A 54,327-nucleotide genomic window follows, 5' to 3' on the forward strand; every position below is an offset into this window, starting at 1 on the left:
TGGTGGAGGAGGTCGGCGCCAGGTTCAGCGAGCAGGCCTCGTGTTCGACGCTGGCGTCCAGGTTCACCGCGGCGGCCTTGGCCAGCGGCGACTCGGGGTTGCCGGTCATGCTCACCAGGGTGATGCCCAGGCGCGCGATCAGCGGCAGCAGGGTGATGATCTCGGCGGTGGAGCCGGAGTTGGACAGCGCCAGGACCACGTCGTCCCTGGTGATCATGCCCATGTCGCCGTGGCTGGCCTCGGCCGGGTGCACGAAGAACGCCGGGGTGCCGGTGCTGGCCAGGGTGGCGGCGATCTTGCGGGCGATGTGCCCGGACTTGCCCATGCCGACCACCACCACGCGGCCGCTGCAGCCGAGCAGCAGTTCGCAGGCCCTGGAGAAATCGGCCCCGATGCGTGGCAGCAGGGCATCCACCGCATCGCGCTCGAGGCCGATGGTGCGTTGTGCCGACTGGATGAAATCGTGATTCTGGCTCATGTTCCGATCGCGTGGGGCGAAGTGAAGGGCGAGATTATAACGGTAAAGCGGCCCGGGCTTCACCCTGCCGATACCGGATCTTGCACAGGGAAAGCTGAATCCGAGCTGAATCGCCGGCGGCGGGCCTTGGGCCGCCGCGCGCGCCAATGCTATAGTTCGCCGCCGTTCGGCCTGTCTTGCGTTACCGTGTTCCGACGGTTCGACGGGGCATTGCAGGGACAGGGCCGTCATGCAAGGAGTTCTATGAGCACCGATGAAAAATACGCTGTCGAGCTGAAGGGGGTCACCTTCAAGCGCGGTACCCGCGCCATCTTCGACAACGTGGATATCCGTATTCCGCGCGGCAAGGTCACCGGCATCATGGGGCCGTCGGGTTGCGGCAAGACCACCTTGCTGCGCCTGATCGCCGCACAGCTGCGCCCGGTCAAGGGCGACGTCATGGTCAACGGGCAGAACCTGCCGAAGCTGGCCCGCGCCGACCTGTTCGACATGCGCAAGCAGTTCGGCGTGCTGTTCCAGAGCGGCGCGCTGTTCACCGACCTGGACGTGTTCGAGAACGTCGCCTTCCCGCTGCGGGTGCACACCGACCTGCCCGAGGAGATGATCCGCGACATCGTCCTGATGAAGCTGCAGGCCGTGGGCCTGCGCGGGGCGCTGGAGCTGATGCCGGACGAGCTGTCCGGCGGCATGAAGCGCCGCGTGGCGCTGGCCCGGGCGATCGCCCTGGACCCGCAGATCCTCATGTACGACGAACCCTTCGTCGGCCAGGACCCGATCGCCATGGGCGTGCTGGTGCGGCTTATCCGCCTGCTCAACGATGCCCTGGGCATCACCAGCATCGTGGTCTCCCACGACCTGGCGGAAACCGCCAGCATCGCCGACTACATCTATATCGTCGGCGACGGCAAGGTGCTGGGGCAGGGCACGCCGGCGGAGCTCAAGGAGCTCGACGATCCGCGCGTGCGCCAGTTCATGAAGGGGATTCCGGATGGTCCGGTGCCCTTCCACTATCCCGCGCGCGACTATCGCGCCGACCTGCTGGGGGAACGCTGATGCGCAAGACTTCACTGCTCGAGCGGATTCGCCTGCTCGGGCGGTCGGGCCTCGACGTGCTCGAGGCGCTCGGCCGTTCCACGCTGTTCCTCGGCCACGCCATGCTCGGCCGCCGGGTGCCCGGCGGCATGGGCCAGTTGCTGATCAAGCAGCTGTACTCGGTGGGCGTGCTGTCGCTGGCGATCGTCGTGGTTTCGGGCATCTTCATCGGCATGGTGCTGGCCCTGCAGGGCTACAACATCCTCAAGGACTATGGTTCGGAGCAGGCGGTGGGGCAGATGGTGGCCCTGACCCTGCTGCGCGAACTGGGTCCGGTGGTGACCGGCCTGCTGTTCGCCGGCCGCGCCGGCTCGGCGCTGACCGCCGAGATCGGCAACATGAAGTCCACCGAACAGCTCTCCAGCCTGGAGATGATCGGCGTCGACCCGCTGCGCTACGTGATCGCGCCGCGCCTGTGGGCCGGCTTCATCTCGATGCCGCTCCTGGCGGCGATCTTCAGCGTGGTCGGCATCTGGGGCGGCGCCGCCGTCGCCGTCGACTGGCTGGGCGTATACGAGGGTTCCTTCTGGTCGAACATGCAGAACAGCGTGCAATTCGGCGAGGATGTGCTCAATGGCGTGATCAAGAGCGTGGTGTTCGCCTTCGTGGTGACCTGGATCGCCGTGTTCCAGGGCTATGACTGCGAGCCGACCTCCGAAGGGATCAGCCGCGCAACGACTCGAACCGTGGTCTATGCCTCCCTGGCGGTACTGGGGCTGGACTTCATACTGACCGCTTTGATGTTTGGAGACTTCTGATGCAAACCCGCACCCTGGAAATCGGTGTAGGCCTGTTTCTTCTCGGCGGCCTGCTGGCCCTGCTGCTGCTGGCGCTGCGTGTCAGCGGCCTGACCATCGGGCATTCCAATGACACCTACCAGCTGTATGCCTACTTCGACAACGTCGCCGGCGTGACCGTGCGCGGCAAGGTGACCATGGCCGGCGTGACCATCGGCAAGGTGGTCGCCGTGGACCTGGATCACGACAGCTACCGTGGCCGGGTGACCATGGAGATCAACAAGAGCGTCAACAACCTGCCGGACGACTCCACCGCGTCTATCCTCACCGCAGGCCTGCTGGGCGAGAAATACATCGGCATCAGCGTCGGCGGCGACGACAAGATGCTCACGGACGGCGGCGTCATCCACGACACCCAGTCCGCGCTGGTGCTGGAGGACCTGATCGGCAAGTTCCTGTTGAACTCGGTCAACAAAGAAGAGCCCAAGAAGCAATGACGATGATGAGGATGAACGCCATGCTGACTCTCCTGCGCCGCGGCCTGCTGGTCCTGCTCGCAGCACTGCCGCTGATCGCCAACGCCGCGCCCAATGCGCAGCAGGTGGTGCAGCAGACCGTCGACAACCTGCTGTCCGACCTCAAGGCCAATAAGCCGGCCTACCGCGCCGATCCCAAGCAGCTCTACGCCGCCCTGGACCGCATCCTCGGCCCGGTGGTGGACTCCGAGGGCATCGCCAAGGGCGTGATGACCGTCAAGTATTCGCGCCAGGCCTCCCCGGAGCAGATCAAGCGCTTCGAGACGGTGTTCAAGAACAGCCTGATGCAGTTCTACGGCAACGCCCTGCTCGAGTACGACAACCAGGACATCCGCGTGCTGCCGTCCACCGGCAAGCAGGACCCGGAGCGCTCCAGCGTGAACATGGAGATCCGTGACAGCAAGGGCACCGTCTATCCGGTGCAGTACACCATGGTCAACCAGTCGGGGACCTGGCGCCTGCGCAACGTGATCATCAACGGCATCAACATCGGCAAGCTGTTCCGCGACCAGTTCGCCGACTCCATGCAGAAGAACGGCAACGACCTGGAGAAGACCATCGCCAGTTGGGACCAGGTGGTCGCCCATGCCAAGGATGCCGCCAAGGGCAACCCGGACGAGGGTGGCGCGCAATGACCAGCGCCGCCAGCATCAGCGAGGGCGCGGCCGGCGAGCTGCGCCTGGCCGGGGTGCTCGACTACCGCAGCGGCACGCAGCTGCGCGAGCAGGGCAAGGCCCTGATCGCCGCGAGCGGCGCCCAGCAGTTGGTGGTGGATTGTTCGGCGGTGGAGAAGTCCAGCAGCGTCGGCCTGTCGCTGTTGCTGGCCTTCCTGCGCGATGCGCACCAGGCGGGCAAGAGCCTGCAGGTTCGCGGCTTGCCGAAAGACATGCAAGACATCGCCAAGGTCAGCGACCTCGACGGCATCCTGCCGCTGCAGGGCTGATCGGGGTGCTCGAAAGGCCCTCCGTCCGCGACTTCCCCTGGCGGGGTTCGCAGGCGGGGGGCTTTTTTGTATCATTGCCGGCCCGCGCGCGTTGAGCGCCGATCGAGGTCGAGCATGCAGGCGATTGAAGTCAAGAACATCCTGGAAGCCAAGCTCCCGGGTACCCAGGTCGAAGTGGAAGGCGAAGGCTGCAACTTCCAGCTGAACCTGATCAGTGACGAACTGGCCGGTCTGAGCCCGGTGAAACGTCAGCAGCAGATCTACGCGCACCTTAACGAATGGATCGCCAGTGGCGCCATCCATGCCGTGACCATGAAATTCTTCAGCCGCGCCGCCTGGGCCGAGCGTTCCTGAGCCGCCGGGGATATACCTGCTATGGACAAACTGATCATTACCGGCGGTTCCCGTCTCGACGGCGAAATCCGCATCTCCGGCGCCAAGAACTCCGCGCTGCCGATCCTCGCCGCCACCCTGCTGGCGGACACTCCGGTCACCGTGTGCAACCTGCCGCACCTGCATGACATCACCACCATGATCGAGCTGTTCGGTCGTATGGGCGTGCAGCCGGTGATCAACGAGAAGCTCAACGTCGAAGTCGACGCCAACAGCATCAGGACCCTGGTCGCGCCCTATGAGCTGGTGAAGACCATGCGCGCCTCGATCCTGGTGCTCGGCCCGATGGTCGCGCGCTTCGGCGAGGCCGAAGTGGCCCTGCCCGGCGGCTGCGCCATCGGTTCGCGTCCGGTCGACCTGCACATCCGCGGCCTCGAGGCCATGGGCGCGCAGATCACCGTCGAAGGCGGCTACATCAAGGCCAAGGCCCCGGCCGGCGGCCTGCGTGGCGCGCACTTCTTCTTCGATACCGTGTCCGTGACCGGTACCGAGAACATCATGATGGCCGCGGCCCTGGCCAACGGCCGCACCGTGCTGGAAAACGCCGCCCGCGAGCCTGAGGTGGTCGACCTGGCCAACTGCCTGATCGCCATGGGCGCGCAGATCCAGGGCGCCGGCACCGATACCATCATCATCGATGGCGTGAAGCGCCTGGGCGGCGCCAAGTACAACGTGCTGCCCGACCGCATCGAGACCGGCACCTACCTGGTCGCTGCTGCCGCCACCGGCGGCCGCGTCAAGCTCAAGGACACCGACCCGACCATCCTCGAGGCGGTGCTGCTGAAGCTGGAAGAGGCCGGCGCGCACATCAACACCGGCAACGACTGGATCGAACTGGACATGAAGGGCAACCGGCCGAAGGCGGTGAACATCCGCACCGCGCCGTACCCGGCGTTCCCGACCGACATGCAGGCCCAGTTCATCTCGCTGAACGCCGTGGCCGAAGGCACCGGCGCGGTGATCGAGACCGTGTTCGAGAACCGCTTCATGCATGTCTACGAGATGAACCGCATGGGCGCGCAGATCCTCGTCGAAGGCAACACCGCCATCGTCACCGGCGTGCCGCAGCTCAAGGGCGCCCCGGTCATGGCCACCGACCTGCGCGCTTCCGCCAGCCTGGTGATCGCTGGCCTTGTGGCCGAGGGCGACACCCTGATCGACCGCATCTACCACATCGACCGTGGCTACGAGTGCATCGAAGAGAAGCTGCAACTGCTCGGCGCCAAGATCCGCCGCGTACCGGGCTAGGGCTGACCAGACATGCTGACCATCGCCCTGTCCAAGGGCCGGATCCTCGATGACACCCTGCCGCTGCTCGCAGCGGCAGGCATAGTGCCGACCGAGAACCCGGACAAGAGCCGCAAGCTGATCATCCCCACCAGCCTCGACGACGTGCGCCTGCTGATCGTCCGCGCCACCGACGTGCCGACCTACGTCGAGCACGGCGCCGCCGACCTCGGCGTGGCCGGCAAGGACGTGCTGCTCGAGTACGGCGGCCAGGGGCTGTACGAGCCGCTGGACCTGAAGATCGCCAACTGCAAGCTGATGACCGCCGGCGCGGTCGGCGCGGCCGAGCCCAAGGGGCGCCTGCGGGTGGCCACCAAGTTCGTCAACGTGGCCAAGCGCTACTACGCCGAGCAGGGCCGCCAGGTCGAGGTGATCAAGCTGTACGGCTCCATGGAGCTGGCGCCGCTGGTCGGCCTGGCCGACAAGATCATCGACGTGGTCGACACCGGCAACACCCTGCGCGCCAACGGCCTGGAACCCCAGGAGCTGATCGCCCACATCAGCTCGCGGCTGATCGTCAACAAGGCCTCGATGAAGATGCAGCACGCGCGCATCCAGGCCCTGATCGACACTCTGCGTGAAGCGGTGGAGTCTCGACACCGGGCGTAATTCCCTGCGCGGCCTTCCCGCCGCGCCCGCCTATCCGTGTCATAGCCAAATTTTCTCGGGTGCCCGCACGGTGGGCTTGCTAGTCTAGCGGCGCCCGAGATCACGCCAATTTTAAGAGGCCAGCTATGACCGCACCCTTCGCCATCCGTCGACTCAACGCCGCCGATCCGGACTTCGCGCGTCATCTGGACCATCTGCTGTCCTGGGAAAGCGTGTCCGACGACGCCGTGAACCAGCGCGTGCTGGACATCATCGCTGACGTGCGCAGCCGTGGCGACGCCGCCCTGGTCGAGTTCACCCAGCGCTTCGACGGCCTCGCGGTCGCCAGCATGGCCGACCTGATCCTGCCGCGCGAGCGCCTGGAACTGGCCCTGACGCGCATCACCCCGGCCCAGCGCGAGGCGCTGGAAACCGCCGCCGAGCGCGTGCGCAGCTACCACGAGAAGCAGAAACAGGACTCCTGGCGCTACACCGAGGCCGACGGCACCGTGCTCGGCCAGCAGGTCACCCCGCTGGACCGAGCCGGCCTGTATGTGCCCGGCGGCAAGGCCTCCTATCCCTCGTCGGTGCTGATGAACGCGATTCCCGCCAAGGTCGCCGGCGTCGCCGAAGTGGTGATGGTGGTGCCGACGCCGCGTGGCGAGATCAACGAGATCGTCCTCGCCGCCGCCTGCATCGCCGGCGTCGACCGCGTCTTCACCATCGGCGGCGCCCAGGCTGTGGCCGCGCTGGCCTACGGCACCGAGAGCGTGCCCCAGGTGGACAAGATCGTCGGCCCGGGCAACATCTACGTGGCCACCGCCAAGCGCCACGTGTTCGGCCAGGTGGGCATCGACATGATCGCCGGCCCCTCGGAAATCCTCGTGGTCTGCGACGGCGGCACCGACCCGGACTGGATCGCCATGGACCTGTTCTCCCAGGCCGAGCACGACGAGGACGCCCAGTCGATCCTGGTCAGCCCGGACGCGGCCTTCCTCGACAAGGTCGCCGCCAGCATCGAGAAGCTGCTGCCGACCATGGAGCGCGCCGAGATCATCCGCACCTCGCTGGGCAACCGCGGCGCGCTGATCCAGGTCGCCGACCAGGCCCAGGCCTGCCAGGTGGCCAACCGCATCGCCCCGGAGCACCTGGAGCTGTCGGTGGCCGACCCGCAAAGCTGGCTGCCGAACATCCGCCACGCCGGCGCCATCTTCATGGGCCGCTACACCGCCGAGGCCCTGGGCGACTACTGCGCAGGCCCGAACCACGTGCTGCCCACCTCCGGCACCGCGCGCTTCTCCTCGCCGCTGGGCGTGTACGACTTCCAGAAGCGCTCGTCGATCATCTTCTGCTCGGCCGACGGCGCCTCGGTGCTCGGCAAGACCGCCTCGGTCCTGGCTCGCGGCGAGTCGCTGACCGCCCACGCGCGCAGCGCCGAATACCGGATCAAGGGCTGAAAAGCCGATAAAAACCGATAAAAGCCGCTGGAGGCTTGAGGCTGGACGAAGTGGGTTTCGCCTTTTCGTTCAGCCTCCAGCCTCCAGCCTTCAGCGAATCTTTTAAAGGAGAGAGGGCGATGAGCAAGTTCTGGAGCCCCTTCGTCAAGGACCTGGTGCCCTACGTGCCGGGTGAGCAACCCAAGCTGGCCAAGCTGGTCAAGCTGAACACCAACGAGAACCCCTATGGCCCGTCGCCCAAGGCGCTGGCCGCCATGCAGGCCGAGTTGGGCGACGCCCTGCGGCTGTACCCGGACCCCAACGCCGACCGCCTGAAGCAGACCATCGCCGACTACTACGGCGTGCGCCCGGGCCAGGTGTTCGTCGGCAACGGCTCCGACGAAGTGCTGGCCCACGCCTTCCACGCGCTGTTCCAGCACGACGGCCGGCCGCTGCTGTTCCCCGACGTGACCTACAGCTTCTACCCGGTGTACTGCGGCCTCTACGGCATTCCCTTCGAGGCGCTGGCGCTGGACGAGCAGTTCCAGATCCGCGTCGAGGACTACGCCCGCCCCAACGCCGGCATCATCTTCCCCAACCCCAACGCGCCGACCGGCTGCCTGCTGCCGCTGGAAGCCATCGAGCGCCTGCTGCTGGCCAACCCGGACAGCGTGGTGCTGGTGGACGAGGCCTACGTCGACTTCGGCGGCGAGACGGCCATCGGCCTGGTGGAGCGCTACCCGAACCTGCTGGTGGCGCAGACGCTGTCCAAGTCGCGTTCCCTGGCCGGGCTGCGCGTCGGCCTGGCGGTCGGCCACGAGGACCTGATCGAGGCCCTGGAGCGGGTCAAGAACAGCTTCAACTCCTACCCGCTGGACCGCGTGGCCCAGGCCGGCGCCATCGCCGCCTTCGAGGACCGCGAGTACTTCCAGCGCACCTGCCAGGCGGTGATCGACAGCCGCGAGAAGCTGGTCGGCGAGCTGAGCGGCATGGGCTTCGAGGTGCTGCCGTCGGCGGCCAACTTCATCTTCGCCCGCCACCCGCAGCACGACGCCGCCGAACTGGCCGCCGGCCTGCGCGAGCAGGGTGTGATCGTCCGCCACTTCAAGCAGGCGCGCATCGCCCAGTTCCTGCGCATCAGCATCGGCACCGAGGAGCAGAACCAGGCGCTGCTGGACGCTCTGCGCGCGCGGCTCTGAGCCACGCCCGGCTGAAAAAGAAACGGCGCCCTCGGGCGCCGTTCTTCGTTACTGCTGCTGCGGTTGCTGCACCGGCGGAGTGGGCGGCGGGCGCAGGCCCACTTCCGCCTCCAGGGTGACGTGCTTGCCGTTGCGCAGCACCTGGATGTTGATCTTCTCGCCCGGCTTGGTGCGCGCCACCTGGTTCATCGCGGTGCGGCCGTCGGCGGCCTTCTTGCCGTCGATGTCGAGGATGATGTCGCCCGGCTGCATGCCGGACTGGGCGGCCGGGCCGTCGCGGTAGACACCGGCGACCACCACCCCGCCCTGGTCCTGCAGGCCGAAGGACTCGGCCAGCTCCGGCGTCAGCGGCTGCACCTCGACGCCCAGCCAGCCTCGGATCACCGAGCCGTGCTCGACGATCGACTTCATCACCTCCAGCGCCAGCTTGATCGGGATGGCGAAGCCGATGCCCTGGGAGCCGCCGGACTTGGAGAAGATGGCGGTGTTGATGCCCACCAGGTTGCCGCTGGCGTCGACCAGGGCGCCGCCGGAGTTGCCCGGGTTGATCGCCGCGTCGGTCTGGATGAAGTCTTCGTAGGTGTTCAGCCCCAGCTGGTTGCGGCCGGTGGCGCTGATGATGCCCATGGTCACCGTCTGGCCCACGCCGAAGGGGTTGCCGATGGCCAGGCAGACGTCGCCGGTGCGGATGCCGTCGGAGCGCCCGAGGGTCATCACCGGCAGGTCCTTGAGGTCGATCTTGAGCACCGCGAGGTCGGTTTCCGGGTCGCTGCCGACCAGGCGCGCCGTGGTTTCGCGGCCGTCGCGCAGGGCCACGACTATCTGGTCGGCGCCGGCGGTGACGTGGTTGTTGGTCAGCAGGTAGCCCTCGGGGCTCATGATCACCGCCGAGCCCAGGCTCGACTCCATGCGCTTCTGCTGCGGCAGGTTGTCGCCGAAGAAGCGGCGGAACAGTGGGTCGTCGAGCATCGAGTTGCCCGGCCGGCTGACCATCTTGGTGGTGTACAGGTTGGCCACCGCCGGCGCGGCGCGGGTCACGGCGTCGGCATAGGTTCCGGGGCCCTGCTGCAGGCGGCTGAGCAGGGGCGCCTGCTGCAGGTGGACTTCCTGTTCGGGCAGGCCGACCCATTCGGGGTTACGCTGGATGATCAGCAGCGCCAGCAAGACGCCGACAAGCGCGGGCCAGCCGAGAAAACGCAGGGCCTTCAGCATCGGAGGACGATCCTTGGGGGTTGCTCGGCCTGGGGAAGGCCGCTAGGGTGGCCGCCATTATACGGGCGGCGTGGCAAGAAAATAGCCGTCTCCCCTAATGCCTGGAGGAAATTCGATGGCGATCGATCTGACCGCGCTGGTCGAAGAGGCCGACCGCTACCTGGACGCCGCGCGCATCCAGGACTACTGCCCCAATGGCCTGCAGGTGCAGGGCCGGCCGCAGGTGCGGCGCATCGTCAGCGGCGTGACCGCCAGCCAGGCGCTGCTGGACGCGGCAGTGGCCGCGCAGGCCGATGCGGTGCTGGTCCACCATGGCTACTTCTGGAAGGGCGAGAACCCTTGCGTGGTGGGCATGAAGCAGCGCCGCCTGAAGACCCTGCTGGCCCACGACATCAGCCTGATCGCCTACCACCTGCCGCTGGACCTGCACCCGCAGGTGGGCAACAACGTGCAGCTGGGCCAGCAGCTCGGCCTGGACATCGAGGGCCCGCTGGAGCCGGGCAACCCGCGTTCCATCGTGCTGCTGGGCGCGCCCGCGGCCCCCGTGGCGCCGGCCGATTTCGCCGCCCACGTGGCCCGGGTGCTGGGCCGCGAGCCGCTGCTGGTGGAAGGCGAGCGGCCGATCCGGCGCATCGCCTGGTGCACCGGCGGCGCCCAGGGTTACATCGACCAGGCCATCGCGGCGGGCGTGGACGCCTACCTCACCGGCGAGGTCTCCGAGCAGACGGTGCACAGCGCCCGCGAGAACGGCATCACCTTCATCGCCGCCGGCCACCACGCCACCGAGCGCTACGGCGTGCAGGCGCTGGGCCGCTACCTGGCCGAGCGCTTCGGCATCGAGCACAGCTTCATCGACTGCCCGAACCCCGCCTGAGCGCCGCGGGGGCTCACGGCGTCGAGGCGTAGCGGCGCCGGGCCTGGTCCACGGCCGCGCCGAGCTGCCAGACCGCCATCGCGTAGTGGGTGCTGTGGTTGTAGCGGGTGATCACGTAGAAGTTCGGCAGGCCGTACCAGTACTGGTAGTTGCGGCCCATGTCCAGGCGCAGCAGGCTGGCGCTCCGGTGCTTGCCCAGCGGGGCCTGCGGGCGCAGCCCGGCGGCGCTCAGCGTCTGGAGCGGATACTGCGTCTTGAAGCCATCCTCGAGCCCGCGCGCCTGGCCGCTGGCCGGCACGGCGATGCTGTCGTGGGTGACCCAGCCGTGCTGCTGGAAATAGTTGGCGACGCTGCCGATGGCGTCCTGCGGGTCCCACAGGTCGACGTGGCCGTCGCCATCGAAGTCCACCGCGTAGCGGGCGAACGAGGTTGGCATGAACTGGCCGTAGCCCATGGCGCCGGCGTAGGAGCCGCGCAGGGCCAGCGGGTCGTCGCGCTCCTTGCGCGACAGCAGGAGGAACTGCTCCAGCTCGCCGGCGAAGAAGTCGGCGCGCCGCGGGTAGTCGAAGGCCAGGGTGGCCAGGGCATCCATGATCCGCGTCTTGCCCATCACCCGGCCCCAGCGGGTTTCCACGCCAATGATGCCGACGATGATCTCCGGCGGCACGCCGTAGGTCTTCGAGGCGCGCTCGAGGGCGTCTTCGTACTGGTTCCAGAAGGCCACGCCGTTCTGGATGTTGTCCGGGGTGATGAACTTCTTGCGGTAGCGCAGCCAGGCGCCGTTCGGCCCGCTAGGCGCCTGGTAGGTCGGCGCCTGGCGGTCCATCAGGCGGATCACCCAGTCCAGGCGCTGGGTGCGGCCCAGCACGTCCTGCAGCTGCTGGCGATCGAAGCCGTGCAGGCTGACCATCCGGTCGACGAAGCGCTGGGCGTTGGGGTTGTTGGCGAAGTCGCCGGTCAGCGGGCTGATCGGCTGAACCGGGTTTGCCGGGGCGTACAGGCGCGTCGTGTTGGTGGCGGCGCTTTTCTGCGGGGCGGCTGCCGGCGTCGGCGAGGTGGGCTTGCTGCTGCAGGCGGCGATGAGGAGGAACAGGGGCAGGAGCGGAGCGATGCGGCGCATGGGAAATCTGCTGGGGCGTGGGGAATGAGGAATAGGGTAGCGCAGATGGGGGCGCTTACCGGGGCCTACTCTAGCGGAGGGCGGGATGCGCTTCCTCCTGAATCTGTTTCCGGGCCCGGGGCGGATGGCGGCTTTGCGGGTGAAGGGCTGTTCGTCGGAGAGGCGGGGGTCTGTGGATATCTCGTTTCCAGCGGCGCGCCCCATCTGCCCGGCCAGGCCCGGGGCCTTAGTCTCCTGGGCGCTGGCGCGGTCTGACAAGTGGCTATATGGGTATATTCTTTCGGTATAAGTGGCCGCCCGGTTAGAGTCTGACGTTGTGGTAGAGTGCGCCCTCGTCTACGGCCCGAAGGCCGTCCATAAGCAATTCCGTGAGTAGCCATGGTCGACAAACTGACGCATCTGAAACAGCTGGAGGCGGAAAGCATCCACATCATCCGCGAGGTGGCCGCCGAGTTCGACAACCCGGTGATGCTGTACTCGATCGGCAAGGACAGCGCGGTGATGCTGCATCTCGCGCGCAAGGCCTTCTTCCCCGGCAAGCTGCCGTTCCCGGTGATGCACGTCGACACCCGCTGGAAATTCCAGGAGATGTACCGCTTCCGCGACAAGATGGTCGAGGAGATGGGCCTGGACCTGATCACCCACATCAACCCCGATGGCGTGGCCCAGGACATCAACCCCTTCACCCACGGCAGCGCCAAGCACACCGACATCATGAAGACCGAGGGCCTCAAGCAGGCGCTCGACAAGTACGGCTTCGACGCCGCCTTCGGTGGCGCCCGCCGCGACGAGGAGAAGTCCCGCGCCAAGGAGCGCGTCTACTCCTTCCGCGACAGCAAGCACCGCTGGGACCCGAAGAACCAGCGCCCGGAGCTGTGGAACGTCTACAACGGCAAGGTGAAGAAGGGCGAGTCGATCCGCGTCTTCCCGCTGTCCAACTGGACCGAGCTGGACATCTGGCAATACATCTACCTGGAACAGATCCCGATCGTCCCGCTGTACTTCGCCGCCGAGCGCGAAGTGATCGAGATGAACGGCGCGCTGATCATGATCGACGACGAGCGCATCCTCGAACACCTCAGCGACGAGCAGAAGGCCAGCATCCAGAAGAAGATGGTGCGCTTCCGCACCCTGGGCTGCTACCCGCTGACCGGCGCGGTGGAATCCACCGCCACCACGCTGCCGGAAATCATCCAGGAAATGCTGCTGACGCGCACTTCCGAACGCCAGGGCCGGGTCATCGACCACGACCAGGCCGGTTCGATGGAAGAGAAGAAGCGACAAGGGTATTTTTAAAAGCCGAAAAAAGCGCTGGAAGGCTTGAGGCTGGACGAAATGGATTTCGAACGACTCGATGTATGGAAGCTCTCCGCAAGGCTTTCGGTTGATGTCTATCGGGCGCTGGCTGGCTGCCGAGACTCCGGTTTCAAGGATCAGATCACCCGATCGGCCCTGTCCGTTCCCAGCAACATTGCCGAAGGCATGACGCGGGATGGCGACAAGGAAAAGCGTTACTTTCTGAGCATGGCCAAGGGCTCGTGCTCGGAGTTGAGAACTCAGATTTATATAGGTGTTGAAGTCGGCTTCATATCGGCCGAGATCGGCCGGGACTGGATCGAGCGATGCAAGCGCATCGCGGCGATGCTTTCCGGCCTTCTAAAACGACTTCAACGTCCATGAATTATCGGCTTGCTAGGTGCGCTTGTTCGTTCAGCCTCCAGCCTCAAGCCTTCAGCGATAGAGAAAGACCATGTCCCACCAGTCTGACCTGATCAGCGAGGACATCCTCGCCTACCTGGCCCAGCACGAGCGCAAGGAACTGCTGCGCTTCCTCACCTGCGGCAACGTCGACGATGGCAAGAGCACCCTGATCGGGCGCCTGCTGCACGACTCCAAGATGATCTACGAAGACCATCTGGAAGCTATCACCAAGGACTCCAAGAAGGTCGGCACCACCGGCGACGAAGTCGACCTGGCGCTGCTGGTCGACGGCCTGCAGGCCGAGCGCGAGCAGGGCATCACCATCGACGTGGCGTACCGCTACTTCAGCACCGCCAGGCGCAAGTTCATCATCGCCGACACCCCCGGCCATGAGCAGTACACCCGCAACATGGCCACCGGCGCCTCCACCTGCGACCTGGCCATCATCCTGATCGACGCCCGCTACGGCGTGCAGACGCAGACCCGCCGGCACAGCTTCATTGCATCCTTGCTGGGCATCAAGCACATAGTCGTGGCCATCAACAAGATGGACCTGAAGGACTTCGACCAGGGCGTCTTCGAGCAGATCAAGGCCGACTACCTGCAGTTCGCCGAGAAGATCAACCTCAAGGCCAACTCGCTGCACTTCGTCCCCATGTCGGCGCTCAAGGGCGACAACGTGGTCAACAAGTCCGAGCGTTCGCCCTGGTACACCGGCCAGTCGCTGATGGAGATCCTCGAGACCGTCGAGATCGCCGGCGACCGCAACCTGGACGACATGCGCTTCCCGGTGCAGTACGTCAACCGCCCGAACCTGAACTTCCGCGGCTTCGCCGGTACCCTGGCCAGCGGCATCGTGCGCAAGGGCGACGAGGTCGTGGCGCTGCCGTCGGGCAAGGGTAGCAAGGTCAAGTCCATCGTCACCTTCGAGGGCGAGCTGGAACACGCCGGTCCCGGCCAGGCCATCACCCTGACCCTGGAAGACGAGATCGACGTCTCCCGCGGCGACATGCTGGTGCATGCCGACAACCGCCCGCTGGTCACCGACGGCTTCGACGCCATGCTCGTGTGGATGGCCGAGGAGCCCATGCTCCCGGGCAAGAAATACGACATCAAGCGCGCCACCAGCTATGTGCCGGGCTCGATCCCGAGCATCGCCCACAAGGTGGACGTGAACACCCTGGAAGAGACCGCCGCCAGCGAACTCAAGCTCAACGAGATCGCCCGCGTGAAGGTCAGCCTGGATGCGCCCATCGCCCTCGACGGCTACGCGCAGAACCGCACCACCGGCGCCTTCATCGTCATCGACCGGCTGACCAACGGCACCGTCGGCGCCGGCATGATCATCGCCGCGCCGCAGGCCGGCCAGAGCCATGCCAGCCACCACGGCCAGGGCGCCCACGTGAGCCGCGAGGAGCGCTCTGCGCGCTTCGGCCAGCAGCCGGCCACGGTGCTGTTCAGCGGCCTCTCCGGCGCCGGCAAGAGCACCCTGGCCTACGCCCTGGAGCGCAAGCTGTTCGACATGGGGCGTGCGGTCTACGTGCTGGACGGCCAGAACCTGCGCCACGACCTGAACAAGGGCCTGCCGCAGGACCGCGCCGGGCGCACCGAGAACTGGCTGCGCACCGCCCACGTCGCCAGGCAGTTCAACGAAGCGGGGCTGATCAGCCTGTGCGCCTTCGTCGCCCCCAGCGCCGAAGGTCGCGAGCAGGCCAAGGCGCTGATCGGCGACGAGCGCCTGATCACCGTCTACGTCCAGGCATCGCCGCAGGTCTGCCGCGAACGCGACCCGCAGGGCCTGTACGCGGCCGGCCAGGACAACATCCCCGGCGAGTCCTTCCCCTACGACGTGCCGCTGGATGCCGACCTGGTGATCGACACCCACCACCAGTCGGTGGAAGAGGGCGTGAAAGCGGTCCTCGACCTGCTGCGCCAGCGCGGCGCGATCTGATCGCGACGGCGTTGTGAAAAGCCCCGCCTAGGCGGGGCTTTTTCTTTGGTGCTCGACGGGGGCCGGAACGCCACGCCTCACGGTGAGCTGTAGGAGCGGACTCCGTCCGCGATTCGCGCGCAGGGCGCGCTCCTGCATGGGGTGCATGGTGGGGGCGGCGTAGGACTTCATCCGTGATCCGCGCCGACATCTTCGATCATCGCGGACAAAGTCCGCTCCTACAGGTCAGAACGTCACGCCTCACGAGGAGTTGTAGGAGCGGACTCCGTCCGCGATTGTTCAAAGCCACACCGCATTCCAGAAAGGATAATCGCCAACCTGCCTGGTCAACCCCGCACGCACGGGATTGGCAATGATGTAACGGGCCGTGGGCAACAGGTCCTCCTCCCGTCGCAGCGCATGGTCATGAAAAGCGGCAGCCCAGACTGCTCCATGTGCCATCCGCCAGTCATTGAGCTGGCGGGCGCTTACGGCCTTCAAACGCCCCACGCTGGTTTCCAGCCGCTCGCCCTTTCCCAGTTCCAGCAGCCAATGAGCGTGGTCTGGCATCAACACCCAGGCCAGCAGGCGATTCGTTCCAAGTGCTAGAGGTTGCTCGAAGCAACTGGCAACGATGCAGGCGAAGCGGAAATTTGCGAACAGGGGTTTTCGCCCTGAGGTGGTGGCAGTGAGGAGATAGATTCCACTGGGAGCAGAGGCCCTGCCTTTGCGCAGGGCTTTGTGTCCGGATTGCCAGGATGCCCGCTGTGCTCTGTCCATGAATCAGCCTCCGAGTGGAGGGCTGACTATCGCGGACGGAGTCCGCTCCTACAGGGGATGCTCGTCGCCAGTGCCTGTAGGTCGCTTCTGAAATGAAAAAGCCCCGCCATGGCGGGGCTTTTCTGCGGGCGCTGCGGGCTCAGAGCTTGCGCTTGAGGCCGTAGGTCTCGTCCAGGGTGCCGGGGCCTTCGCCGGTCTTCGGCGCGTAGTCCTTCGGCGCTTCCTGGCTGGCCGGCGGGGTCAGGCGCTCGCGGCGTTCGGGGTAGCTGTCCTCGGCGTGCAGGGCGGCCAGCAGGCGCTGCTTGGTCTGCTCGTCCAGGGCCAGGCGCTCGGCGCTCTCGGACAGGTGTTCCTGGACGTCCTGGTAGCTCTGGGTGAGCTTCTTCACCAGGCTGGCAGTGGTGTTGAAGTGCGTCACCACCTCGCGCTGGTAACTGTCGAAGCGTTCCTGCAGGTCATCGACCTGGCGTTGCATGCGGTTGGGTGCGGCGCTGGGCAGCAGGCGCGCGATCAGGAAGCCGACAGCGGCCCCGACGAGCAGAGCGATGACCGGGACCAACCAGGTGGTGAGGGACTGTTCCACGCGAATCCTTCCTCTATAGACGGCTTTGCTTTACGTTAGCGGCTTGCACCTGCGCTGTATACCACGGGGCGAGGCCTCGGTGTCGGCGCGGTATCGAGCTAGACGAGACGACCCGCTTCGGGGTCACGGAGTTGTTGTTTGTCCACCCGCGAAATCCCCCTGTTCATCGATGGCCCGGACGGCCCCCTGGAAGCCCTGCACCTGGACACCCCCGACGCCATCGGCGTGGCGCTGATCTGCCATCCGCACCCGCTGTTCGCCGGCACCATGCAGAACAAGGTGGTCGCCACCCTGCAGCGCATCGCCCGTGACGCCGGCTACGCCACCCTGCGTTTCAACTTCCGTGGCGTCGGCCAGAGCGCTGGCAGCTACGCCGAAGGCCGTGGCGAAATCGATGACGCCTTGGCCGTGGCCCGCTGGCTCGGCGAGCAACATCCCGGCCTGCCGTTGACGCCGATGGGCTTCTCCTTCGGCTCCTGCGTGGCTGGCAATGCCGCGGCGCGCCTGGAAGGGCAGGGCGTGGCCCTGCGCCACCTGTTCATGCTGGCGCCGCCGGTGGAGCGCTTCGCGGTCGAGCTGCCGCGGCAGTGTCCCATCACCGTGGTACAGCCCGAAGATGACGAAGTGGTGACCCCGGCCCGCGTCTACGCCTGGAGCGAGTCGCTGGCGCTGCCCCACGAACTGCTGCGCGTGCCCGGGTGCAGCCACTTCTTCCACGGCAAGCTGATCGAGCTCAAGGACCTGCTGCAGCCCCGGCTCGCGCCGGCCGGCGCCGCGGGTTAACATCCAGGCCGCTCATTTTTCCCGCGCTGATTTCTGGTATCCCATGACGACCCGCATCCTCACCGGCATCACCACCACCGGCACCCCGCACCTGGGCAACTACGCTGGCGCCATCCGCCCGGCGATCGTCGCCAGCCGCGACCCGCAGGCCGATTCGTTCTACTTCCTGGCCGACTACCACGCGCTGATCAAGTGCGACGACCCGCTGCGCATCCAGCGCTCGCGCCTGGAGATCGCCGCCACCTGGCTGGCCCTGGGCCTGGATACCGACAAGGCGACCTTCTACCGCCAGTCCGACATTCCCGAAATCCCCGAGCTGACCTGGCTGCTGACCTGCGTCAGCGCCAAGGGCCTGCTCAACCGCGCCCACGCCTACAAGGCCTCGGTGGACAAGAACGTCGAGGCCGGGGAAGACCCGGACGCCGGCGTCAGCATGGGCCTGTACAGCTACCCGATCCTGATGGCCGCGGACATCCTGATGTTCAACGCGCACAAGGTGCCGGTCGGCCGCGACCAGATCCAGCACGTGGAAATGGCCCGCGACATCGGTCAGCGCTTCAACCACCTGTTCGGCAACGGCAAGGAGCTGTTCACCCTGCCGGAAGTGGTGATCGAGGAAGAAGTGGCGACCCTGCCGGGCCTGGACGGGCGCAAGATGTCCAAGAGCTACGACAACACCATCCCGCTGTTCGGCAGCAGCAAGCAGCTCAAGGATGCCATCGCCCGCATCGTCACCGACTCCCGCGCCCCTGGCGAGCCGAAGGACCCGGACAACTCGCACCTGTTCACCCTCTACCAGGCCTTCGCCACGCCGGCGCAGCTGGCCGAATTCCGCGCCGCGCTGCTCGAAGGCCTGGCCTGGGGCGAGGCCAAGCAGCGCCTCTACGAACTGCTGGAAGCCGAGCTGGGCGAGGCCCGCGAGCGCTACCACACGCTGATCACCCGCCCGGGCGACCTGGAGGACATCCTCCTGGCCGGCGCCGCCAAGGCCCGCCGCATCGCCACCCCGTTCCTCGGCGAGCTGCGCGAGGCCGTAGGCCTGCGCTCGTTCCGCGAGCAGGTGCAGGTGGCCGGCGAGGGCAAGAAGAAGGCCGCCAAGATCGCACGCATCGTCAGCTTCCGCGAGGATGACGGCAGCTTCCGCTTCCGCCTGCTGGACGCCGCCGGCGAGCAGCTGCTGCTGTCCAACGCCTTCGCCGACGGCAAGTCCGCCGGTGCGGTGAGCAAGCGCCTGCAGGGCGGCGAGGCGCTGGATCTGCGCGCCGAAGGCAATGCCTTCGCCCTGTGGCTGGATGGCGCGGCCGTGGCGCAAAGCCCCGAGTTCGCCGACGCCGCCAGCCGTGACGCCGCCATCGAGCGCGTGCGCGAGGCCCTGGCGGCGCAGGAGTAAGCCCGCACACAGCCATCCTCGACGGATGGCCGATTGCCAAGAAGCGGGGCCGTCGCTAAAGTGTCGGCCCCGTTTTCGTTGCCTTGCTACCGATCATGACGCCCCTTCAGCGCTACCAGGAAGACCTCAAACGTCCCGATTTCTTCCACGATGCGGCCCAGGCCAATGCCGTGAAGCACCTGCAGCGTCTATATGACGACCTGCTGGCGGCCGACCAGGCCAAGCCCGGGCTGTTCGGCAAGTTGCTCGGCAAGAAGTCCAACGGGCCGGTCAAGGGCCTGTACTTCTGGGGCGGCGTAGGCCGCGGCAAGACCTACCTGGTGGACACTTTCTTCGACGCGCTGCCGTTCAAGCAGAAGATGCGCACGCACTTCCACCGCTTCATGAAGCGCGTGCACGAGGAAATGAAGACCCTCAAGGGCGAGAAGAACCCGCTGACCATCATCGGCAAGCGCTTCGCCGACGAGGCCCGGGTGATCTGCTTCGATGAATTCTTCGTCTCCGACATCACCGACGCCATGATCCTCGCGACCTTGCTGGAGGAACTGTTCAAGAACGGCGTCAGCCTGGTGGCGACCTCCAACATCGTGCCCGACGGCCTGTACCGTGACGGCCTGCAGCGCGCCCGCTTCCTGCCGGCCATCGCCCTGCTCAAGGAGCACACCGAGGTGGTCAACGTCGACAGCGGCGTGGACTACCGCCTGCGCGCCCTGGAGCAGGCCGAGCTGTACCACTGGCCGCTCACCGAACAGGCCGAGCAGGCCATGGCTCGCGACTTCCGCAAGCTCACCCCGGAATGCGCCGCGGCCACCCGCGACGACGTGCTGATGATCGAGAACCGCGAGATCCGCGCGCGCCTGACCTGCGACGACGTGGCCTGGTTCGAGTACCGCGAGCTGTGTGACGGCCCGCGCAGCCAGAACGACTACATCGAGCTGGCGAAGATCTTCCACGCGGTGCTGATTTCCAACGTCGAGCAGATGAACGTGGCCAAGGACGACATGGCCCGCCGCTTCATCAACCTGGTGGACGAGTTCTACGACCGCAACGTCAAGCTGATCATCTCCGCCGAGGTGGAGCTGAAGGACCTGTACACCGGCGGGCGCCTGGAGTTCGAGTTCCAGCGCACCCTGAGCCGCCTGCTGGAGATGCAGTCCCACGAGTTCCTCAGCCGGCCGCACCGGCCTTGATGGGGTCGTGCCGATGCGAAAAGGGCTGCCGGATGGCAGCCCTTTTTCGTTTTGGGCTCTTCGTAGGAGCGAGCTTGCTCGCGAAGGGGATTTACAGGTGGCGCTAGTGCATCCGTTTGGTTCCTTTCCCTCTCCCCAACCCTCTCCCTGAAGGGAGAGGGGCCGTACGGCATAAAGCGCAATCTCAGTGCTCATTGCTACCGTGATGCTGCCGGCGAACGCCGATATGCCCGTTGGCACGGACAGTCCCCTCTCCCTTTAGGGCGGGGCGCGCAGCCGAGGGTTAGGGAGAGGGGCTCTTCGGGACGAACACCAAGCACCGCCGGCAAACCCCCTTCGCGAGCAAGCTCGCTCCTACGAAAAGCGTTCAGCGCTGCGCAGTCCGCGCCGCCTCAGCCTTCTGCAACAACTGCTTCGCATGCGCCACTTCCAGCGCCTCCATGGCATTGATCGGCTTGATCGCCACCGCTTTCCTCAACTGTTCCAGCGCCTTGTCCTGTTCGTCGTCGCCATACACATAACCCAACGCATTGGCATATTCGTAGTGCCCGATGGGCAGGTCGTCGCTGGCGCGGAAGGAGCGGGCGAAGTAGGTCTCCATCTTGTCCGCGCTGACGCCGTAGGTCATGCGCCCGACCAGCTTGCCGACCTTGCGGATCACCCCGGCCTCGTAGCCGCCGTACAGCGCCAGGGCGAAGGGCTGGCCGGGCCGCCTGGCGAGGATCGCGTCCAGTTCCTTGGGAATGTCGCTGGTGTAGCCGCGCTTGAGCACCACCGGGACCGGCAGTTCCTCGGCCAGCCGCGCCTTGGCGTAGGCGCGGCCGAACTGGGCGATGGGGTCGGCGTTGAGCAGCGGGCCGGCCTGGTCGGTGTAGCTGATCACCTCTTCCAGCAGTTGCTGCTTGTCCGCCGCCGGGGCCAGGAACATGGCGTAGAGCACCTGGGCGAACATCGCCGGCACCTGGCCGCCGACGCCCAGGGCCAGGCCGTCCTGTTTGGCCTGGGCGAAGTCGCCGCGGAACAGCTTGCGCCATACGTCCTGCAGCTTCTCGGCATAGGCCTGGGCCTCCTCTGGCCTGCCGCTGAAGCCGCTGCCGGCGGCGACAGTCTTCGCCACCGCGTCCGGGTGGGCGGCGGCCATCTTCGTCACCCAGTCGGCGTCGGGGAAGGGGTAGTCGCCGAAGCCGCGGGTCAGCCGTGGCCAGGCGCTGCGCAGCTTGTCGCCGGAGTAGTCGAAGGTGCTCTGGTCGTAGGGGAAGGGCTTCCAGTCGCCGGCGGCGAAGGCGGGCAGGCAGAAGCAGGCGAGCAGGACGAATAGTAGGCGGCGCATGAGGGAATCCCGTGTTCTTGTTCTGGAAGGGCAGCCCCGATCATAGGGAGCTGCCCGCAGGCACGGGACCTATCCTATGGATAGCTTGTTTCAGGCCTCTTTCCGTCGGTACTGGTTGCGGTAGTGGTTGGGTGACAGCTTGGTGTGCTGGCGGAACAGCCGGGCGAAGAAGCTGGCGTCGTCGTAGCCCACCTCGTAGCTGATGGTCTTGATGCTCTTGCGCGAGGTCGACAGCAGGCTGCGCGCCGTCTCGATGCGCAGGCGCTGCAGGTAGTGCAGCGGCTTGTCGCCGGTGGCGGCCTGGAAGCGGCGCATGAAGTTGCGGATGCTCATGCCGTGCTCGCGGGCCACGTCCTCGAAGCGGAACTTGTCCGCATAGTGCTCCTCCAGCCATTGCTGGACCTGCAGGATGGCCGGGTCGTGGTGCAGCTTCTGGCCGCCGAAGCCCAGGCGCCCGGGGGTGTAGCTGCGCTGCACCTCGAAGAGGATGTCGCGGGACACGCCCTGGGCCACGCTGGCGCCGCAGAAGCGCTCGATCAGGTACAGGTAGAGGTCGCGGGCGGAGGTCACGCCGCTGGCGGCGTAGAGGTTGTCGGCGTCGGTGATGTGCTTCTCGCGGTTGAGCAGCACCTTGGGGTAGCGCGCGGCGAAGTCGTCGAAGAAGCGCCAGTAGGTGGTCGCCTCCTTGCCGTCCAGCAGGCCGGCCTCGGCCAGCCAGAACACCCCGGTGGCCTCGCTGCCGATGGCGCTGCCGGCGGCATGGCGTTCGCGCAGCCAGGGCACCACCTGCGGGTAGCGCGCCAGGAGCTGGTCGAAGTCGCCCCAGAAGGCCGGCAGTATCACCAGGTCGGATTCCTCGAGGGCGCCGTCCACCGCCAGCAGGTCGCCGCTGAAGGCGCGCACCGGCTGGCCGTCGGGGCTGACGATGCGGCTTTGCAGCAGCGGCGTGAGGCCCAGGCCTTCCTGCCTGCCGAAGCGCAGGCTGGCCATGTGCAGGAAGTCCCGCGCCTGCATGAGGGTGGAGGCGAAGACACCGTCGGTCGCCAGGATGCAGACCCTTTTCAGGGAAGATTCGGATTGTTCGGACATCGTTCTTATCATTGTTGTGGAGGGCCGCATTCGACGCCTAACCGGTCAAATGGCGGCTGGATCGTCTTATTTTTTGGCGCAAGTGTCCAGTAGGCGCCGCTCGGCGGGCTGACCTACATTCGGCCCTTCAGCGAGGCGCCAGGAGGCGAGCATGATCCCCAGAACCCTGTTCAGTTCCGACCACGAGCTTTTCCGCGACAGCGTGCGCAAGTTCCTCGAGCAGGAAGCCGTGCCCTTCCATCACCAGTGGGAAAAGGACGGTCACATCGACCGCGCCCTGTGGAACAAGGCGGGGGAGGCGGGCATGCTCTGCTCGCACATCCCCGAGGCCTACGGCGGCATGGCCGCGGACTTCCTCTACAGCGCCGTGGTGATCGAGGAAATCGGCCGCTTCGGCCTGACCGGCATCGGCTTCTCCCTGCACTCGGACATAGTCGCGCCCTACATCCTGCATTACGGCAGCGAGGCGCAGAAGCAGCACTACCTGCCCAAGCTGGTTTCCGGCGAGATGGTCGGCGCCATCGCCATGACCGAGCCGGGCGCCGGTTCCGACCTGCAGGGGGTGAAGACCACCGCGGTGCTGGATGGCGACGAGTACGTGATCAACGGCTCCAAGACCTTCATCACCAACGGCTTCCTCGCCGACCTGGTGATAGTGGTGGCCAAGACCGATCCCAAGGCCGGCGCCAAGGGCACCAGCCTGTTCCTGGTCGAGGCCGGCACCCCGGGCTTCGAGAAGGGCAAGCGCCTGGAGAAGGTCGGCATGAAGGCCCAGGACACCTCGGAGCTGTTCTTCCAGGATGTCCGCGTGCCCAAGGAGGCGCTGCTCGGCCAGCCGGGGCAGGGCTTCATCTACCTGATGCAGGAACTGCCCCAGGAGCGCCTGACCGTGGCCCTGGGCGCCCTGGCCTCGGCCGAGGCGGCGCTGAAGTGGACGCTCGACTACACCCGCGACCGCAAGGCCTTCGGCAAGGCCGTGGCGGACTTCCAGAACACCCGCTTCAAGCTGGCCGAGATGGCCACCGAGATCCAGATCGGGCGCACCTTCGTCGACCGCTGCCTGGAGCTGCACCTGAAAGGCAAGCTCGACGTGCCCACCGCGGCCATGGCCAAGTACTGGACCACCGACCTGCAGTGCAAGGTGCTCGACGAGTGCGTGCAGCTGCACGGCGGCTACGGCTTCATGTGGGAATACCCGGTGGCCCGCGCCTGGGCCGATGCGCGGGTGCAGCGCATCTATGCGGGGACCAACGAGATCATGAAGGAGATCATCGCCCGGTCGTTGTAAGCGGCTGCGGGCCTTTCGTAGGAGCGAGCTTGCTCGCGAACCTTCCTTGCACAGGGCCTGTCCGGCAGAGTGCGGTTCGCGAGCAAGCTCGCTCCTACAGGGGCGGCTCTCAGGGCGCCGGGTTCGGCTGGTCCTTGTGGATCGCCTCGATGCCGGCCAGGACTTCCTCGGAGAGTTGCAGCTGGAAGCTGGCGAGGTTGCTTTCCAACTGCTCCAGCGACGTCGCGCCGATGATGTTGCTGGTCACGAACGGCTGGCGGGTGACGAAGGCCAGGGCCATCTGCGCCGGGTCCAGGCCGTGTTCGCGGGCCAGGGCCACGTAGCGGGCGCAGGCGCGCTCGCTCTGCGGGTTGGTGTAGCGGGTGAAGCGGCTGAACAGGGTGATGCGGGCGTTGGCCGGGCGCGCGCCGTTGTCGTACTTGCCCGAGAGCATGCCGAAGGCCAGCGGCGAGTAGGCCAGCAGGCCGCAGCGCTCGCGGATGGCGATTTCCGCCAGGCCCACTTCGAAGCTGCGGTTGAGCAGGTTGTAGGGGTTCTGGATCGACACCGCCCGTGGCCAGCCGCGCTGCTCGGCCAGCTGCAGGAAGCGCATGGTGCCCCAGGGCGTTTCGTTGGAGAGGCCGACGTGGCGGATCTTGCCGGCGCGCACCTGCTCGTCGAGCACCTCCAGGGTTTCCTCCAGCGGGGTGAAGTCCTGCGCCTTGTGCTGGTAGCCGAGCTGGCCGAAGAAGTTGGTGCTGCGTTCGGGCCAGTGCAGCTGGTAGAGGTCGATCCAGTCGGTCTGCAGGCGCTTCAGGCTGGCGTCCAGGGCGGCGACTATGTTCTTGCGGTCGTGCTTGAGCTGGCCGTCACGGATGTGGCTGATGCCGTTGCCGGGGCCGGCCACCTTGCTGGCCAGGATCCACTCGGCGCGGTCGCCGCGCTGGCGGAACCAGTTGCCGATGATCTGCTCGGTGCGCGAGTAGGTTTCGGCGCGCGGCGGCACCGGGTACATCTCGGCGGTGTCGATGAAATTGACGCCGGCGGCCTTGGCCAGGTCGATCTGGGCGAAGGCCTGGGTTTCGCTGTTCTGCTCCCCCCAGGTCATGGTGCCGAGGCACAGGGCGCTGACTTTCAGTCCTGTGCGGCCGAGCGGGCGGTACTCCATGCGCTTCTCCTGATGAAATCGAGTGTCGACGAGGTTGTAAATTCTGCCGGAATCTGCATAATTCGGCAGCCTTTCATCGGTGGGGGATGCCTAGCCTGCCGATTGATACATCTAGTCGTTACGGACGCACACTGACCCGAGCCCCAAATCGTGTCTGTTTCTGGCTGTCCTTGACTTGTCAAGGCAACCACTGTCCAGTAAGATTCGCCGTCTTATTTTCAGGCGGCCCCTGAGGCTATAACGAATGAAAACTTTCACCGCGAAACCAGAAACTGTTAAGCGCGACTGGTTCGTCGTCGACGCTGCTGGCCTGACCCTGGGTCGTCTGGCTACCGAAATCGCTACCCGCCTGCGCGGCAAGCACAAGCCGGAATACACCCCGCACGTTGATACCGGCGACTACATCGTCGTGATCAACGCCGAACAGGTCCGTGTCACCGGCGCCAAAGCCACCGACAAGATGTACTACCATCACTCGGGCTTCCCGGGCGGTATCAAGTCGATCAACTTCGAGAAGCTGATTGCCAAGGCTCCCGAGCGCGTCATCGAGATCGCGGTCAAAGGCATGCTGCCGAAGAACCCGCTGGGTCGCGACATGTACCGCAAGCTGAAAGTGTACAAGGGTGCCAACCACCCGCACACCGCTCAGCAGCCTCAAGAACTGAAGATTTAACGGGATAGCACATCATGTCGGCGACTCAAAATTACGGCACTGGCCGTCGTAAGACCGCTACCGCACGCGTCTTCCTGCGTCCGGGTACCGGCAATATCTCCATCAACAACCGCAGCCTGGACGTGTTCTTCGGCCGCGAAACCGCTCGCATGGTCGTACGTCAGCCGCTCGAGCTGACCGAGAACACCGAGAAGTTCGACATCTACGTCACCGTCGTCGGTGGTGGTGTCAGCGGCCAGGCCGGTGCGATCCGTCACGGTATCACCCGCGCCCTGATCGAATACGACGAGACCCTGCGCAGCACCCTGCGCAAAGCCGGCTACGTCACCCGCGATGCCCGTGAGGTTGAACGTAAGAAAGTCGGTCTGCGTAAAGCGCGTAAGCGTCCGCAGTACTCCAAGCGTTAATACGACGCTTCGAAAAAAACGCCCAGTGCCGAGAGGACTGGGCGTTTTTTTATGCCTAGGATTAAGGGGGCTGGTAATTTATGCGGCAAGGTGTCGCACGGTCTGGGAGCCGCATGGCGCAAGGGTTCCAGCTTCCTGCTCGGGGGTAATTACCTTGTCAGCTACAGGGCTTTTCTTTACCATTTGGCGAATTTTTATGCGGCACAACTTTTACTCTAAGGCCCGAGAAGATAACGGGCTAAAGCTGATGGGAGACGACTGAATGAGTAATGACGGCGTGAATGCAGGCCGGCGTCGCTTCCTCGTCGCGGCCACTTCGGTGGTCGGCGCCGCGGGAGCTGTCGGAGCTGCGGTCCCGTTCGTGGGGTCATGGTTCCCCAGTGCCAAGGCCAAGGCGGCCGGCGCACCGGTGAAGGTGAACGTCGGCAAGATCGAGCCAGGGCAGCAGGTCATCGCTGAGTGGCGCGGCAAGCCGGTGTTCCTGGTTCACCGAACCAAGGAAATGCTCGATGCCCTGCCGACCCTCGAAAGTCAGCTGGCCGACCCGGACTCCAAGGCCTCCGACCAGCCGACCTACGTCGATCCCAAGCTGCGCTCCATCAAGCCGGAACTCGCCGTCATCGTTGGTATCTGCACCCACCTGGGCTGCTCGCCGACCTTCCGCCCGGAAGTCGCTCCCGCCGACCTCGGCCCGGACTGGAAGGGTGGCTACTTCTGCCCCTGCCACGGCTCCCACTACGATCTGGCCGGTCGCGTCTACAAGGGCCAGCCCGCGCCCCTGAACCTGCCGATTCCGCCCTATAGCCTCGATGGTGACGTGCTGACCATCGGTGTGGACCAGGAGAAAGCCTGATGAACAAGTTCATGGCTTGGGTCGATGCCCGCTTCCCCGCGACCAAGATGTGGGAAGACCATCTGAGCAAGTATTACGCCCCGAAGAACTTCAACTTCTGGTACTTCTTCGGCTCCCTGGCACTGCTGGTGCTGGTCAACCAGATCCTCACCGGTATCTGGCTGACCATGAGCTTCACGCCTTCCTCGGAAGAAGCCTTCGCCTCCGTGGAATACATCATGCGCGATGTGGACTACGGCTGGATCATCCGCTACATGCACTCCACCGGTGCATCGGCGTTCTTCATCGTGGTCTACCTGCACATGTTCCGCGGCCTGCTCTACGGCTCCTACCAGAAGCCGCGCGAACTGGTCTGGCTGTTCGGCATGCTGATCTACCTCGCCCTGATGGCCGAGGCCTTCATGGGCTACCTGCTGCCCTGGGGCCAGATGTCCTACTGGGGCGCCCAGGTGATCATCTCGCTGTTCGGCGCCATCCCGGTGGTGGGCGAGGCGCTGGCACAGTGGATCCGCGGTGACTTCCTGATCTCCGGCATCACCCTGAACCGCTTCTTCGCCCTGCACGTGATCGCCCTGCCGATCGTCCTGCTCGGCCTGGTCGTGCTGCACATCCTGGCGCTGCACGAAGTCGGCTCGAACAACCCCGATGGCGTGGACATCAAGAAGAAGAAGGACGAGAACGGCATCCCGCTGGACGGCATCCCGTTCCACCCGTACTACACCGTCAAGGACATCCTCGGCGTGGTGGTCTTCCTGTTCGTGTTCTGCACCGTGATCTTCTTCTTCCCGGAAATGGGCGGGTTCTTCCTCGAGAAGCCCAACTTCGAGATGGCGAACCAGTTCAAGACCCCCGAGCACATCGCCCCGGTGTGGTACTTCACCCCGTTCTACGCGATTCTGCGCGCCGTTCCGGACAAGCTGATGGGCGTCATCGCCATGGGCGCCGCCATCGCCGTGCTGTTCGTACTGCCGTGGCTCGACCGTAGCCCGGTGCGCTCGATCCGCTACAAGGGCTGGCTGAGCAAGATCTGGCTGGTGATCTTCGCGGTGTCCTTCGTGATCCTCGGCTACTACGGCTCGCAAGCGCCGTCGCCGCTGGGCACCACGCTGTCGCGTCTGTGCACCATCCTGTATTTCGCGTTCTTCATCCTGATGCCGTTCTACACCCGGATGGAGAAAACCAAACCGGTTCCGGAAAGGGTGACTGGCTGATGAAAAAGCAATTCGCAGCATTGATTCTGGCCCTGGTGCCCCTCTTCGGCTTCGCCGCCGAAGGCCACGGACCGGCCCTCGATCACGTCGACATCGACCTGACCGACAAAGCAGCCATGCAGGATGGCGCGCGTACCTTCGCCAACTACTGCATGGGTTGCCACAGCGCCAAGTTCCAGCGCTACGAGCGCGTTGGCCGTGACCTGGGGATTCCCGAGGAGCTGATGCTCAGCCACCTGGTGTTCACCGGGGCGAAGATCGGCGACCACATGGACATCGGCATGAAGCCGGCCGACGCCAAGGTCTGGTTCGGCGCCGCGCCGCCGGACCTGACCCTGGTGGCCCGCGTGCGTGGCACCGACTGGCTGTACACCTACCTGCGCTCCTTTTACGAGGACCCCAAGCGTCCGTGGGGGGTGAACAACAAGGTGTTCCCCAACGTCGGCATGCCCAACGTGCTGGGTAGCGTGCAAGGCCGCCAGGTTATCGGTTGCAAGCAGATCCAGGTCGTGGAAAATGGCAAGAAGCAGTTCGATCCGCTGACCGGTACGCCGCTGACCCACGAGGCCTGCGACCAGCTCACCGTGGTGCCGAAGACCGGCCAGCTGACCGAGGCGCAGTTCGACGAGAAGGTGAAGAACCTGGTGACCTTCCTGGCTTACTCGGCTGACCCGAACAAGCTGGATTCCCACCGCATCGGCACCTACGTCCTGCTGTACCTGGCCTTCTTCTTCGTGTTCGCCTACCTGCTCAAGCGCGAGTACTGGAAGGACGTGCACTAAGCACAAGCCAGTTCCAAGCGTTGAAGCGCGCGCGCCCTACGGGGCGCGCGCGTCTTTTTAGCTCCCTGAAATGCTGTTGCGAGGAGGCCCGGCATGGCCGCAGTCAATAAGCTCACCTGTTACTCCGACCCTGCCGATCACTACTGCCATCGTGTGCGTTTGGTCCTGGCGGAAAAGAACGTCCAGGCCGACATCGTCGAGGTCCAGGCAGGGCGCTGCCCGCCGAAGCTGGCCGAGGTGAACCCCTACGCCAGCGTGCCGACCCTGGTCGACCGCGACCTCGTACTCTACGAGTCGACGGTGATCATGGAGTACCTGGAGGAACGCTATCCGCACCCGCCACTGATGCCGGTGTACCCGGTGGCGCGGGCCAACACCCGCCTGCTGGTGCACCGCATCCAGCGCGACTGGTGCGCCCTGGTCGACCGCATCCTCGACGATCGTCAGAAGGATGGCGATCGCGCCTTGGCGCGCAAGGAGTTGCGTGAGAGTCTAACGGGGGTGTCGCCGCTGTTCGCCGAGAAGCCTTTCTTCCTCAGCGAGGAGTTGAGCCTGGTCGACTGCTGCCTGCTGCCGATCCTCTGGCGCCTGCCGCTGCTCGGCATCGAGCTGCCGCGCCAGGCCAAACCGTTGCTCGACTACATGGAGCGGCAGTTCGCCCGCGACAGCTTCCAGGCTAGTCTGTCCTCCATCGAACGTGATATGCGCTAAGGAAACCGATGATGAATTCCAGTCGACCCTACCTCGTACGAGCCCTCTATGAGTGGATCGTCGACAACGGCTGTACACCGCATATCCTGGTGAACGCCGAGTATCCGGGGGTCAGGGTGCCGCCGGGCTATGCCAGCGACGGCCAGATCGTCCTCAACGTGTCGCCCACGGCCGTGCGCCACCTGCAGATGGACGACGAGGCGGTGAGTTTCGAGGGGCGCTTCGGTGGCGTGGCGCAGAGCCTGTACATCCCGTCCCAGGCGGTGATGGCGGTCTACGCGAGGGAGAATGGCCAGGGCATGGTCTTCGACCTGGAGCCGCCGGTGCCGGCGGACGACGAGGAGTTGCAGGACGACGGTGGCCCCAGCGACGAGCCGCCAAGGCCCAGCGGGCGGCCCAGCCTGAAAGTGGTCAAGTAGAAAAAAGGCGATCCGAGGATCGCCTTTTTCATGCCTGCGCGGTTTCGATGGTTCGTCGACAGGCAGGTTGGTCCGTAGGAGTAGCGACAATGCATGGCCTCAATCCTTCGGAAAGCGACTGCGCCAAGAAAAAAACCGCGTGGCGGTAATGCTGTTTACTTAAGAGAGGATGCCGTTTCTCTCCATGAGAGAAACGGCATTTTTCATATGGGATGGGGCTATGACTTCGCGTACGAATCCTGTCCTCCGCTCCAACCTCAACCCCGTCATTCCCGCGAACGCGGGAACCCAGCTGCCTTGGCTTGGGTGTTTCTGCGCCGCACCGAGTCTGCGGAGATTTTTTGTTTCGCCCCCTCGGGCGAGTCCCTTTTGTCAAACGGTGGAAGGCCACCCCCGCAAAAAGGAACCAAAAAGGCTTGCCCCGCATACGGGCCCGACAGAGTCGGGCTCCCCTCGCGAACTCCCCCGCCACGGAGGCCCGCCCCGAGGGTACGTCCCTGTAGCTCGCGGGGCTCTCGCGACATCCATGTCGCATGACCTCCTGAGCGCGGGCTTCGTTCGGCCTTCTGAAGGGGCGTTTCGGTGCGCTCGGAGGTTTCTCTGGAAGTCCAAGAGCAAAAACCGCTTTTGCTTTTGCTCTTCGTAGGAGCGAGCTTGCTCGCGAACCCGCCCGTCACTGGATTCCCGCGTTCGCGGGAATGACGGGGTGGGATTAGGCGTTCCAGGCTGACTCCAAACTCCCCGCCCACTCCGAACAGCCCCCTCTCCCTTCAGGGAGAGGGTTGGGGAGAGGGCGCTCTTACCCCCCCCAACGCCGCAGCCGCCGGGAAACTCCCTTCGCGAGCAAGCTCGCTCCTACAGGGAAGACGCCATGCCTTCCGCTGGACTGTAGACGCCTCGGTGGCACGGCCAACGGCGGATAACCGCGAACGGTTATGCGCCCTACAGCGGTCGCGGTAGCAAGAAAAAGCCCCGCGTGGCGGGGCTTTTTCAACTGGTTGAGGTCGCTCAGTCGATGTACTCGAACAGCCGGACGATCTTCTGCACGCCATTGACGTTCTGCACCACCTGGGTGGCCAGGTCGCCCTCGCGGCGGGTCACCAGGCCCAGCATGTAGACGATGCCGTTCTCGGTGACGACCTTGATGCGCGAGGACGGCACGTTGGCGTCGGTGAGCATCTGCGTCTTGATCTTGGTGGTCAGCCAGGTGTCGTTGTTGCGCGCCAGCAGCGAGGAGGGCTGCAGGACCTGCAGCTCGTTGTGCACGGTCTTGACCTTCTGCACGTTGCGCGCGGCCTGCTCGGCCTTGTTCTTCAGGTCGGCGCGCGGCGTCTGGCCGGCCAGCAGGACCACGCCGTTGTAGCTGATGACCACGATGTGCGAATTGCGGTCCAGGTCCGGATCGGCCTTGGCGACGTTGACCGCGACCTTGGTCTCGATCAGCGAGTCGTCGATGGTGCTGCCGATGGTGCGGGTGCCGCGGTTGTCGTCGATGGGCTCCTCGCGGGTGGCGCTGAGGAAGCTGCTGCAGCCGCCCATGACCAGGGTCAGGGCAAGGAGGCCGGCGAGGGTCAGCGGACTACGACTCATTCTTCACTCCCGAACAGTTGACGATCGATGAGGTCGCACAGGCAGTGGATCACCAGCAGGTGCACTTCCTGGATGCGTGCGGTCACCTTGGCCGGCACGCGGATTTCGACGTCCTCCGGCAGCAGCAGCGAGGCCATGCCGCCGCCGTCGCGGCCGGTCAGGGCCACCACCACCATCTCGCGGTCGTGGGCGGCCTGGATGGCCTGGATGACGTTGGCCGAGTTGCCGCTGGTGGAAATCGCCAGCAGCACGTCGCCGGGCTGGCCTAGGGCGCGGATCTGCTTGGAGAACACCTCGTTGTAGCTGTAGTCGTTGGCGATCGAGGTGATGGTCGAGCTGTCGGTGGTCAGGGCCACTGCGGGCAGGCTCGGGCGCTCGCGCTCGAAGCGGTTGAGCAGCTCGGAGGAGAAATGCTGGGCGTCGCCCGCCGAGCCGCCGTTGCCGCAACTGAGGATCTTGCCTTCGTTGAGCAGGGCATTGACCATCACCATGCTGGCCTGTTCGATATGCGGAATCAGCACTTCCGTGGCCTGCTGCTTGGTCTCGATGCTGGCATGGAAGAGCTGGCGGATACGGGATTGCATGTCCATCAGGTGTGACCTTTCGTCGAGCGTCTGATCAGGTGTCAAAGGCGTTGGTGATCCAGTTCAGTTGAGCGGGTGGGGTTCCCGCGGAGGGCTGCACCGCTATTACGTCGAACCGGCAAGGGTGCCGGGACCAGCGGGCTTCCTGTTGCAGAAAATGTTCGGCGGCGGCGATCAGCCGCTGGCGCTTGTGCGCGTCCACGCTTTCCAGGGCGCCGCCCCAGGCCTGGTGCCGGCGGCAGCGAACTTCGACGAATACTACTGTATCGCCGTCCAGCATGACCAGATCGAGCTCGCCGCGGCGGCACCGCCAGTTCTGCGCCAGCAGGCGCAGGCCCTGGCGCTGCAGGTGCTCGCGGGCGAGCTGCTCGGCGCGGCGCCCGAGTTCCTGCGAGTCGCCGCGCCGTCCGCTCAAAGGCCGCCGTTCTCCAGCGGCTGTGCCCGGCCATTGCGGAACTCCGCCCAGGGCAGCTGGCGCTGGATGCGCTGGTTGGGCGCCAGGCTCAGGTTGCCGGTGAAGCCGTCGAGCTGCATGCTCGGCAGGGCCTTGAGTTCCGGCAGGCGCGGCGCCAGGCGGTAGGCGTCGGCGCCCATGGCGTAGAGGCGGCCGAGGCTGCTGGCGGCCTGCGGCCACTGGGCCACGACCTGCTGGCGCAGCGGGTTGCCGGTCTGCAGCAGCCAGGGCGTCTCGCAGAAACGGATGCCGTTGAGGTCCTGGTCCTGCGCCGGGTTGTTCTGCCCGGTGTAGAGGTTGGAGGTGGCGTAGACCGGCAGGTCGCCGGCGTACTGGAAGGCCAGGGTCGGCTTGATCTGGCGCGCCTGTTGCGGGGTCGAGGCGAGGAAGATGAAGTCGATGTCCTGGCGCCGCGAGGGCTGGGTGTCGACGTTGCTGTCGAGAACGCCCTGCAGGCGCTTGGCGCGGCCTTCGCTCTGGCGCAGCTGGAGCAGGTCGGCGATCTGCTGGGCCAGCTCCACCGGCTGGTCGACGTGCTCGGCGGCGATCAGGGTGCCGCCGCGGGCCTGCCAGTCACGGCTGAAGGCGGCCAGCACGCGGTCGCCCCAGTCGCCGCGCGGCACCAGCGCCACGGCGCGGCGCTGGCCGTCGTCCCAGGCCTTGCGGGCCACTTCGCGGGCCTCGTCCTCGGCCGACAGGCCGAACTGGAACAGTTGGGCCGGGCCGGTCTGGGCGCTGTCGGTGTAGTTCAGGGCCAGGGTGGTGATGGGCAACTGCGGGCGATCGCCGAGCTGCTTGACCAGCGGCTTCTCCAGCGGGCCGACCACCAGTTGCACGCCGTCGGCCTGGGCCTGGCGGTAGAAGTCGTCCAGCGAGCGCACCTGGCTGCTGTCGTAGAGCTGGATGGACGGTTGCTGGCTGCCGCTCTGCTGGGCCTGGTAGTAGGCGGCCATGAAGCCGTCCTGCAGGGCGCGGGCGACGCCGGCCAACTGGCCCTGCTGGGGCAGCAGCAGGCCGATCTTGTTCAGCGGCTGGGCGGCCAGCGACTTGAGCTTCTCCAGGGCGTCCGGCAGTTGCTTGGCCGCCGGGTGCTGCGGGTTCTGCTGGCGCCAGGTGTCGATGTTGGCCTGCTGCTCCTGCAGGGTCGAGGCGCTCTTCACCACGCGGGCCAGCTCCATCCAGCCGTTCAGGTCGCCTTCGTTGGCCACGGGTTGCAGCTGCTCCACCGGCAGGCTGGAGACCAGGCCCCAGATGGCCTCGTGGTTGGCCTTGCTGGCCTCGGCGTTGAGCAGCGGGTCGACGAACACGCGTTCGCGGGCGGCGGTCAGGGCCTGGCCGTCGGCGGCCAGGGCCTGGGCCTTGACCAGGCCGCTGCGCGCCTGCTGTTCCACCGGCAGTTCGCCCAGGTGGGTGAAGCTGGGGCGGTCGAAGGCCTTGAGGGCGGCCTTGGGCTTGTTGCGGGCCAGGGCGATCTGCGCATCCAGGGTGCTGGCGAAGATCTGCTGCGCCGGCTTCAGGCTATCCATCGGGATCTGCTCGAGTATCTGCGCGGCGCGGCCGACGTCCTTCTGCTGGTAGGCCAGGTCGGCGGCCGACAGCTTGAGCAGCACGGCTTCCTCGGGCTTGGCGGTGGCGGCCTGCTGCAGCAGTTGCTCGATGCTGGCGTTCGGGGTGCGCGGCAGTTCGCCGAGGTTGGAAGAGGGCGAACTGGCGCAGGCGGCCAGCAGGGTGGCCAGGCACAGGGCGGAAAGCAGACGCAGTCGAGCGATCATCATCGGGCTTCTCGTGGCGCATTCAAAAAGAGTCGGCAATTGTACCCAAGGCGGCTGGCCGAGGCGATGGCGGGCGCCGGAAACGGGATACAATGGGGAATTTTCCGGTTCGGGCTTAAGGAGTGCTGCGTGTCCCTCGGTACCTTGTATGTGGTGGCTACGCCCATCGGCAACCTCGACGACATCAGCGCCCGCGCCCAGCGCACCCTGCGCGAGGTGGCCCTCATCGCCGCCGAGGACACCCGCCATTCGATCCGCCTGCTGCAGCACTTCGGCATCGAGACGCCGCTGGCCGCCTGCCACGAGCACAACGAGCGCGAGCAGGGCGGGCGCTTCATCACCCGCCTGCTGGCGGGGGACGACGTGGCGCTGGTGTCCGACGCCGGCACGCCGCTGATTTCCGACCCCGGCTACCACCTGGTGCGCCAGGCGCGCGCCGCGGGTATCCGGGTGGTCCCGGTGCCGGGGGCCTGCGCGCTGATCGCCGGGTTGTCGGCGGCGGGCCTGCCGTCGGACCGCTTCGTCTTCGAAGGGTTCCTGCCGGCGAAGACCGCCGGGCGCAAGGCGCGCCTGGAGGCGCTGCGCGAGGAGCCGCGCACGCTGATCTTCTACGAGGCGCCGCACCGCATCCTGGAGTGCATCCAGGACATGGCCGAGGTGTTCGGCGAGGCGCGCCAGGCGGTGCTGGCCCGCGAGTTGACCAAGACCTTCGAGACCCTCAAGGGCCTGCCCCTGGGTGAACTGCGCGACTGGGTGGCGGCGGACGCCAACCAGCAGCGCGGCGAGTGCGTGCTGCTGCTGGCCGGCTGGGAGGCGCCTGAGGAAGAGGGCATCGACGCCGAATCGCTGCGGGTGCTCGATCTGCTGCTGGCGGAGCTGCCGGTCAAGCGCGCGGCGGCGCTGGCGGCGGAGATCACCGGTGTGCGCAAGAACCTGCTGTACCAGGCGGCGCTGGAGCGCAAGGCGGACTGAGGCATTGGTTCGCGAATCCAAGACCTTCGTACCAGGCTGGCGGATTGCCCTTGCGGCAGGTCGCCGCTGTCGCTAACCTTGGCGGCGGAGAGTCGATTGGACAGTCGCTGCTCCGTGGTTCGCCACGGGGGGGAGGAAAGTCCGGGCTCCATAGGGCAGAGTGCCAGGTAACGCCTGGGAGGCGCGAGCCTACGGAAAGTGCCACAGAAAATAACCGCCTAAGCGCTACAGCGCCGGTAAGGGTGAAAAGGTGCGGTAAGAGCGCACCGCACGGCTGGCAACAGTGCGTGGCTAGGTAAACCCCACTCGGAGCAAGACCAAATAGGAATCCGTTGCGTGGCCCGCGCTGGATTCGGGTAGGTCGCTTGAGGCGTTCAGTGATGGACGTCCCAGAGGAATGGCTGTCCTCGACAGAACCCGGCTTACAGATCGACTCTCTCCTCTTTTCCCACTTCTTCCCACAACGACCATTTGTCGCGCGATGGAAGAAGCATAAATCTTAAGAAGTTGCTTTAAGTAGAAAAGCCCAGTGTTTTGAAAACACTGGGCTTTTTGCCTTTCAAGGTGGCGTCAAAAACACTGCGAAACCTCTTAAAAGCACGCTAAATCTCCGTCCTATAAGGATTTTTCCCTCCAGCCTCGCCTTGACGGTGGGGAGCGCGCATTTCTATAGTGTGCGCAAGTGGTATGAAGTGGGTAAAAGTGGGATCAATTGGCAAGGAAAGCCAACCACCGGGGGAAACGCTGACGTGTTTCGCGGAGCTAACGCCATCAGTCTCGACGCCAAAGGGCGCCTCGCGATGCCGAGTCGGTATCGTGACGAGCTCGTTTCGCGTTGCAATGGCCAGCTCATCGTCACCATCGATGCCGTCGACCCCTGCCTGACCGTCTACCCCTTGCCCGAATGGGAAATCATCGAAGCCAAGCTCCGCGAGCTGCCCTCGCTGCGTGAAGAGACGCGGCGCCTGCAGCGTTTGCTGATCGGCAACGCGGTGGACCTGGAACTGGATGGCAACGGGCGTTTCCTGGTGCCGCCGCGGCTGCGCGAGTACGCCAAGCTGGACAAGCGGGCGATGCTCGTCGGCCAGTTGAACAAGTTCCAGCTGTGGGACGAAGACAAGTGGAATGCGGTGGCAGAGGCCGATCTCGCCGCCATCAAGGAACCCGGCGGACTGCCGGACGAACTACGCGACCTTATTTTGTGAGCCTGCCTGTGAACGCCACCTACCAACACATCACCGTACTGCTCGAGGAGGCCGTCGAAGCGCTGGCCCCAAGGGCGGGCGGCTGCTATGTGGACGGTACCTTCGGCAGAGGAGGGCATAGCCGGGCCTTGCTTGGCAGGCTGGACCCGGGCGGGCGGTTGCTCGGGTTCGACAAGGACCCCCAGGCGATAGCCACGGGTCAAGCACTGGCGGCCGAAGATGGCCGCTTCGTCGTTGTACAAAGGTCGTTCGCCGAGATGGGCGAAGAGCTGGCCGCGCGCGGCCTGACCGGCCATGTCGACGGCGTTCTGCTGGACCTGGGCGTGTCCTCGCCGCAGCTGGACGACCCCGAGCGCGGCTTCAGTTTCCTCAACGACGGCCCGCTGGACATGCGCATGGACCCCAGTCGCGGCGTCAGCGCCGCCCAGTGGATCGCTAGCGCCGCCGAGGACGAGATCGCCCAGGTGTTCAAGGAATACGGCGAGGAGCGCTTCGCCAAGCGCATGGCCCGTGCCATCGTGCAGCGCCGGGCGGAGAAACCCTTCGAGCGCACCGCCGACCTGGCCGCCGTGATCACCGAGGCCAATCCGGCCTGGGAAAAGGGCAAGAACCCGGCCACCCGGGCCTTCCAGGGCCTGCGCATCCATGTCAACAACGAACTGGGCGACCTCGAGCGCGGCCTGGACGCCGCCCTGGAGGCGCTGGCCGTGGGCGGCTGCCTGGTGGTGATCAGCTTCCACTCCCTGGAAGACCGCATCGTCAAGCAGTTCATGCGCAAGCACGCCAAGGGCGAGGCGGACAACCTGCCGCGCGACCTGCCGATCCGCGCCAAGGCCTTCGAGCCGCGCCTGAAGCTGCTGGGCAAGCCGCAGTACGCTTCCGAGGCCGAGCTCAAGGCCAACCCGCGCTCGCGCAGCGCGGTGATGCGCGTGGCGGAGAAGCTGCGATGAGCCGCCTGTTCGCCAAGCGCCTGCCCACCGGTAGCTTCATCATGCTGCTGCTGTTCATCGGCCTGCTGCTGTCGGCTATTTCCGTGGCCTACAGCGCCTACTGGAACCGCCAGCTGCTGAACACCCTGTACACCGAGCTGAGCGTGCGCGACAAGGCGCAGGCCGAGTACGGCCGGCTGGTCCTGGAGCAGAGCACCTGGACCGCCTACAACCGCATCGAGACCCTGGCCACCGGCCAACTGAAGATGCGCGTGCCGGACCCGGCGGAAATCATCATGGTGGCGCCATGAAGAACCTCAACGGCGCGCTCTACCCCTGGCGTTTCCGCGTCGCCGTCGGCCTGCTGCTGGTGATGGTGTCGGCCATCGTCTGGCGCATCGTCGACCTGCACGTGATCGACCACGACTTCCTCCAGGAGCAGGGCGACGCGCGCAGCGTGCGGCACATCTCCATTCCGGCCCACCGCGGGCAGATCACCGATCGCAACGGCGAGCCGCTGGCGGTGAGTACCCCGGTCGCCACTCTCTGGGCCAACCCCAAGGAGCTGGTCCTCGAACGCGACAAGTGGCCGATCCTGGCCCACGCCCTGGGGATCAACCGCGATGCGCTGAGCGCACGGCTGGAGCAGATGGCCGACAAGGAATTCATCTACCTGGTCCGAGGGCTGACGCCCGAGCAGGGCGAGGCGGTGATGGCCGAGGTCAAGGCCAACAGGATTCCCGGCGTCTACTCCATCGAGGAGTTTCGTCGTTTCTACCCGGCCGGCGACGTCACCGCCCAGGTGGTCGGCTTCACCGACGTGGACGACCGCGGCCGCGAGGGCGTCGAGCTGTCCTACGACAGCTGGCTGGCCGGCGTGCCGGGCAAGCGCCAGGTGCTCAAGGACCGCCGCGGCCACCTGATCCGCGACCTGCAGGTCACGCGCAACGCCAAGGCCGGCAAGACCCTGGCGCTGTCCATCGACCTGCGCCTGCAGTACCTGGCCAACCGCGAGCTGCGCAACGCCATCGTCGAGAACGGCGCCAAGGCCGGCAGCCTGGTGATCCTCGACGTGAAGACCGGCGAGGTCCTGGCCATGGCCAACCAGCCGACCTACAACCCGAACAACCGCCGTGACATGCAGCCGGAGATGATGCGCAACCGCGCCATGATCGACGTCTTCGAGCCGGGCTCGACCATGAAGCCGTTCTCCATGAGCGCGGCCCTGGAAACCGGACGCTGGAAGCCCAGCGACACCGTCGAGGTCTACCCGGGCACCCTGCAGATCGGCCGCTACACCATCCGCGACGTGTCGCGCACCGAAGGCCCGGTGCTGGACCTCACCGGCATCCTCATCCGTTCCAGCAACGTGGGCATGAGCAAGGTCGCCTTCGACATCGGCGGCGAGGCCATCTACCAGCTGATGCAGAAGGTCGGCCTGGGCCAGGACACCGGGCTGGGCTTCCCCGGCGAGCGCGTCGGCAACCTGCCCAACTACCGCGAGTGGCGCAAGGCCGAGACCGCGACCCTGTCCTACGGCTACGGCCTGTCGGTCACCGCCATCCAGCTGGCCCACGCCTACGCGGCCCTGGCCAACAACGGCCAGACGGTGCCGCTGACCATGGTCCGCGCCGACCGCCAGCCGACCGCCAGCCAGGTGATCCCGGAGCCGGTCGCCAAGACCATGCAGGGCATGCTGCAGCAGGTGGTCGAGGCGCCGAACGGCGTCTATCGCGCCCAGGTCCCCGGCTATCATGTGGCCGGCAAGTCCGGTACCGCGCGCAAGACCCAGACCGGCGCCAAGGGCTACGCCGAGAATTCCTACCGCTCGCTGTTCGCCGGCTTCGGGCCGATGAGCAACCCGCGTTTCGTGGTCGTCGTGGTGATCGATGAACCCAGCAAGGCCGGCTACTTCGGTGGCCTGGTCTCGGCCCCGGTGTTCAGCAAGGTGATGTCCGGCACGCTGCGCTTGATGAACATTCCGCCAGACAACCTGCAGACGACCCCGCAGCAGCAAGCCGATGCTGCGCCCACGAAAGGAGGGCGTGGCTGATGCCGATGAGCCTTAACCAACTGCTGCCGCAGGCCGAAGCCGGCGTGCTGATCCGCGAGCTGACCCTGGACAGCCGCGCGATCAAGCCGGGCGACCTGTTCCTGGCCATTCCCGGCGCCCAGCATGACGGCCGCGCGCACATCGCCGACGCCGTCGCCCGTGGCGCCGCCGCCATCGCCTACGAAGCCGAGGGCGCGTCCGTCGCGCCCATCGGCGATACGCCGCTGGTCGCCATCAAGGGCCTGGCCGCGCAGCTGTCGGCCATCGCCGGGCGTTTCTACGGCGAGCCCAGCCGCGGCGTCGAGCTGATCGGCGTCACCGGCACCAACGGCAAGACCAGCGTCAGCCAACTGCTGGCCCAGGCCCTGGACCTGCTCGGCCAGCGCTGCGGCATCGTCGGCACCCTCGGCAACGGTTTCCACGGCGCCCTGGAAAGCGGCAAGCACACCACGCCCGACGCCCTGGCCCTGCAGGCCACCCTGGCGCGGCTGAAACAGGCCGGCGCGCGCGCCGTGGCCATGGAAGTGTCCTCCCATGGCCTGGAGCAGGGCCGCGTGGCCGCCCTCGAATTCGACGTCGCGGTGTTCACCAACCTGTCCCGCGACCATCTCGACTACCACGGCACCATGGAAGCCTATGGCGCCGCCAAGGCCCGGCTGTTCGCCTGGCCGGGCCTGAAGTGCCGGGTGATCAACCTGGACGACGCCTTCGGCCGCCAACTGGCCGGCCAGGCCCATGAATCGCGCCTGATGGGCTACAGCCTGGAAGACGCCAGCGCTTTCCTCTATTGCCGCGAGGCGCGCTTCAGCGACGCCGGCGTCGAGGCCCTGCTGGTCACGCCCAAGGGCGAAGGCGTGCTGCGCAGCTCGCTGCTCGGCCGCTTCAACCTGAGCAACCTGCTGGCGGTAGTCGGCGCGCTGCTCGGCCTGGACTACCCGCTGGGCGACATCCTCAAGCTGCTGCCGCAGCTGCAAGGCCCGGTGGGCCGCGTGCAGCGCCTGGGCGGCGGCGACAAGCCGCTGGTGGTGGTGGACTACGCCCACACCCCCGATGCCCTGGAAAAGGTCCTGCTGGCGCTGCGTCCGCACGCCCACGGCAAGCTGCTGTGCCTGTTCGGCTGCGGCGGCGACCGCGACCGCGGCAAGCGCCCGATCATGGCCCAGGTGGCCGAACAGCATGCCGACGGCGTGCTGGTGACCGACGACAACCCGCGCAGCGAAGACAGCGCGCGGATCATCGACGACATCCGCGCCGGTTTCGCCAGGCCCGAGGCCGTGCGCTTCGTGCCGGGCCGCGGTCTGGCCATCGCCCAACTGATCGCCGGCGCGAGCGCCGACGACGTGGTGCTGCTGGCCGGCAAGGGCCATGAGGATTACCAGGAGATCGCCGGCGTCCGCCATCCGTTCTCCGATCTGCAAGAAGCCGCCAAGGCGCTGGCTGCCTGGGAGGTGAAGAAAGATGCTTAAGCCGCTGCTGCTCAGTGAAGTCGCCGCTGCCCTGGAGGGCTGCGTGCTGGGCGCCGACGTCGCCTTCGACGCGGTGAGCACCGACAGCCGCGCCATCGAGGCCGGCCAACTGTTCGTCGCCCTCAGTGGGCCGCGCTTCGACGGCCACGACTACCTCGCCGAGGTCGCCGCCAAGGGCGCCGTCGCCGCCCTGGTACAGCGCGAAGTGGCGGATGCGCCGCTGCCGCAACTGCTGGTGGCCGACACCCGCGAGGCCCTCGGCCGCCTCGGCGCGCTGAACCGCGCCGGCTTCACCGGCAAGGTGGCGGCGGTGACCGGCTCCAGCGGCAAGACCACGGTCAAGGAGATGCTCGCCAGCATCCTGCGTACCCAGGGCGAAGTCCTGGCCACCCGCGGCAACCTGAACAACGACCTGGGCGCGCCCCTGACCCTGCTGCAGATCGGCCCGCAGCACGCCAGCGCGGTGATCGAGCTGGGCGCCTCGCGCGTCGGCGAGATCGCCTACACCGTCGGCCTGACGCGCCCGCAGGTGGCCATCATCACCAACGCCGGCACCGCCCACGTCGGCGAGTTCGGCGGCCAGGACAAGATCGTCCAGGCCAAGGGGGAGATCCTCGAAGGGCTCGGCGACACCGGCACTGCCGTGCTGAACCTCGACGACCGCGCCTTCGACACCTGGAAGAAGCGCAATGGCGAACGCCGCGTGTTGAGTTTCGCGCTGAACAAAACCAGCGCCGATTTCCGTGCCCGCGACCTGCAGCGCGACGCCCGCGGCTGCGTCGGCTTCACCTTGCTGGGGCTGGCCGGCGAGGCGCGCATCCAGCTCAACCTGCTGGGCGAGCACAACGTCGCCAACGCCCTGGCCGCCGTGGCTGCGGCCCACGCCCTCGGCGTGCCGCTGGTCGGGATCGTCCAGGGGCTGGAGCAACTGCAGCCGGTCAAGGGGCGCGCGGTAGCCCAGCTGGCGACGAACGGCATGCGGGTGATCGACGACAGCTACAACGCCAATCCGGCGTCAATCTGCGCGGCCATTGATATACTCGCCGGCTTTTCCGGCCGGACCGTCCTGGTCCTCGGGGACATGGGCGAACTGGGCGCCTGGGCCGAGGCCGCGCACCGCGAGGTGGGCGCCTACGCCGCGGGCAAGGTCGGTGCGCTCTATGCCGTGGGGCCGCTGATGCGCAACGCCGTCGAGGCATTCGGCGCGGCGGGCCGGCACTTCGCCGACCAGGCCAGCCTGATCCAGGCCCTGGCCGGCGAACCCTCCACCACCACCATTCTGATCAAGGGCTCGCGCAGCGCGGCGATGGACAAGGTCGTCGCGGCGCTGTGCGCGTCCCCCGAGGAGAAACATTAATGCTGCTGCTGCTCGCCGAGTACCTGCAACAGTTCTACAAGGGCTTCGGCGTCTTCCAGTACCTGACCCTGCGCGGCATCCTCAGCGTGCTGACCGCGCTCGCCCTGTCGCTGTGGCTGGGCCCGTGGATGATCCGCACCCTGCAGATCCGCCAGATCGGCCAGGCCGTGCGCAACGACGGGCCGCAGTCGCACCTGTCGAAGAAGGGCACCCCGACCATGGGCGGCGCCCTGATCCTCACCGCCATCGCCATCAGCACCCTGCTCTGGGCCGACTGGTCGAACCGTTACGTCTGGGTGGTGCTGGCCGTGACCCTGCTGTTCGGCGCCATCGGCTGGGTCGACGACTACCGCAAGGTGATCGAGAAGAACTCCCGCGGCCTGCCGAGCCGCTGGAAATATTTCTGGCAGTCGGTGTTCGGCCTGGGCGCCGCGGTCTTCCTCTACCTGACCGCCGAGACGCCGGTCGAGACCACGCTGATCCTGCCGCTGCTGAAGAACATCGAGATTCCCCTGGGCATCTTCTTCGTGGTGCTGACCTACTTCGTCATCGTCGGCTCCAGCAACGCGGTGAACCTGACCGACGGCCTGGACGGCCTGGCGATCATGCCGACGGTGATGGTCGGCGGCGCCCTGGGCATCTTCTGCTACCTGTCGGGCAACGTGAAATTCGCCGAATACCTGCTGATCCCCAACGTGCCGGGGGCCGGCGAGCTGATCATCTTCTGCGCCGCCATCGTCGGCGCCGGGCTGGGCTTCCTGTGGTTCAACACCTACCCGGCGCAGGTCTTCATGGGCGACGTCGGCGCGCTGGCCCTGGGCGCCGCGCTGGGCACCATCGCGGTGATCGTGCGCCAGGAAATCGTGCTGTTCATCATGGGCGGGGTATTTGTCATGGAAACCCTGTCAGTGGTCATCCAGGTCGCCAGCTTCAAGCTGACCGGGAAACGGGTGTTCCGCATGGCGCCCATCCACCACCACTTCGAACTCAAGGGCTGGCCGGAGCCGCGCGTGATCGTGCGCTTCTGGATCATCACGGTGATTCTCGTGCTGATCGGCCTGGCCACGTTGAAACTGCGTTGAGGGCAGAGCGAGCATGAGCCTGATCGCTTCGGACAATTTCCGCATCGTTGTCGGCCTCGGCAAGAGCGGCATGTCGCTGGTGCGCTTCCTGGCGCGCCAGGGCGTGCCTTTCGCCGTGGCCGACACCCGCGAGAATCCGCCGGAGCTGGCCACCCTGCGCGCCCAGTACCCGCAGGTGGAAGTCCGCTGCGGCGAGCTGGACGCCGGCTTCCTCTGCCGCGCCAGCGAGCTGTACGTCAGCCCCGGCCTGTCGCTGCGCACGCCAGCGCTGGTCGAGGCCGCCGCCCGCGGTGTGCGCCTGTCCGGCGACATCGACCTGTTCGCCCGCCATGCCAGGGCGCCGATCGTCGCCATCACCGGCTCCAACGCCAAGAGCACCGTGACCACCCTGGTCGGTGAGATGGCCGTGGCGGCCGGCAAACGCGTCGCCGTGGGCGGCAACCTGGGCACCCCGGCCCTGGACCTGCTGGCCGACGACGTCGAGCTGTACGTGCTGGAGCTGTCCAGCTTCCAGCTGGAGACCTGCGAACGCCTGGGCGCCGAGGTCGCCACCTGCCTGAACGTCAGCGAAGACCACATGGACCGCTACGACGGCATGGCCGACTACCACCTGGCCAAGCACCGCATCTTCCGCGGCGCGCGCCAGGTTGTGGTGAACCGCGCCGACGCCCTGAGCCGGCCGCTGATCGCCGATAGCGTGCCGTGCTGGACCTTCGGCACCAACAAGCCCGACTTCAAGGCCTTCGGCCTGGTCGAGGAGGGCGGCGAGAAGTACCTGGCCTTCCAGTTCGAGGCGCTGATGCCGGTGCGCGAACTGAAGATCCGCGGCGCCCACAACCAATCCAACGCCCTGGCCGCCCTGGCCCTGGGCCACGCCGTGGGCCTGCCGTTCGAGCCCATGCTGCGGACCCTGCGTGAATTCGCCGGCCTGGCCCACCGTTGCCAGTGGGTCGGCGAGCGCGCCGGGGTGAGCTTCTACGACGACTCCAAGGCCACCAACGTCGGCGCCGCGCTGGCCGCCATCGAGGGCCTGGGCGCCGACATCGACGGCAAGCTGGTGCTGCTCGCCGGCGGCGACGGCAAGGGCGCCGACTTCAGCGCCCTGCGCGAGCCGGTGGCGAAGTTCTGCCGCGCAGTGGTGCTGCTCGGCCGTGATGCCGAGCTGGTCGGCGCCGCGTTGAGCGACGAGACGCCGAAGGTGCGTGTGCAGACCCTGGACGAAGCCGTGCGCAAGGCCGCCGAGCTGGCCAGGCCGGGCGATGCCGTGCTGCTGTCGCCGGCCTGCGCCAGCCTGGACATGTTCAAGAACTTCGAAGAGCGCGGCCGCCTGTTCGCCAGGGCCGTGGAGGAGATCGCCTGATGTTCTCCTTCCTGCGCCCGTACCCGTCCCCGCTGATCAGCCGCAACGGCATCGATCTGGACTTCCCGCTGCTCGCCGGTTGCCTGGCGCTGCTCGGCCTGGGTCTGGTGATGGTGACCTCGGCGTCCTCGGAAGTGGCGGCGGCGCAGTCGGGCAACCCGCTGTACTTCTCGGTGCGCCACCTGATCTACCTGGCCATCGGCTTCGTCGCCTGCGGCGTGACCATGCTGACGCCGATGGAGACCTGGCAGCGCCATAGCTGGAAGCTGCTGGGCGTGGCCTTCCTGCTGTTGGTGGCGGTGATCACCCCCGGCGTCGGCCGCGAGGTCAACGGTTCCATGCGCTGGATCGGCTTCGGCCTGTTCAACATCCAGCCCTCGGAGATCGCCAAGGTCTTCGTGGTGGTGTTCATGGCCGGCTACCTGGTGCGCCGCCAGCACGAGGTGCGCGAGAGCTGGATCGGCTTCTTCAAGCCCTTCGCCGTGCTGCTGCCGTTCGCCGGCCTGCTGCTGCGCGAGCCGGACTTCGGCGCCACCGTGGTGATGATGGGCGCCGCGGCGGCCATGCTGTTCCTCGGCGGCGTCGGCCTGTTCCGCTTCGGCCTGATGGTGGCCCTGGCGGTGGGCGCGGTGGCCCTGCTGATCTGGACGCAACCCTACCGGATGGCGCGCCTGACCAACTTCAGCGATCCCTGGGCCGACCAGTTCGGCGCCGGCTACCAGCTCAGCCAGGCGCTGATCGCCTTCGGCCGCGGCGGCTGGCTGGGCATGGGCCTGGGCAACAGCATCCAGAAGCAGTTCTACCTGCCCGAAGCGCACACCGACTTCGTCTTCGCCGTGCTGGCCGAGGAGCTGGGCATCGTCGGCGCCCTGGCCACCGTCGGCCTGTTCGTCTTCGTCGGCCTGCGCGCGCTCTACATCGGCATCTGGGCCGAGCAGGCCAAGCAGTACTTCTCCGCCTACGTGGCCTACGGCCTGGCGTTCCTGTGGATCGGCCAGTTCCTGATCAACGTCGGGGTGAACGTCGGTTTGCTGCCGACCAAGGGCCTGACCCTGCCGTTCCTCAGCTACGGCGGTTCCTCGCTGGTCATCTGCTGCGGCTGCCTGGGCATGCTGCTGCGCATCGAATGGGAGCGGCGCACCGCGGTGGGCAGCGAAGAGTACGAATTCACCGAGGAGGACTTTGCCGATGAAAGGTAACGTCCTCATCATGGCCGGCGGCACCGGCGGCCACGTGTTCCCGGCCCTGGCCTGCGCCCGCGAGTTCCAGGCCCGCGGCTACGCCGTGCATTGGCTCGGCACCCCGCGCGGCATCGAGAACGACCTGGTGCCCAAGGCTGGCCTGCCGCTGCACCTGATCAACGTCAGCGGCCTGCGCGGCAAGGGCCGCCTGGCCCTGCTGCGCGCGCCCTTCGACCTGCTCAAGTCGTTGTTCCAGGCCCTGGGCGTGGTGCGCAAGCTCAAGCCGGTCTGCGTGCTCGGCCTGGGCGGCTACGTCACCGGCCCCGGCGGCGTGGCGGCGAAGCTGAGCGGCGCGCCCCTGGTGATCCACGAACAGAACGCCGTCGCCGGCACCGCCAACCGTGGCCTGGCGCCGCTGGCCCGGCGCGTCTGCGAGGCCTTCCCGGACACCTTCCCGGCCAGCGCCAAGCGCCTGACCACCGGCAACCCGGTGCGCGCCGAGCTGTTCCTCGAGGCCGATGCCCGCGCCGATCTGGCCGGCCGCAAGGTCAACCTGCTGGTGCTGGGCGGCAGCCTGGGCGCCGAGCCGCTGAACAAGTTGCTGCCCGAGGCGCTGCGGCTGATCCCCGCCGAGCAGCGCCCGGCCATTCGCCACCAGGCCGGTCGTCAGCATGCCGAGGTCACCGCGGAGCGTTACGCCCAGGCCGGTGTCCAAGCTGACGTCGCTGCGTTCATCGGCGACATGGCCGCGGCCTACGCCTGGGCCGACCTGGTGATCTGCCGCGCCGGCGCCCTGACCGTCAGCGAGCTGACCGCCGCCGGCCTGCCGTCCTTCCTGGTGCCGCTGCCCCACGCGATCGACGACCACCAGACCCGCAATGCCGAATTCCTGGTACGGGAGGGCGCCGCCCGCCTGCTGCCGCAAAAGTCTACCGGCGCCGCCGACCTGGCCGCGCAGCTGTCCGAGGTATTGATGCATCCCGAATCCCTGAAGCAGATGGCCGCCAGCGCCCGGCGCCTGGCCATGCCCGAGGCTACCCGCACGGTAGTCGATGCCTGCCTGGAGGTGGCCCGTGGTTAAGGAACCCAACGGCATCACCCGCACCATGCGGCGCATCCGCCGCATCCACTTCGTCGGCATCGGCGGCGCGGGCATGTGCGGCATCGCCGAAGTGCTGCTGAACCTCGGCTACGAAGTGTCCGGTTCCGACCTCAAGGCCTCGGCTGTGACCGAGCGCCTGGAGAAGTTTGGCGCCCAGGTATTCATCGGCCACCGCGCGGAAAACGCCGACGGCGCCGACGTGCTGGTGGTTTCCAGCGCGGTGAACAAGGCCAACCCGGAAGTCGCCGCCGCCCTGGAGCGCCGCGTGCCGGTGGTGCCGCGCGCGGAAATGCTCGCCGAGCTGATGCGCTATCGCCACGGCATCGCCGTTGCCGGCACCCACGGCAAGACCACCACCACCAGCCTGATCGCCTCGGTGTTCGCCGCCGGTGGGCTGGACCCGACCTTCGTCATCGGCGGCCGTCTGAACGCCGCCGGCACCAACGCGCAGCTGGGCACCAGCCGCTACCTGGTGGCCGAGGCCGACGAGAGCGACGCCAGCTTCCTGCACCTGCAGCCGATGGTCGCCGTGGTCACCAACATCGACGCCGACCACATGGCCACCTACGGCGGCGACTTCAACAAGCTGAAGAAGACCTTCGTCGACTTCCTGCACAACCTGCCGTTCTACGGCTTGGCGGTGATGTGCGTGGACGATCCGGTGGTCCGCGAGATTCTCCCGCAGGTGGCGCGCCCGACCGTCACCTACGGCCTGAGCGAGGACGCCGACGTCCGCGCCATCAACATCCGCCAGGAAGGCATGCGCACCTACTTCACCGTGCTGCGCCCCGAGCGCGAGCCGCTGGACGTCTCGGTGAACATGCCCGGCCTGCACAACGTGCTGAACTCCCTGGCGACCATCGTCATCGCCACCGACGAAGGCATCTCCGACGAAGCCATCGTCCAGGGCCTGTCCGGCTTCCAGGGCGTGGGCCGGCGCTTCCAGGTCTATGGCGAGCTGCAGGTCGACGGCGGCAGCGTGATGCTGGTCGACGACTACGGCCACCACCCGCGCGAAGTCGCGGCGGTGATCAAGGCCGTGCGCGGCGGCTGGCCGGAGCGCCGCTTGGTGATGGTCTACCAGCCGCACCGCTACACCCGCACCCGCGACCTCTACGAAGACTTCGTGCAGGTGCTCGGCGAGGCCAACGTACTGCTGCTGATGGAGGTCTACCCGGCCGGCGAGGAGCCGATCCCCGGCGCCGACAGCCGCCAGCTGTGCCACAGCATCCGCCAGCGCGGCCAGCTCGACCCGATCTACCTGGAGCGTGACGGCGACCTCGCCGCGCTGCTCAAGCCGCTGCTGCGCGCCGGCGACATCCTGCTTTGCCAGGGTGCTGGCGACATCGGCGGCCTGGCCCCGGCGCTGATCAAGAACCCGATGTTCGGCGGCGACGCCCCGAGGAAGGCGTGATGAACGACGCACTCAAATCCACCCTCGAGCCCCGCGCCTTCGGCCGCGTCGCCGTGCTGTTCGGCGGCAAGAGCGCCGAGCGCGAGGTGTCGCTGAAGTCCGGCGGCATGGTCCTCAAGGCCCTGCAGGACGCCGGGGTGGACGCCTTCGGCATCGACGTGGGCGACGACCTGCTGCAGCGCCTGCTGAGCGAGAAGATCGACCGCGCCTTCATCATCCTCCACGGCCGTGGCGGCGAGGACGGCAGCATGCAGGGCCTGCTGGAAGTCGCCGGCATCCCCTACACCGGCAGCGGCGTGCTGGCTTCGGCGCTGGCCATGGACAAGCTGCGCACCAAGCGCGTGTGGCTGAGCCTGGGCCTGCCGACGCCGGCCTACGCGGTGCTGGCCAGCGCGGACGACTGCCGCCGCGCCGCGACGGAACTGGGCTTCCCGCTGATCGTCAAACCGGCCCATGAAGGCTCCAGCATCGGCATGGCCAAGGTCGACGGCGTGGACGCGCTGATCGCCGCCTGGCGCAGCGCCGCCGAATACGACTCGCAAGTGCTGGTCGAGCAGTGGATCAGCGGCCCCGAATTCACCGTGGCCACCCTGCGCGGCCAGGTGCTGCCGGCCATCGGCCTGGGCACCCCGCACAGCTTCTACGACTACGACGCCAAGTACCTGGCCAGCGACACCCAGTACCGCATCCCCTGCGGCCTGAGCCCCGAGAAGGAGCGCGAGCTGCAGGGCCTGTGCGCCCGCGCCTGCGAGGCGCTGGGCATCCAGGGCTGGGGGCGGACCGACGTGATGCAGGACGCCGAGGGGCGTTTCTGGCTGCTCGAAGTCAACACCGCACCGGGCATGACCGACCACAGCCTGGTGCCCATGGCCGCGCGCGCGGCCGGCCTGGATTTCCAGCAACTGGTGCTGGCGATCCTCGCCGACAGCGTCGAGGCAAGGGGGTAAGACCATGAACGGCGCGATGCTCCGCCACTCGCAACCCGGTATCGGCCGCGCACCCGCGCGCAAGCCGGTGCCGCGCGGCGCCAGCCGCCTGGTGGCGAAGGAGCCGATCAGCGCTCGCCTGCCCAGGCCCAGCTTCGGCTTCCTGCGCATCCTGATGTGGCCGGTGCTGCTGGCCGTGCTGGGCTTCGGAGCCTACCAGGGCGCGCAGTACGTGCTGCCCTACGCCGACCGCCCGATCGCCAAGATCAGCGTCGAAGGCGACCTCAGCTACATCAGCCAGCAGGCGGTGCAGCAGCGCATCGCGCCGTTCGTCTCGGCCAGCTTCTTCAGCATCGACCTGGCCGGCATGCGCCAGGAGCTGGAGCAGATGCCCTGGATCGCCCACGCCGAAGTCCGCCGCGTCTGGCCGGACCAGGTGGTGATCCACCTGGAGGAACAGCTGCCGGTGGCCCGCTGGGGCGACGAGGCGCTGCTGAACAACCAGGGCCAGGCCTTCGCGCCCCACGAGGTGTCGCACTACGAGCACCTGCCGCGCCTGTCCGGCCCGCAGTTCGCCCAGCAGAAGGTGATGCAGCAGTACCAGATCCTCAGCCAACTGCTGCGGCCCCTGGGCTTCACCATCGCCAGCCTGGAGATGAGCTCGCGCGGCGCCTGGACCCTGGACACCGCCCAGGGCGTGCAGATCGTCCTGGGCCGCGACCACACGGTCGAACAGATCCGCCGTTTCGTGACCATCTACGAAAAGGCCCTGAAAGAACAGATATCGAAGATTGCGCGCATCGACATGCGCTACCCCAACGGCCTGGCCGTGGCGTGGCGCGACCCGCTGCCGCAGACGGACGTGGCCCAGGCCGCGCCCGCGCAGTGATTTGAGGAGACAGCAATAAACATGGCAAGCGTGCAGAGCGGCAAGATGGTCGTCGGCCTGGACATCGGCACCTCCAAGGTGGTGGCGCTGGTGGGCGAGGTCGCGGCCGACGGCAAGCTGGAGATCGTCGGGATCGGAACCCATCCGTCGCGCGGCCTGAAGAAGGGCGTGGTGGTGAACATCGAGTCCACCGTGCAGTCCATCCAGCGCGCCATCGACGAGGCGCAGCAGATGGCCGGCTGCCGGATCCACTCGGCCTTCGTCGGCATCGCCGGCAACCACATCCGCAGCCTGAACTCCCACGGCATCGTGGCGATCCGCGACCGCGAGGTCAGCCCGGCCGACATCGACCGAGTGCTCGACGCCGCCCAGGCCGTGGCGATCCCGGCCGACCAGCGGGTGCTGCACACCCTGGCGCAGGACTACGTGATCGACAACCAGGAAGGCGTGCGCGAGCCGCTGGGCATGTCCGGCGTGCGCCTGGAAGCCAAGGTGCACGTGGTGACCTGCGCGGTGAACGCCGCGCAGAACATCGAGAAGTGCGTGCGCCGCTGCGGCCTGGAAGTCGACGACATCATCCTCGAGCAACTGGCCTCGGCCTACTCGGTGATCACCGAGGACGAGAAGGAACTGGGCGTGTGCCTGGTGGACGTCGGCGGCGGCACCACTGACATCGCCATCTTCACCGAAGGCGCCATCCGCCATACGGCGGTGATCCCGATCGCCGGCGACCAGGTCACCAACGACATCGCCATGGCCCTGCGCACGCCCACGCAGTACGCCGAGGAAATCAAGATCCGCTACGCCTGCGCACTGGCCAAGCTGGCCGGCGCGGGCGAAACCATCAAGGTGCCCAGCGTCGGCGACCGGCCGCCGCGGGAGCTGTCGCGCCAGGCCCTGGCCGAGGTCGTGGAGCCGCGTTACGACGAGCTCTTCACCCTGGTGCAGGCCGAGCTGCGCCGCAGCGGCTACGAGGACCTGATCCCGGCCGGGATCGTCCTGACCGGCGGCACCGCCAAGATGGAAGGCGCCGTGGAGCTGGCCGAAGAGATCTTCCACATGCCGGTGCGCCTGGGCGTGCCGCATGGCGTCAAGGGGCTGACCGACGTCGTGCGCAATCCTATCTATTCCACTGGCGTGGGCCTGCTCATGTATGGCCTGCAGAAGCAGTCCGACGGCATCTCCATGTCCGGCGGCAGCAGCTTCAGCGATGAACCCAAGACACCTGTTCTGGAACGGCTCAAACGCTGGGTCCAGGGCAATTTCTGATTTACCGGCGCGGTAAAACGTAGGCGACACAACTAGAAAGGAAGGAGAGGGGAAAATGTTCGAACTCGTCGATAACGTCCCACAAACGGCAGTAATCAAAGTCATCGGTGTCGGTGGTGGCGGCGGCAACGCCGTGAACCACATGGCCAAGAACAACGTCGACGGCGTGGAATTCATCTGCGCCAACACCGACGCCCAGGCGCTGAAGAACATCGCGGCGCGCACCGTGCTGCAGCTCGGCCCGGGCGTGACCAAGGGCCTGGGCGCCGGCGCCAACCCTGAAGTCGGCCGCCAGGCCGCGATCGAGGATCGCGAGCGCATCGCCGAGGTGCTGGAAGGCGCCGACATGGTCTTCATCACCACCGGCATGGGTGGCGGCACCGGTACCGGTGCGGCGCCGATCATCGCCGAAGTGGCCAAGGAAATGGGCATCCTGACCGTTGCAGTGGTCACCCGTCCGTTCCCGTTCGAAGGCCGCAAGCGCATGCAGATCGCCGACGAGGGCATCCGCTCCCTGGCGGAAAGCGTCGACTCGCTGATCACCATCCCCAACGAGAAGCTGCTGACCATCCTCGGCAAGGACGCAAGCCTGCTGGCCGCCTTCGCCAAGGCGGACGACGTGCTGGCCGGCGCCGTGCGCGGCATCTCCGACATCATCAAGCGTCCGGGCATGATCAACGTCGACTTCGCCGACGTGAAGACCGTGATGAGCGAGATGGGCATGGCCATGATGGGCACCGGCGCCGCCAGCGGCCCGAACCGCGCCCGCGAGGCCACCGAGGCGGCGATCCGCAACCCGCTGCTGGAAGACGTCAACCTGCAGGGCGCGCGCGGCATCCTGGTGAACATCACCGCCGGTCCCGACCTGTCCCTGGGCGAGTACTCCGACGTCGGCAACATCATCGAGCAGTTCGCCTCCGAGCACGCCACCGTCAAGGTGGGCACCGTGATCGATCCGGACATGCGCGACGAGCTGCACGTCACCGTGGTCGCCACCGGCCTGGGCGCACGCCTGGAAAAACCGGTCAAGGTGGTCGACAACACCGTGCAGACCCAGGCGGTCAGCAGCCAGGCTCCGGTACAGCGCGAGCAGCAATCGGTGAACTACCGCGACCTGGACCGCCCGACCGTGATGCGCAACCAGGCGCACGGCAGCGCGGCCACCGCGGCCAAGCTCAACCCGCAGGACGACCTGGACTACCTGGATATCCCGGCATTCCTGCGTCGCCAGGCCGATTGAGGCAATTTATCAGGAGTATGAATGTGATTGGTGTTCAGCAAAGGGCGGTTCTGCTATCATCGCCGCCCATTGTTGACAACAGTTCGCAACTTGCGCGAAAGCGGCCAAAGCCATGATCAGACAACGCACCTTGAAGAACATCATCCGGGCCACCGGCGTCGGTCTGCACTCGGGGGAGAAGGTCTACCTCACCCTGAAGCCGGCTCCGGTGGACAGCGGTATCGTGTTCGTCCGTACCGACCTCGACCCGGTGGTGGAAATCCCGGCTCGGGCCTCGAACGTCGGCGAGACCACCATGTCGACCACCCTGGTCAAGGGTGACGTCAAAGTGGATACGGTGGAGCATCTGCTCTCGGCCATGGCTGGCCTGGGCATCGACAACGCCTATGTCGAGCTGTCCGCCTCGGAAGTGCCGATCATGGACGGCAGCGCGGGGCCCTTCGTATTCCTGATCCAATCCGCCGGCCTGCAGGAGCAGGAGGCGGCCAAGAAGTTCATCCGCATCAAGCGTGAAGTGACCGTGGAAGAGGGCGACAAGCGCGCCACTTTCGTTCCCTTCGACGGCTTCAAGGTGAGCTTCGAGATCGATTTCGATCACCCGGTCTTCCGTGGTCGCACCCAGAAGGCGACGGTGGACTTCTCCAGCACTTCCTTCGTCAAGGAAGTCAGCCGTGCGCGGACCTTCGGGTTCATGCGCGACATCGAGTACCTGCGTTCGCAGAACCTGGCGCTCGGTGGCAGCGTGGAGAACGCCATCGTGGTCGACGAGTATCGCGTGCTCAACGAAGACGGCCTTCGTTACGAGGACGAGTTCGTCAAGCACAAGATCCTGGACGCCATCGGTGACCTGTACCTGCTTGGTAACAGCCTTATCGGCGAGTTCCGCGGCTTCAAGTCCGGCCATGCCCTGAACAACCGCCTGCTCCGCGCACTCATCGCGGACAAGGAGGCCTGGGAAGTGGTCACCTTCGAAGACGCGAGCACCGCGCCGATTTCCTACATGCGGCCCGCTGCGGCCGTTTGAGGGAACCTCCTCCTTTCAAGCTGTACATATTGAAGGCCACCCTCGGGTGGCCTTTTTTTATGCGCGCGAAATGGCGCGGGCAGGAGGCTTGGAGTTTGGAGGGGGAAAGTTCTCACGAGTTCATCGGCAAGAGCCGACGAGGGACGTTATGGGACCAGTGGTAGGCGAGCGGTTCAGTCTTCGCGCGGGCGGCTGCGGCTGGCCAGGCGTTCCAGCGCCGCGCGCAGGCGCGGGTTGGCGATGCCCTCGGCGGCTTCCTGCAGAGCCTCGGCGGCGGCGGGGGAGAGCTGGTGGGT

General features: G+C 66.6%; 55 protein-coding genes and 1 other RNA gene (2 of these 56 only partly in view). 43 read left to right on the forward strand and 13 right to left on the reverse strand.

The window, feature by feature from the left end; all coding sequences use genetic code 11:
• Positions 1-478: the 5' portion of a KpsF/GutQ family sugar-phosphate isomerase gene (locus tag ACTWJ5_RS05825; protein WP_407733227.1), read on the reverse strand. The gene continues 497 nt to the left of window position 1, outside the view; 478 of the gene's 975 nt are visible here — the first part of the coding sequence; the start codon lies at positions 476-478; its stop codon lies beyond the left edge, outside the window.
• Positions 479-721: 243 nt separating this feature from the next.
• On the opposite strand from ACTWJ5_RS05825, the gene ACTWJ5_RS05830 reads away from it, so the two are divergent.
• The 10 genes from ACTWJ5_RS05830 to hisC all read left to right on the forward strand — a co-directional run bounded on the left by ACTWJ5_RS05830 (position 722) and on the right by hisC (position 8,689).
• The gene (locus tag ACTWJ5_RS05830) at positions 722-1,531 is read left to right on the forward strand and encodes an ATP-binding cassette domain-containing protein (RefSeq protein WP_074977706.1); all 810 of its coding nucleotides are present in this window, start codon (positions 722-724) and stop codon (positions 1,529-1,531) included.
• Positions 1,531-2,328, forward strand: a complete 798-nt coding sequence (mlaE, locus tag ACTWJ5_RS05835) for a lipid asymmetry maintenance ABC transporter permease subunit MlaE (protein WP_074977709.1) — start codon at positions 1,531-1,533, stop codon at positions 2,326-2,328. Before ACTWJ5_RS05830 ends, mlaE begins: the two co-directional genes overlap by 1 nt.
• Positions 2,328-2,804: an outer membrane lipid asymmetry maintenance protein MlaD gene (gene mlaD / locus ACTWJ5_RS05840; RefSeq protein WP_009617817.1), complete on the forward strand. Its 477-nt coding sequence runs from the start codon at positions 2,328-2,330 to the stop codon at positions 2,802-2,804. The genes mlaE and mlaD overlap by 1 nt, the downstream gene beginning before the upstream one ends.
• Positions 2,805-2,824: 20 nt before the next feature.
• Positions 2,825-3,478: an MlaC/ttg2D family ABC transporter substrate-binding protein gene (locus tag ACTWJ5_RS05845; protein ID WP_074977833.1), complete on the forward strand. Its 654-nt coding sequence runs from the start codon at positions 2,825-2,827 to the stop codon at positions 3,476-3,478.
• Positions 3,475-3,786, forward strand: a complete 312-nt coding sequence (locus ACTWJ5_RS05850; RefSeq protein WP_058488600.1) for an STAS domain-containing protein — start codon at positions 3,475-3,477, stop codon at positions 3,784-3,786. Before ACTWJ5_RS05845 ends, ACTWJ5_RS05850 begins: the two co-directional genes overlap by 4 nt.
• Positions 3,787-3,900: 114 nt before the next feature.
• Positions 3,901-4,140: a BolA family protein gene (locus ACTWJ5_RS05855; RefSeq protein ID WP_009617824.1), complete on the forward strand. Its 240-nt coding sequence runs from the start codon at positions 3,901-3,903 to the stop codon at positions 4,138-4,140.
• Between the two features lie 21 nt (positions 4,141-4,161).
• Positions 4,162-5,427: a UDP-N-acetylglucosamine 1-carboxyvinyltransferase gene (gene murA / locus ACTWJ5_RS05860; RefSeq protein WP_058071415.1), complete on the forward strand. Its 1,266-nt coding sequence runs from the start codon at positions 4,162-4,164 to the stop codon at positions 5,425-5,427.
• 12 nt (positions 5,428-5,439) lie between these two features.
• Positions 5,440-6,075: an ATP phosphoribosyltransferase gene (gene hisG / locus ACTWJ5_RS05865; protein ID WP_009617828.1), complete on the forward strand. Its 636-nt coding sequence runs from the start codon at positions 5,440-5,442 to the stop codon at positions 6,073-6,075.
• 125 nt (positions 6,076-6,200) lie between these two features.
• On the forward strand, positions 6,201-7,511 hold the full coding sequence (hisD, locus tag ACTWJ5_RS05870) for a histidinol dehydrogenase (RefSeq protein ID WP_116422602.1): 1,311 nt from the start codon (positions 6,201-6,203) through the stop codon (positions 7,509-7,511).
• 119 nt (positions 7,512-7,630) lie between these two features.
• On the forward strand, positions 7,631-8,689 hold the full coding sequence (hisC, locus tag ACTWJ5_RS05875) for a histidinol-phosphate transaminase (RefSeq protein WP_444437751.1): 1,059 nt from the start codon (positions 7,631-7,633) through the stop codon (positions 8,687-8,689).
• 48 nt (positions 8,690-8,737) lie between these two features.
• On the opposite strand, the gene algW is transcribed toward hisC, so the two are convergent.
• On the reverse strand, positions 8,738-9,901 hold the full coding sequence (gene algW, locus ACTWJ5_RS05880) for a Do family serine endopeptidase AlgW (RefSeq protein ID WP_074977718.1): 1,164 nt from the start codon (positions 9,899-9,901) through the stop codon (positions 8,738-8,740).
• A 115-nt stretch (positions 9,902-10,016) separates the two neighbouring features.
• On the opposite strand from algW, the gene ACTWJ5_RS05885 reads away from it, so the two are divergent.
• On the forward strand, positions 10,017-10,775 hold the full coding sequence (locus ACTWJ5_RS05885; protein WP_069861851.1) for a Nif3-like dinuclear metal center hexameric protein: 759 nt from the start codon (positions 10,017-10,019) through the stop codon (positions 10,773-10,775).
• 13 nt (positions 10,776-10,788) lie between these two features.
• On the opposite strand, the gene mltB is transcribed toward ACTWJ5_RS05885, so the two are convergent.
• Entirely contained in the window at positions 10,789-11,895 is a 1,107-nt protein-coding gene (mltB, locus tag ACTWJ5_RS05890; RefSeq protein WP_444437754.1) for a lytic murein transglycosylase B, read from the reverse strand.
• Between the two features lie 378 nt (positions 11,896-12,273).
• Here mltB and cysD point away from each other — a divergent pair, with 378 nt between their 5' ends.
• The 3 genes from cysD to cysN all read left to right on the forward strand — a co-directional run bounded on the left by cysD (position 12,274) and on the right by cysN (position 15,547).
• Entirely contained in the window at positions 12,274-13,191 is a 918-nt protein-coding gene (gene cysD, locus ACTWJ5_RS05895) for a sulfate adenylyltransferase subunit CysD (RefSeq protein WP_043272357.1), read from the forward strand.
• Between the two features lie 39 nt (positions 13,192-13,230).
• On the forward strand, positions 13,231-13,575 hold the full coding sequence (locus ACTWJ5_RS05900) for a four helix bundle protein (protein WP_444437756.1): 345 nt from the start codon (positions 13,231-13,233) through the stop codon (positions 13,573-13,575).
• 70 nt (positions 13,576-13,645) lie between these two features.
• Entirely contained in the window at positions 13,646-15,547 is a 1,902-nt protein-coding gene (gene cysN / locus ACTWJ5_RS05905; protein ID WP_253412197.1) for a sulfate adenylyltransferase subunit CysN, read from the forward strand.
• Positions 15,548-15,826: 279 nt separating this feature from the next.
• Here the strand turns inward: cysN and ACTWJ5_RS05910 are convergent, their stop codons facing one another.
• Positions 15,827-16,306, reverse strand: a complete 480-nt coding sequence (locus tag ACTWJ5_RS05910) for an REP-associated tyrosine transposase (RefSeq protein ID WP_444437758.1) — start codon at positions 16,304-16,306, stop codon at positions 15,827-15,829.
• A gap of 139 nt (positions 16,307-16,445) precedes the next feature.
• Positions 16,446-16,889: a YhcB family protein gene (locus ACTWJ5_RS05915; RefSeq protein WP_074977731.1), complete on the reverse strand. Its 444-nt coding sequence runs from the start codon at positions 16,887-16,889 to the stop codon at positions 16,446-16,448.
• Positions 16,890-17,027: 138 nt separating this feature from the next.
• On the opposite strand from ACTWJ5_RS05915, the gene ACTWJ5_RS05920 reads away from it, so the two are divergent.
• The 3 genes from ACTWJ5_RS05920 to zapE all read left to right on the forward strand — a co-directional run bounded on the left by ACTWJ5_RS05920 (position 17,028) and on the right by zapE (position 20,252).
• Positions 17,028-17,672 carry an alpha/beta hydrolase gene (locus tag ACTWJ5_RS05920; RefSeq protein ID WP_253391835.1) on the forward strand — a complete coding sequence of 215 codons (645 nt, stop codon included), beginning with the start codon at positions 17,028-17,030 and terminating at the stop codon, positions 17,670-17,672.
• A gap of 43 nt (positions 17,673-17,715) precedes the next feature.
• A complete protein-coding gene (locus tag ACTWJ5_RS05925; RefSeq protein WP_444437761.1) occupies positions 17,716-19,062 on the forward strand; it encodes a tryptophan--tRNA ligase in 1,347 nt (448 codons plus the stop codon).
• Positions 19,063-19,157: 95 nt separating this feature from the next.
• Positions 19,158-20,252, forward strand: a complete 1,095-nt coding sequence (gene zapE / locus ACTWJ5_RS05930) for a cell division protein ZapE (protein WP_043272363.1) — start codon at positions 19,158-19,160, stop codon at positions 20,250-20,252.
• 367 nt (positions 20,253-20,619) lie between these two features.
• On the opposite strand, the gene ACTWJ5_RS05935 is transcribed toward zapE, so the two are convergent.
• Together ACTWJ5_RS05935 and ACTWJ5_RS05940 are read right to left on the reverse strand one after the other, a co-directional pair.
• Positions 20,620-21,582, reverse strand: a complete 963-nt coding sequence (locus ACTWJ5_RS05935) for a hypothetical protein (protein ID WP_444437763.1) — start codon at positions 21,580-21,582, stop codon at positions 20,620-20,622.
• 90 nt (positions 21,583-21,672) lie between these two features.
• Positions 21,673-22,572 (reverse strand): GlxA family transcriptional regulator, encoded by a 900-nt coding sequence (locus tag ACTWJ5_RS05940; RefSeq protein WP_161788523.1) that lies wholly within the window; start codon positions 22,570-22,572, stop codon positions 21,673-21,675.
• A gap of 250 nt (positions 22,573-22,822) precedes the next feature.
• On the opposite strand from ACTWJ5_RS05940, the gene ACTWJ5_RS05945 reads away from it, so the two are divergent.
• Positions 22,823-23,959: an acyl-CoA dehydrogenase family protein gene (locus ACTWJ5_RS05945; RefSeq protein ID WP_074977742.1), complete on the forward strand. Its 1,137-nt coding sequence runs from the start codon at positions 22,823-22,825 to the stop codon at positions 23,957-23,959.
• Between the two features lie 109 nt (positions 23,960-24,068).
• Here the strand turns inward: ACTWJ5_RS05945 and ACTWJ5_RS05950 are convergent, their stop codons facing one another.
• Positions 24,069-25,106 carry an NADP(H)-dependent aldo-keto reductase gene (locus ACTWJ5_RS05950; protein WP_256514402.1) on the reverse strand — a complete coding sequence of 346 codons (1,038 nt, stop codon included), beginning with the start codon at positions 25,104-25,106 and terminating at the stop codon, positions 24,069-24,071.
• Between the two features lie 244 nt (positions 25,107-25,350).
• Between ACTWJ5_RS05950 and rplM the strand changes: the two genes are divergently transcribed.
• From rplM to ACTWJ5_RS05985, 7 genes are all read left to right on the forward strand, one after another.
• Complete coding sequence (rplM, locus tag ACTWJ5_RS05955) at positions 25,351-25,779, forward strand: 50S ribosomal protein L13 (RefSeq protein ID WP_009617884.1); 429 nt, start codon at positions 25,351-25,353, stop codon at positions 25,777-25,779.
• A gap of 14 nt (positions 25,780-25,793) precedes the next feature.
• Positions 25,794-26,186, forward strand: a complete 393-nt coding sequence (rpsI, locus tag ACTWJ5_RS05960) for a 30S ribosomal protein S9 (RefSeq protein WP_074977751.1) — start codon at positions 25,794-25,796, stop codon at positions 26,184-26,186.
• Between the two features lie 262 nt (positions 26,187-26,448).
• Positions 26,449-27,039: a ubiquinol-cytochrome c reductase iron-sulfur subunit gene (gene petA / locus ACTWJ5_RS05965; protein WP_058071403.1), complete on the forward strand. Its 591-nt coding sequence runs from the start codon at positions 26,449-26,451 to the stop codon at positions 27,037-27,039.
• The gene (locus ACTWJ5_RS05970; RefSeq protein WP_009617889.1) at positions 27,039-28,250 is read left to right on the forward strand and encodes a cytochrome b; all 1,212 of its coding nucleotides are present in this window, start codon (positions 27,039-27,041) and stop codon (positions 28,248-28,250) included. The genes petA and ACTWJ5_RS05970 overlap by 1 nt, the downstream gene beginning before the upstream one ends.
• Positions 28,250-29,032: a cytochrome c1 gene (locus ACTWJ5_RS05975; protein WP_009617891.1), complete on the forward strand. Its 783-nt coding sequence runs from the start codon at positions 28,250-28,252 to the stop codon at positions 29,030-29,032. Before ACTWJ5_RS05970 ends, ACTWJ5_RS05975 begins: the two co-directional genes overlap by 1 nt.
• A 93-nt stretch (positions 29,033-29,125) precedes the next feature.
• A complete protein-coding gene (locus tag ACTWJ5_RS05980; RefSeq protein WP_009617896.1) occupies positions 29,126-29,743 on the forward strand; it encodes a glutathione S-transferase N-terminal domain-containing protein in 618 nt (205 codons plus the stop codon).
• A gap of 11 nt (positions 29,744-29,754) precedes the next feature.
• Positions 29,755-30,162 carry a ClpXP protease specificity-enhancing factor gene (locus ACTWJ5_RS05985; RefSeq protein WP_444437767.1) on the forward strand — a complete coding sequence of 136 codons (408 nt, stop codon included), beginning with the start codon at positions 29,755-29,757 and terminating at the stop codon, positions 30,160-30,162.
• A 1,008-nt stretch (positions 30,163-31,170) separates the two neighbouring features.
• On the opposite strand, the gene ACTWJ5_RS05990 is transcribed toward ACTWJ5_RS05985, so the two are convergent.
• The 4 genes from ACTWJ5_RS05990 to ACTWJ5_RS06005 are packed head-to-tail and all read right to left on the reverse strand — an operon-like array spanning position 31,171 to position 34,562.
• Positions 31,171-31,752, reverse strand: a complete 582-nt coding sequence (locus tag ACTWJ5_RS05990; RefSeq protein WP_009617898.1) for a BON domain-containing protein — start codon at positions 31,750-31,752, stop codon at positions 31,171-31,173.
• Entirely contained in the window at positions 31,749-32,342 is a 594-nt protein-coding gene (locus ACTWJ5_RS05995; RefSeq protein ID WP_009617899.1) for a phosphoheptose isomerase, read from the reverse strand. Before ACTWJ5_RS05995 ends, ACTWJ5_RS05990 begins: the two co-directional genes overlap by 4 nt.
• A 28-nt stretch (positions 32,343-32,370) precedes the next feature.
• Complete coding sequence (locus ACTWJ5_RS06000; RefSeq protein ID WP_043272367.1) at positions 32,371-32,751, reverse strand: YraN family protein; 381 nt, start codon at positions 32,749-32,751, stop codon at positions 32,371-32,373.
• On the reverse strand, positions 32,748-34,562 hold the full coding sequence (locus tag ACTWJ5_RS06005; RefSeq protein ID WP_444439541.1) for a penicillin-binding protein activator: 1,815 nt from the start codon (positions 34,560-34,562) through the stop codon (positions 32,748-32,750). Before ACTWJ5_RS06005 ends, ACTWJ5_RS06000 begins: the two co-directional genes overlap by 4 nt.
• Positions 34,563-34,691: 129 nt before the next feature.
• Between ACTWJ5_RS06005 and rsmI the strand changes: the two genes are divergently transcribed.
• The 18 genes from rsmI to lpxC all read left to right on the forward strand — a co-directional run bounded on the left by rsmI (position 34,692) and on the right by lpxC (position 54,031).
• Positions 34,692-35,534, forward strand: a complete 843-nt coding sequence (rsmI, locus tag ACTWJ5_RS06010) for a 16S rRNA (cytidine(1402)-2'-O)-methyltransferase (protein WP_074977756.1) — start codon at positions 34,692-34,694, stop codon at positions 35,532-35,534.
• 88 nt (positions 35,535-35,622) lie between these two features.
• Positions 35,623-35,975: RNase P RNA component class A (gene rnpB / locus ACTWJ5_RS06015), an RNA gene on the forward strand.
• 308 nt (positions 35,976-36,283) lie between these two features.
• Positions 36,284-36,739, forward strand: coding sequence for a division/cell wall cluster transcriptional repressor MraZ (gene mraZ, locus ACTWJ5_RS06020; protein WP_043272369.1), 456 nt, complete (start codon positions 36,284-36,286; stop codon positions 36,737-36,739).
• 8 nt (positions 36,740-36,747) lie between these two features.
• Positions 36,748-37,689: a 16S rRNA (cytosine(1402)-N(4))-methyltransferase RsmH gene (gene rsmH / locus ACTWJ5_RS06025; protein ID WP_444437771.1), complete on the forward strand. Its 942-nt coding sequence runs from the start codon at positions 36,748-36,750 to the stop codon at positions 37,687-37,689.
• Positions 37,686-37,979 carry a cell division protein FtsL gene (gene ftsL, locus ACTWJ5_RS06030; protein ID WP_074977759.1) on the forward strand — a complete coding sequence of 98 codons (294 nt, stop codon included), beginning with the start codon at positions 37,686-37,688 and terminating at the stop codon, positions 37,977-37,979. The genes rsmH and ftsL overlap by 4 nt, the downstream gene beginning before the upstream one ends.
• On the forward strand, positions 37,976-39,721 hold the full coding sequence (locus ACTWJ5_RS06035) for a peptidoglycan D,D-transpeptidase FtsI family protein (protein ID WP_253391838.1): 1,746 nt from the start codon (positions 37,976-37,978) through the stop codon (positions 39,719-39,721). The genes ftsL and ACTWJ5_RS06035 overlap by 4 nt, the downstream gene beginning before the upstream one ends.
• Positions 39,721-41,187 carry a UDP-N-acetylmuramoyl-L-alanyl-D-glutamate--2,6-diaminopimelate ligase gene (locus tag ACTWJ5_RS06040; RefSeq protein WP_444437774.1) on the forward strand — a complete coding sequence of 489 codons (1,467 nt, stop codon included), beginning with the start codon at positions 39,721-39,723 and terminating at the stop codon, positions 41,185-41,187. The genes ACTWJ5_RS06035 and ACTWJ5_RS06040 overlap by 1 nt, the downstream gene beginning before the upstream one ends.
• Positions 41,180-42,544, forward strand: coding sequence for a UDP-N-acetylmuramoyl-tripeptide--D-alanyl-D-alanine ligase (locus tag ACTWJ5_RS06045; protein ID WP_444437776.1), 1,365 nt, complete (start codon positions 41,180-41,182; stop codon positions 42,542-42,544). Before ACTWJ5_RS06040 ends, ACTWJ5_RS06045 begins: the two co-directional genes overlap by 8 nt.
• Positions 42,544-43,626, forward strand: coding sequence for a phospho-N-acetylmuramoyl-pentapeptide-transferase (mraY, locus tag ACTWJ5_RS06050; RefSeq protein ID WP_009617910.1), 1,083 nt, complete (start codon positions 42,544-42,546; stop codon positions 43,624-43,626). Before ACTWJ5_RS06045 ends, mraY begins: the two co-directional genes overlap by 1 nt.
• Positions 43,627-43,639: 13 nt before the next feature.
• Positions 43,640-44,986 (forward strand): UDP-N-acetylmuramoyl-L-alanine--D-glutamate ligase, encoded by a 1,347-nt coding sequence (gene murD, locus ACTWJ5_RS06055; RefSeq protein ID WP_444437779.1) that lies wholly within the window; start codon positions 43,640-43,642, stop codon positions 44,984-44,986.
• A complete protein-coding gene (gene ftsW / locus ACTWJ5_RS06060; RefSeq protein ID WP_043272374.1) occupies positions 44,986-46,185 on the forward strand; it encodes a putative lipid II flippase FtsW in 1,200 nt (399 codons plus the stop codon). Before murD ends, ftsW begins: the two co-directional genes overlap by 1 nt.
• Positions 46,175-47,248 carry an undecaprenyldiphospho-muramoylpentapeptide beta-N-acetylglucosaminyltransferase gene (gene murG, locus ACTWJ5_RS06065; protein WP_249917733.1) on the forward strand — a complete coding sequence of 358 codons (1,074 nt, stop codon included), beginning with the start codon at positions 46,175-46,177 and terminating at the stop codon, positions 47,246-47,248. The genes ftsW and murG overlap by 11 nt, the downstream gene beginning before the upstream one ends.
• Positions 47,241-48,683 carry a UDP-N-acetylmuramate--L-alanine ligase gene (gene murC, locus ACTWJ5_RS06070; protein WP_074977777.1) on the forward strand — a complete coding sequence of 481 codons (1,443 nt, stop codon included), beginning with the start codon at positions 47,241-47,243 and terminating at the stop codon, positions 48,681-48,683. Before murG ends, murC begins: the two co-directional genes overlap by 8 nt.
• A complete protein-coding gene (locus ACTWJ5_RS06075; RefSeq protein WP_444437783.1) occupies positions 48,683-49,630 on the forward strand; it encodes a D-alanine--D-alanine ligase in 948 nt (315 codons plus the stop codon). The genes murC and ACTWJ5_RS06075 overlap by 1 nt, the downstream gene beginning before the upstream one ends.
• A 4-nt stretch (positions 49,631-49,634) precedes the next feature.
• Complete coding sequence (locus ACTWJ5_RS06080; RefSeq protein ID WP_074977783.1) at positions 49,635-50,498, forward strand: cell division protein FtsQ/DivIB; 864 nt, start codon at positions 49,635-49,637, stop codon at positions 50,496-50,498.
• A gap of 21 nt (positions 50,499-50,519) precedes the next feature.
• Positions 50,520-51,767, forward strand: coding sequence for a cell division protein FtsA (gene ftsA / locus ACTWJ5_RS06085; RefSeq protein ID WP_074977786.1), 1,248 nt, complete (start codon positions 50,520-50,522; stop codon positions 51,765-51,767).
• Between the two features lie 55 nt (positions 51,768-51,822).
• Positions 51,823-53,007: a cell division protein FtsZ gene (ftsZ, locus tag ACTWJ5_RS06090; protein ID WP_009617925.1), complete on the forward strand. Its 1,185-nt coding sequence runs from the start codon at positions 51,823-51,825 to the stop codon at positions 53,005-53,007.
• A gap of 112 nt (positions 53,008-53,119) precedes the next feature.
• Positions 53,120-54,031 carry a UDP-3-O-acyl-N-acetylglucosamine deacetylase gene (gene lpxC / locus ACTWJ5_RS06095; RefSeq protein ID WP_009617927.1) on the forward strand — a complete coding sequence of 304 codons (912 nt, stop codon included), beginning with the start codon at positions 53,120-53,122 and terminating at the stop codon, positions 54,029-54,031.
• 173 nt (positions 54,032-54,204) lie between these two features.
• On the opposite strand, the gene ACTWJ5_RS06100 is transcribed toward lpxC, so the two are convergent.
• Positions 54,205-54,327: the end of a DciA family protein gene (locus ACTWJ5_RS06100; protein ID WP_009617929.1), read on the reverse strand. 333 nt of this gene lie beyond the right edge of the window; only the last 123 of its 456 coding nucleotides appear in the window; the start codon falls outside the window, past its right edge; its stop codon occupies positions 54,205-54,207.

Origin of the sequence: Pseudomonas sp. A6 (genome assembly GCF_052367875.1) — a bacterium.
Lineage (GTDB): Bacteria > Pseudomonadota > Gammaproteobacteria > Pseudomonadales > Pseudomonadaceae > Pseudomonas > Pseudomonas citronellolis.

What these genes read in the sequence shown, in the direction of transcription:
- ACTWJ5_RS05830 (WP_074977706.1), top strand. Translation starts at nt 722, where the DNA reads ATGAGCACCGATGAAAAATACGCTGTCGAGCTGAAGGGGGTCACCTTC.
- mlaE (WP_074977709.1), top strand. Translation starts at nt 1,531, where the DNA reads ATGCGCAAGACTTCACTGCTCGAGCGGATTCGCCTGCTCGGGCGGTCG.
- mlaD (WP_009617817.1), top strand. Translation starts at nt 2,328, where the DNA reads ATGCAAACCCGCACCCTGGAAATCGGTGTAGGCCTGTTTCTTCTCGGC.
- ACTWJ5_RS05845 (WP_074977833.1), top strand. Translation starts at nt 2,825, where the DNA reads ATGCTGACTCTCCTGCGCCGCGGCCTGCTGGTCCTGCTCGCAGCACTG.
- ACTWJ5_RS05850 (WP_058488600.1), top strand. Translation starts at nt 3,475, where the DNA reads ATGACCAGCGCCGCCAGCATCAGCGAGGGCGCGGCCGGCGAGCTGCGC.
- ACTWJ5_RS05855 (WP_009617824.1), top strand. Translation starts at nt 3,901, where the DNA reads ATGCAGGCGATTGAAGTCAAGAACATCCTGGAAGCCAAGCTCCCGGGT.
- murA (WP_058071415.1), top strand. Translation starts at nt 4,162, where the DNA reads ATGGACAAACTGATCATTACCGGCGGTTCCCGTCTCGACGGCGAAATC.
- hisG (WP_009617828.1), top strand. Translation starts at nt 5,440, where the DNA reads ATGCTGACCATCGCCCTGTCCAAGGGCCGGATCCTCGATGACACCCTG.
- hisD (WP_116422602.1), top strand. Translation starts at nt 6,201, where the DNA reads ATGACCGCACCCTTCGCCATCCGTCGACTCAACGCCGCCGATCCGGAC.
- hisC (WP_444437751.1), top strand. Translation starts at nt 7,631, where the DNA reads ATGAGCAAGTTCTGGAGCCCCTTCGTCAAGGACCTGGTGCCCTACGTG.
- algW (WP_074977718.1), bottom strand. Translation starts at nt 9,901, where the DNA reads ATGCTGAAGGCCCTGCGTTTTCTCGGCTGGCCCGCGCTTGTCGGCGTC.
- ACTWJ5_RS05885 (WP_069861851.1), top strand. Translation starts at nt 10,017, where the DNA reads ATGGCGATCGATCTGACCGCGCTGGTCGAAGAGGCCGACCGCTACCTG.
- mltB (WP_444437754.1), bottom strand. Translation starts at nt 11,895, where the DNA reads ATGCGCCGCATCGCTCCGCTCCTGCCCCTGTTCCTCCTCATCGCCGCC.
- cysD (WP_043272357.1), top strand. Translation starts at nt 12,274, where the DNA reads ATGGTCGACAAACTGACGCATCTGAAACAGCTGGAGGCGGAAAGCATC.
- ACTWJ5_RS05900 (WP_444437756.1), top strand. Translation starts at nt 13,231, where the DNA reads ATGGATTTCGAACGACTCGATGTATGGAAGCTCTCCGCAAGGCTTTCG.
- cysN (WP_253412197.1), top strand. Translation starts at nt 13,646, where the DNA reads ATGTCCCACCAGTCTGACCTGATCAGCGAGGACATCCTCGCCTACCTG.
- ACTWJ5_RS05910 (WP_444437758.1), bottom strand. Translation starts at nt 16,306, where the DNA reads ATGGACAGAGCACAGCGGGCATCCTGGCAATCCGGACACAAAGCCCTG.
- ACTWJ5_RS05925 (WP_444437761.1), top strand. Translation starts at nt 17,716, where the DNA reads ATGACGACCCGCATCCTCACCGGCATCACCACCACCGGCACCCCGCAC.
- zapE (WP_043272363.1), top strand. Translation starts at nt 19,158, where the DNA reads ATGACGCCCCTTCAGCGCTACCAGGAAGACCTCAAACGTCCCGATTTC.
- ACTWJ5_RS05935 (WP_444437763.1), bottom strand. Translation starts at nt 21,582, where the DNA reads ATGCGCCGCCTACTATTCGTCCTGCTCGCCTGCTTCTGCCTGCCCGCC.
- ACTWJ5_RS05940 (WP_161788523.1), bottom strand. Translation starts at nt 22,572, where the DNA reads ATGGCCAGCCTGCGCTTCGGCAGGCAGGAAGGCCTGGGCCTCACGCCG.
- ACTWJ5_RS05945 (WP_074977742.1), top strand. Translation starts at nt 22,823, where the DNA reads ATGATCCCCAGAACCCTGTTCAGTTCCGACCACGAGCTTTTCCGCGAC.
- ACTWJ5_RS05950 (WP_256514402.1), bottom strand. Translation starts at nt 25,106, where the DNA reads ATGGAGTACCGCCCGCTCGGCCGCACAGGACTGAAAGTCAGCGCCCTG.
- rplM (WP_009617884.1), top strand. Translation starts at nt 25,351, where the DNA reads ATGAAAACTTTCACCGCGAAACCAGAAACTGTTAAGCGCGACTGGTTC.
- rpsI (WP_074977751.1), top strand. Translation starts at nt 25,794, where the DNA reads ATGTCGGCGACTCAAAATTACGGCACTGGCCGTCGTAAGACCGCTACC.
- petA (WP_058071403.1), top strand. Translation starts at nt 26,449, where the DNA reads ATGAGTAATGACGGCGTGAATGCAGGCCGGCGTCGCTTCCTCGTCGCG.
- ACTWJ5_RS05970 (WP_009617889.1), top strand. Translation starts at nt 27,039, where the DNA reads ATGAACAAGTTCATGGCTTGGGTCGATGCCCGCTTCCCCGCGACCAAG.
- ACTWJ5_RS05975 (WP_009617891.1), top strand. Translation starts at nt 28,250, where the DNA reads ATGAAAAAGCAATTCGCAGCATTGATTCTGGCCCTGGTGCCCCTCTTC.
- ACTWJ5_RS05980 (WP_009617896.1), top strand. Translation starts at nt 29,126, where the DNA reads ATGGCCGCAGTCAATAAGCTCACCTGTTACTCCGACCCTGCCGATCAC.
- ACTWJ5_RS05985 (WP_444437767.1), top strand. Translation starts at nt 29,755, where the DNA reads ATGAATTCCAGTCGACCCTACCTCGTACGAGCCCTCTATGAGTGGATC.
- ACTWJ5_RS05990 (WP_009617898.1), bottom strand. Translation starts at nt 31,752, where the DNA reads ATGAGTCGTAGTCCGCTGACCCTCGCCGGCCTCCTTGCCCTGACCCTG.
- ACTWJ5_RS05995 (WP_009617899.1), bottom strand. Translation starts at nt 32,342, where the DNA reads ATGGACATGCAATCCCGTATCCGCCAGCTCTTCCATGCCAGCATCGAG.
- ACTWJ5_RS06005 (WP_444439541.1), bottom strand. Translation starts at nt 34,562, where the DNA reads ATGATCGCTCGACTGCGTCTGCTTTCCGCCCTGTGCCTGGCCACCCTG.
- ftsL (WP_074977759.1), top strand. Translation starts at nt 37,686, where the DNA reads ATGAGCCGCCTGTTCGCCAAGCGCCTGCCCACCGGTAGCTTCATCATG.
- ACTWJ5_RS06035 (WP_253391838.1), top strand. Translation starts at nt 37,976, where the DNA reads ATGAAGAACCTCAACGGCGCGCTCTACCCCTGGCGTTTCCGCGTCGCC.
- ACTWJ5_RS06040 (WP_444437774.1), top strand. Translation starts at nt 39,721, where the DNA reads ATGCCGATGAGCCTTAACCAACTGCTGCCGCAGGCCGAAGCCGGCGTG.
- ACTWJ5_RS06045 (WP_444437776.1), top strand. Translation starts at nt 41,180, where the DNA reads ATGCTTAAGCCGCTGCTGCTCAGTGAAGTCGCCGCTGCCCTGGAGGGC.
- mraY (WP_009617910.1), top strand. Translation starts at nt 42,544, where the DNA reads ATGCTGCTGCTGCTCGCCGAGTACCTGCAACAGTTCTACAAGGGCTTC.
- murD (WP_444437779.1), top strand. Translation starts at nt 43,640, where the DNA reads ATGAGCCTGATCGCTTCGGACAATTTCCGCATCGTTGTCGGCCTCGGC.
- ftsW (WP_043272374.1), top strand. Translation starts at nt 44,986, where the DNA reads ATGTTCTCCTTCCTGCGCCCGTACCCGTCCCCGCTGATCAGCCGCAAC.
- murG (WP_249917733.1), top strand. Translation starts at nt 46,175, where the DNA reads ATGAAAGGTAACGTCCTCATCATGGCCGGCGGCACCGGCGGCCACGTG.
- ACTWJ5_RS06075 (WP_444437783.1), top strand. Translation starts at nt 48,683, where the DNA reads ATGAACGACGCACTCAAATCCACCCTCGAGCCCCGCGCCTTCGGCCGC.
- ACTWJ5_RS06080 (WP_074977783.1), top strand. Translation starts at nt 49,635, where the DNA reads ATGAACGGCGCGATGCTCCGCCACTCGCAACCCGGTATCGGCCGCGCA.
- ftsA (WP_074977786.1), top strand. Translation starts at nt 50,520, where the DNA reads ATGGCAAGCGTGCAGAGCGGCAAGATGGTCGTCGGCCTGGACATCGGC.
- ftsZ (WP_009617925.1), top strand. Translation starts at nt 51,823, where the DNA reads ATGTTCGAACTCGTCGATAACGTCCCACAAACGGCAGTAATCAAAGTC.
- lpxC (WP_009617927.1), top strand. Translation starts at nt 53,120, where the DNA reads ATGATCAGACAACGCACCTTGAAGAACATCATCCGGGCCACCGGCGTC.